Source organism: Stenotrophomonas sp. STEN008 (assembly GCF_056760435.1).
The window spans coordinates 1-52,955 of record NZ_JBRRET010000011.1 but is presented as its reverse complement, the minus strand read 5'-3'; the positions used below and the strand labels follow the sequence as shown (position 1 = coordinate 52,955).

Annotated in this window: 66 protein-coding genes and 1 tRNA gene (1 of these 67 running past the window's edge); 14 read left to right on the top strand and 53 right to left on the bottom strand. The window is 64.4% G+C overall.

Features of this window, described 5'->3' with window-relative positions:
* The 41 genes from ACVOME_RS07920 to ACVOME_RS07720 form a co-directional block, all read right to left on the bottom strand.
* Positions 1–61, bottom strand: partial view of a hypothetical protein gene (locus ACVOME_RS07920; protein ID WP_481504956.1) — the 5' portion only. 476 nt of this gene lie to the left of the window's left edge; the window shows 61 of its 537 coding nt (coding positions 1–61); the start codon lies at positions 59–61; its stop codon lies beyond the left edge, outside the window.
* Between the two features lie 882 nt (positions 62–943).
* Positions 944–1,558, bottom strand: a complete 615-nt coding sequence (locus tag ACVOME_RS07915) for a hypothetical protein (protein ID WP_481504955.1) — start codon at positions 1,556–1,558, stop codon at positions 944–946.
* Between the two features lie 344 nt (positions 1,559–1,902).
* Positions 1,903–2,346 carry a BLUF domain-containing protein gene (locus tag ACVOME_RS07910; protein ID WP_481504954.1) on the bottom strand — a complete coding sequence of 148 codons (444 nt, stop codon included), beginning with the start codon at positions 2,344–2,346 and terminating at the stop codon, positions 1,903–1,905.
* A 548-nt stretch (positions 2,347–2,894) separates the two neighbouring features.
* The gene (locus ACVOME_RS07905) at positions 2,895–3,194 is read right to left on the bottom strand and encodes a hypothetical protein (protein ID WP_481504953.1); all 300 of its coding nucleotides are present in this window, start codon (positions 3,192–3,194) and stop codon (positions 2,895–2,897) included.
* A gap of 592 nt (positions 3,195–3,786) precedes the next feature.
* Positions 3,787–4,005 carry a hypothetical protein gene (locus tag ACVOME_RS07900; RefSeq protein ID WP_481504952.1) on the bottom strand — a complete coding sequence of 73 codons (219 nt, stop codon included), beginning with the start codon at positions 4,003–4,005 and terminating at the stop codon, positions 3,787–3,789.
* A gap of 427 nt (positions 4,006–4,432) precedes the next feature.
* Complete coding sequence (locus ACVOME_RS07895) at positions 4,433–4,762, bottom strand: hypothetical protein (RefSeq protein ID WP_481504951.1); 330 nt, start codon at positions 4,760–4,762, stop codon at positions 4,433–4,435.
* 219 nt (positions 4,763–4,981) lie between these two features.
* Entirely contained in the window at positions 4,982–5,680 is a 699-nt protein-coding gene (locus ACVOME_RS07890) for a hypothetical protein (RefSeq protein ID WP_481504950.1), read from the bottom strand.
* Positions 5,680–5,943, bottom strand: coding sequence for a hypothetical protein (locus tag ACVOME_RS07885; RefSeq protein ID WP_053519520.1), 264 nt, complete (start codon positions 5,941–5,943; stop codon positions 5,680–5,682). The genes ACVOME_RS07890 and ACVOME_RS07885 overlap by 1 nt, the downstream gene beginning before the upstream one ends.
* A 48-nt stretch (positions 5,944–5,991) precedes the next feature.
* Positions 5,992–10,437, bottom strand: a complete 4,446-nt coding sequence (locus ACVOME_RS07880) for a carbohydrate binding domain-containing protein (protein WP_481504949.1) — start codon at positions 10,435–10,437, stop codon at positions 5,992–5,994.
* A gap of 6 nt (positions 10,438–10,443) precedes the next feature.
* Positions 10,444–14,115, bottom strand: coding sequence for a phage tail protein (locus ACVOME_RS07875; protein WP_481504948.1), 3,672 nt, complete (start codon positions 14,113–14,115; stop codon positions 10,444–10,446).
* Positions 14,116–14,646: 531 nt separating this feature from the next.
* Positions 14,647–15,408: a hypothetical protein gene (locus ACVOME_RS07870; protein WP_481504947.1), complete on the bottom strand. Its 762-nt coding sequence runs from the start codon at positions 15,406–15,408 to the stop codon at positions 14,647–14,649.
* Between the two features lie 223 nt (positions 15,409–15,631).
* Positions 15,632–17,599 (bottom strand): hypothetical protein, encoded by a 1,968-nt coding sequence (locus ACVOME_RS07865; RefSeq protein ID WP_481504946.1) that lies wholly within the window; start codon positions 17,597–17,599, stop codon positions 15,632–15,634.
* Complete coding sequence (locus tag ACVOME_RS07860; RefSeq protein ID WP_481504945.1) at positions 17,596–17,838, bottom strand: hypothetical protein; 243 nt, start codon at positions 17,836–17,838, stop codon at positions 17,596–17,598. The genes ACVOME_RS07865 and ACVOME_RS07860 overlap by 4 nt, the downstream gene beginning before the upstream one ends.
* Before the next feature lie 56 nt (positions 17,839–17,894).
* The gene (locus ACVOME_RS07855; RefSeq protein ID WP_481504944.1) at positions 17,895–18,263 is read right to left on the bottom strand and encodes a hypothetical protein; all 369 of its coding nucleotides are present in this window, start codon (positions 18,261–18,263) and stop codon (positions 17,895–17,897) included.
* A gap of 123 nt (positions 18,264–18,386) precedes the next feature.
* Complete coding sequence (locus tag ACVOME_RS07850; RefSeq protein WP_481504943.1) at positions 18,387–18,866, bottom strand: phage tail tube protein; 480 nt, start codon at positions 18,864–18,866, stop codon at positions 18,387–18,389.
* 78 nt (positions 18,867–18,944) lie between these two features.
* Positions 18,945–19,307, bottom strand: coding sequence for a tail completion protein gp17 (gene gp17, locus ACVOME_RS07845; RefSeq protein ID WP_481504942.1), 363 nt, complete (start codon positions 19,305–19,307; stop codon positions 18,945–18,947).
* Positions 19,304–19,807, bottom strand: coding sequence for an HK97-gp10 family putative phage morphogenesis protein (locus tag ACVOME_RS07840; protein WP_322522986.1), 504 nt, complete (start codon positions 19,805–19,807; stop codon positions 19,304–19,306). The genes gp17 and ACVOME_RS07840 overlap by 4 nt, the downstream gene beginning before the upstream one ends.
* On the bottom strand, positions 19,800–20,135 hold the full coding sequence (locus ACVOME_RS07835) for a phage head closure protein (protein ID WP_481504941.1): 336 nt from the start codon (positions 20,133–20,135) through the stop codon (positions 19,800–19,802). Before ACVOME_RS07835 ends, ACVOME_RS07840 begins: the two co-directional genes overlap by 8 nt.
* Positions 20,132–20,611 carry a head-tail connector protein gene (locus ACVOME_RS07830; RefSeq protein ID WP_481504940.1) on the bottom strand — a complete coding sequence of 160 codons (480 nt, stop codon included), beginning with the start codon at positions 20,609–20,611 and terminating at the stop codon, positions 20,132–20,134. Before ACVOME_RS07830 ends, ACVOME_RS07835 begins: the two co-directional genes overlap by 4 nt.
* 1 nt (position 20,612) lies before the next feature.
* Entirely contained in the window at positions 20,613–20,879 is a 267-nt protein-coding gene (locus tag ACVOME_RS07825; protein WP_481504939.1) for a hypothetical protein, read from the bottom strand.
* Between the two features lie 61 nt (positions 20,880–20,940).
* Positions 20,941–22,188: a phage major capsid protein gene (locus tag ACVOME_RS07820; protein WP_322522982.1), complete on the bottom strand. Its 1,248-nt coding sequence runs from the start codon at positions 22,186–22,188 to the stop codon at positions 20,941–20,943.
* An 11-nt stretch (positions 22,189–22,199) separates the two neighbouring features.
* Positions 22,200–23,042 (bottom strand): head maturation protease, ClpP-related, encoded by an 843-nt coding sequence (locus ACVOME_RS07815; protein WP_481504938.1) that lies wholly within the window; start codon positions 23,040–23,042, stop codon positions 22,200–22,202.
* Complete coding sequence (locus ACVOME_RS07810; RefSeq protein ID WP_481504937.1) at positions 23,029–24,282, bottom strand: phage portal protein; 1,254 nt, start codon at positions 24,280–24,282, stop codon at positions 23,029–23,031. Before ACVOME_RS07810 ends, ACVOME_RS07815 begins: the two co-directional genes overlap by 14 nt.
* An 8-nt stretch (positions 24,283–24,290) precedes the next feature.
* On the bottom strand, positions 24,291–26,171 hold the full coding sequence (locus ACVOME_RS07805; RefSeq protein WP_481504936.1) for a terminase large subunit: 1,881 nt from the start codon (positions 26,169–26,171) through the stop codon (positions 24,291–24,293).
* Complete coding sequence (locus ACVOME_RS07800) at positions 26,128–26,505, bottom strand: hypothetical protein (RefSeq protein ID WP_227844817.1); 378 nt, start codon at positions 26,503–26,505, stop codon at positions 26,128–26,130. The genes ACVOME_RS07805 and ACVOME_RS07800 overlap by 44 nt, the downstream gene beginning before the upstream one ends.
* A gap of 153 nt (positions 26,506–26,658) precedes the next feature.
* Positions 26,659–26,982, bottom strand: coding sequence for an HNH endonuclease (locus ACVOME_RS07795; protein WP_429001213.1), 324 nt, complete (start codon positions 26,980–26,982; stop codon positions 26,659–26,661).
* The gene (locus tag ACVOME_RS07790) at positions 26,982–27,191 is read right to left on the bottom strand and encodes a hypothetical protein (RefSeq protein ID WP_322522979.1); all 210 of its coding nucleotides are present in this window, start codon (positions 27,189–27,191) and stop codon (positions 26,982–26,984) included. The genes ACVOME_RS07795 and ACVOME_RS07790 overlap by 1 nt, the downstream gene beginning before the upstream one ends.
* Positions 27,192–27,195: 4 nt before the next feature.
* A complete protein-coding gene (locus ACVOME_RS07785) occupies positions 27,196–27,378 on the bottom strand; it encodes a hypothetical protein (RefSeq protein WP_481504935.1) in 183 nt (60 codons plus the stop codon).
* Complete coding sequence (locus tag ACVOME_RS07780) at positions 27,378–27,677, bottom strand: DUF1064 domain-containing protein (RefSeq protein ID WP_164687975.1); 300 nt, start codon at positions 27,675–27,677, stop codon at positions 27,378–27,380. The genes ACVOME_RS07785 and ACVOME_RS07780 overlap by 1 nt, the downstream gene beginning before the upstream one ends.
* Before the next feature lie 165 nt (positions 27,678–27,842).
* Positions 27,843–28,439, bottom strand: a complete 597-nt coding sequence (locus tag ACVOME_RS07775) for a hypothetical protein (RefSeq protein ID WP_322522978.1) — start codon at positions 28,437–28,439, stop codon at positions 27,843–27,845.
* A 157-nt stretch (positions 28,440–28,596) separates the two neighbouring features.
* Positions 28,597–29,061 (bottom strand): lysis system i-spanin subunit Rz, encoded by a 465-nt coding sequence (locus ACVOME_RS07770; protein ID WP_481504934.1) that lies wholly within the window; start codon positions 29,059–29,061, stop codon positions 28,597–28,599.
* Complete coding sequence (locus ACVOME_RS07765; protein WP_322522977.1) at positions 29,058–29,372, bottom strand: hypothetical protein; 315 nt, start codon at positions 29,370–29,372, stop codon at positions 29,058–29,060. Before ACVOME_RS07765 ends, ACVOME_RS07770 begins: the two co-directional genes overlap by 4 nt.
* Entirely contained in the window at positions 29,369–29,881 is a 513-nt protein-coding gene (locus ACVOME_RS07760; protein ID WP_481504933.1) for a glycoside hydrolase family 24 protein, read from the bottom strand. The genes ACVOME_RS07765 and ACVOME_RS07760 overlap by 4 nt, the downstream gene beginning before the upstream one ends.
* Positions 29,882–29,977: 96 nt before the next feature.
* On the bottom strand, positions 29,978–30,673 hold the full coding sequence (locus ACVOME_RS07755) for a hypothetical protein (protein WP_481504932.1): 696 nt from the start codon (positions 30,671–30,673) through the stop codon (positions 29,978–29,980).
* Positions 30,674–30,749: 76 nt separating this feature from the next.
* Positions 30,750–30,953 (bottom strand): hypothetical protein, encoded by a 204-nt coding sequence (locus tag ACVOME_RS07750; protein ID WP_481504931.1) that lies wholly within the window; start codon positions 30,951–30,953, stop codon positions 30,750–30,752.
* The gene (locus ACVOME_RS07745) at positions 30,950–31,315 is read right to left on the bottom strand and encodes a Ref family recombination enhancement nuclease (protein WP_481504930.1); all 366 of its coding nucleotides are present in this window, start codon (positions 31,313–31,315) and stop codon (positions 30,950–30,952) included. Before ACVOME_RS07745 ends, ACVOME_RS07750 begins: the two co-directional genes overlap by 4 nt.
* Positions 31,315–31,509, bottom strand: a complete 195-nt coding sequence (locus ACVOME_RS07740; protein WP_005418745.1) for a hypothetical protein — start codon at positions 31,507–31,509, stop codon at positions 31,315–31,317. The genes ACVOME_RS07745 and ACVOME_RS07740 overlap by 1 nt, the downstream gene beginning before the upstream one ends.
* The gene (locus tag ACVOME_RS07735; RefSeq protein WP_481504929.1) at positions 31,506–32,168 is read right to left on the bottom strand and encodes a hypothetical protein; all 663 of its coding nucleotides are present in this window, start codon (positions 32,166–32,168) and stop codon (positions 31,506–31,508) included. Before ACVOME_RS07735 ends, ACVOME_RS07740 begins: the two co-directional genes overlap by 4 nt.
* Positions 32,158–33,051, bottom strand: coding sequence for a helix-turn-helix domain-containing protein (locus ACVOME_RS07730; RefSeq protein WP_481504928.1), 894 nt, complete (start codon positions 33,049–33,051; stop codon positions 32,158–32,160). Before ACVOME_RS07730 ends, ACVOME_RS07735 begins: the two co-directional genes overlap by 11 nt.
* A 1-nt stretch (position 33,052) precedes the next feature.
* Positions 33,053–33,364, bottom strand: a complete 312-nt coding sequence (locus ACVOME_RS07725; RefSeq protein ID WP_481504927.1) for a winged helix-turn-helix domain-containing protein — start codon at positions 33,362–33,364, stop codon at positions 33,053–33,055.
* The gene (locus tag ACVOME_RS07720) at positions 33,361–33,891 is read right to left on the bottom strand and encodes a phage regulatory CII family protein (RefSeq protein WP_481504926.1); all 531 of its coding nucleotides are present in this window, start codon (positions 33,889–33,891) and stop codon (positions 33,361–33,363) included. Before ACVOME_RS07720 ends, ACVOME_RS07725 begins: the two co-directional genes overlap by 4 nt.
* Positions 33,892–34,046: 155 nt before the next feature.
* Between ACVOME_RS07720 and ACVOME_RS07715 the strand changes: the two genes are divergently transcribed.
* Positions 34,047–34,535: a hypothetical protein gene (locus ACVOME_RS07715; RefSeq protein WP_481504925.1), complete on the top strand. Its 489-nt coding sequence runs from the start codon at positions 34,047–34,049 to the stop codon at positions 34,533–34,535.
* 14 nt (positions 34,536–34,549) lie between these two features.
* Here the strand turns inward: ACVOME_RS07715 and ACVOME_RS07710 are convergent, their stop codons facing one another.
* Positions 34,550–35,020, bottom strand: coding sequence for a hypothetical protein (locus ACVOME_RS07710; protein WP_481504924.1), 471 nt, complete (start codon positions 35,018–35,020; stop codon positions 34,550–34,552).
* 85 nt (positions 35,021–35,105) lie between these two features.
* On the opposite strand from ACVOME_RS07710, the gene ACVOME_RS07705 reads away from it, so the two are divergent.
* Complete coding sequence (locus ACVOME_RS07705) at positions 35,106–35,810, top strand: S24 family peptidase (protein WP_481504923.1); 705 nt, start codon at positions 35,106–35,108, stop codon at positions 35,808–35,810.
* A gap of 123 nt (positions 35,811–35,933) precedes the next feature.
* On the opposite strand, the gene ACVOME_RS07700 is transcribed toward ACVOME_RS07705, so the two are convergent.
* Positions 35,934–36,668, bottom strand: a complete 735-nt coding sequence (locus ACVOME_RS07700; RefSeq protein ID WP_481504922.1) for a DUF3800 domain-containing protein — start codon at positions 36,666–36,668, stop codon at positions 35,934–35,936.
* 207 nt (positions 36,669–36,875) lie between these two features.
* Between ACVOME_RS07700 and ACVOME_RS07695 the strand changes: the two genes are divergently transcribed.
* The 9 genes from ACVOME_RS07695 to ACVOME_RS07655 all read left to right on the top strand — a co-directional run bounded on the left by ACVOME_RS07695 (position 36,876) and on the right by ACVOME_RS07655 (position 42,040).
* Positions 36,876–37,067 (top strand): hypothetical protein, encoded by a 192-nt coding sequence (locus tag ACVOME_RS07695; protein ID WP_248853851.1) that lies wholly within the window; start codon positions 36,876–36,878, stop codon positions 37,065–37,067.
* Positions 37,064–37,276, top strand: a complete 213-nt coding sequence (locus ACVOME_RS07690) for a hypothetical protein (RefSeq protein ID WP_481504921.1) — start codon at positions 37,064–37,066, stop codon at positions 37,274–37,276. The genes ACVOME_RS07695 and ACVOME_RS07690 overlap by 4 nt, the downstream gene beginning before the upstream one ends.
* A 292-nt stretch (positions 37,277–37,568) precedes the next feature.
* Positions 37,569–38,213, top strand: coding sequence for a hypothetical protein (locus ACVOME_RS07685; RefSeq protein ID WP_481504920.1), 645 nt, complete (start codon positions 37,569–37,571; stop codon positions 38,211–38,213).
* A complete protein-coding gene (locus tag ACVOME_RS07680; protein ID WP_481504919.1) occupies positions 38,180–39,091 on the top strand; it encodes a hypothetical protein in 912 nt (303 codons plus the stop codon). The genes ACVOME_RS07685 and ACVOME_RS07680 overlap by 34 nt, the downstream gene beginning before the upstream one ends.
* Entirely contained in the window at positions 39,084–39,338 is a 255-nt protein-coding gene (locus tag ACVOME_RS07675; protein WP_481504918.1) for a hypothetical protein, read from the top strand. The genes ACVOME_RS07680 and ACVOME_RS07675 overlap by 8 nt, the downstream gene beginning before the upstream one ends.
* 541 nt (positions 39,339–39,879) lie before the next feature.
* On the top strand, positions 39,880–40,032 hold the full coding sequence (locus tag ACVOME_RS07670) for a hypothetical protein (protein ID WP_481504917.1): 153 nt from the start codon (positions 39,880–39,882) through the stop codon (positions 40,030–40,032).
* The gene (locus tag ACVOME_RS07665; RefSeq protein ID WP_481504916.1) at positions 40,025–40,684 is read left to right on the top strand and encodes a hypothetical protein; all 660 of its coding nucleotides are present in this window, start codon (positions 40,025–40,027) and stop codon (positions 40,682–40,684) included. The genes ACVOME_RS07670 and ACVOME_RS07665 overlap by 8 nt, the downstream gene beginning before the upstream one ends.
* 55 nt (positions 40,685–40,739) lie before the next feature.
* The gene (locus ACVOME_RS07660; RefSeq protein WP_481504915.1) at positions 40,740–40,940 is read left to right on the top strand and encodes a hypothetical protein; all 201 of its coding nucleotides are present in this window, start codon (positions 40,740–40,742) and stop codon (positions 40,938–40,940) included.
* Positions 40,941–40,942: 2 nt separating this feature from the next.
* The gene (locus ACVOME_RS07655; RefSeq protein WP_461287794.1) at positions 40,943–42,040 is read left to right on the top strand and encodes a tyrosine-type recombinase/integrase; all 1,098 of its coding nucleotides are present in this window, start codon (positions 40,943–40,945) and stop codon (positions 42,038–42,040) included.
* Here ACVOME_RS07655 and ACVOME_RS07650 read toward each other — a convergent pair.
* From ACVOME_RS07650 to thrS, 10 genes are all read right to left on the bottom strand, one after another.
* Positions 42,024–42,482, bottom strand: a complete 459-nt coding sequence (locus ACVOME_RS07650; RefSeq protein ID WP_481504914.1) for a hypothetical protein — start codon at positions 42,480–42,482, stop codon at positions 42,024–42,026. The two genes, ACVOME_RS07655 and ACVOME_RS07650, sit on opposite strands and share 17 nt — an antisense overlap.
* An 84-nt stretch (positions 42,483–42,566) precedes the next feature.
* A tRNA-Pro gene (locus ACVOME_RS07645) sits at positions 42,567–42,643 on the bottom strand.
* 67 nt (positions 42,644–42,710) lie between these two features.
* Positions 42,711–43,067, bottom strand: coding sequence for a MerR family transcriptional regulator (locus ACVOME_RS07640; RefSeq protein ID WP_053518690.1), 357 nt, complete (start codon positions 43,065–43,067; stop codon positions 42,711–42,713).
* Positions 43,048–43,347 carry an integration host factor subunit alpha gene (locus ACVOME_RS07635; RefSeq protein WP_005410432.1) on the bottom strand — a complete coding sequence of 100 codons (300 nt, stop codon included), beginning with the start codon at positions 43,345–43,347 and terminating at the stop codon, positions 43,048–43,050. The genes ACVOME_RS07640 and ACVOME_RS07635 overlap by 20 nt, the downstream gene beginning before the upstream one ends.
* 27 nt (positions 43,348–43,374) lie before the next feature.
* Complete coding sequence (gene pheT, locus ACVOME_RS07630; RefSeq protein WP_461289168.1) at positions 43,375–45,756, bottom strand: phenylalanine--tRNA ligase subunit beta; 2,382 nt, start codon at positions 45,754–45,756, stop codon at positions 43,375–43,377.
* Between the two features lie 85 nt (positions 45,757–45,841).
* Positions 45,842–46,837, bottom strand: coding sequence for a phenylalanine--tRNA ligase subunit alpha (locus ACVOME_RS07625; RefSeq protein ID WP_065181862.1), 996 nt, complete (start codon positions 46,835–46,837; stop codon positions 45,842–45,844).
* 190 nt (positions 46,838–47,027) lie between these two features.
* A complete protein-coding gene (gene rplT, locus ACVOME_RS07620) occupies positions 47,028–47,387 on the bottom strand; it encodes a 50S ribosomal protein L20 (protein WP_005410435.1) in 360 nt (119 codons plus the stop codon).
* An 11-nt stretch (positions 47,388–47,398) separates the two neighbouring features.
* The gene (gene rpmI, locus ACVOME_RS07615) at positions 47,399–47,596 is read right to left on the bottom strand and encodes a 50S ribosomal protein L35 (protein WP_005410436.1); all 198 of its coding nucleotides are present in this window, start codon (positions 47,594–47,596) and stop codon (positions 47,399–47,401) included.
* 266 nt (positions 47,597–47,862) lie between these two features.
* Positions 47,863–48,405, bottom strand: a complete 543-nt coding sequence (infC, locus tag ACVOME_RS07610; protein WP_080104334.1) for a translation initiation factor IF-3 — start codon at positions 48,403–48,405, stop codon at positions 47,863–47,865.
* 48 nt (positions 48,406–48,453) lie between these two features.
* Complete coding sequence (gene thrS / locus ACVOME_RS07605) at positions 48,454–50,355, bottom strand: threonine--tRNA ligase (RefSeq protein WP_065175534.1); 1,902 nt, start codon at positions 50,353–50,355, stop codon at positions 48,454–48,456.
* Between the two features lie 431 nt (positions 50,356–50,786).
* Here thrS and ACVOME_RS07600 point away from each other — a divergent pair, with 431 nt between their 5' ends.
* From ACVOME_RS07600 to ACVOME_RS07590, 3 genes are all read left to right on the top strand, one after another.
* Positions 50,787–51,083 carry a hypothetical protein gene (locus ACVOME_RS07600; protein ID WP_180876053.1) on the top strand — a complete coding sequence of 99 codons (297 nt, stop codon included), beginning with the start codon at positions 50,787–50,789 and terminating at the stop codon, positions 51,081–51,083.
* Positions 51,083–51,346 carry a hypothetical protein gene (locus ACVOME_RS07595; protein WP_053518684.1) on the top strand — a complete coding sequence of 88 codons (264 nt, stop codon included), beginning with the start codon at positions 51,083–51,085 and terminating at the stop codon, positions 51,344–51,346. The genes ACVOME_RS07600 and ACVOME_RS07595 overlap by 1 nt, the downstream gene beginning before the upstream one ends.
* 10 nt (positions 51,347–51,356) lie before the next feature.
* On the top strand, positions 51,357–52,955 hold a 1,599-nt coding region (locus tag ACVOME_RS07590), incomplete at its 3' end, for a PepSY-associated TM helix domain-containing protein (protein WP_481504913.1).

Genomic DNA, 52,955 nt, shown 5'->3' with positions numbered 1-52,955 from the left:
TGGTGCGGAAACCTTGGTGGACGTACGAAGGAAGCATGGCCGGGAGGATACGGACCCACATCTCAGAGGCTGCGACTTCCCGGCCCGATCTAGCAGTCGCGGCCGGTTTGATGAACTGTTCACAGCGCCATGCAAGACTGGCCGTACTTGGCTCTTCTCCGGTGCAAATCCTTTGCCCCCGTGTCCAGCCCCTGACCGGCATTGGACATGCATCCTCCCCGAGCTTTCAGGATCCACGCGGTCCAACCGATCTTCACTCGAGGCGGCGTAGTGGATCGACTCCATTCGCTCGACGCCACGTGCGCCGCCTGCGCAACGCTATCAAGACTGGTTAGCGGCATCGGATGTCGCCATGGCCAGGGCGGAACCCTGTTGACATGCCCGACCTGTGGCGCTCTGGCTCTCATGGACGAGCTGGAGATATGGAACCACTGGCTCGATATGCGTCGGCGAGATCGCTTGCTCTCCCAGTTCACCAGCCACGCCCACTAACAGCGATCTCCACACAAACCAAGCTGCCTGAAACGAGCCGCTTCGCTGTACAAGAATCTGTGAGGCGTGAGTTCTTAACAATTCACGTTGTATGGTTGACCCACCTGGCTTCTCTTCGGCGCGAAATCCTTCGCCCCCGTGTCTAGCCCTCTTCCAGGCAAGACATATGACCTCCCCAGCCACCTTCCGGATCCTTCGGATCCGTCCTCTGCTGCATCTCAACGGCACGATCGAGCGTGTCGATTCAATCCAATCCAAATGCAACGCTTGCGGAGACGAGTCCCGAATGTCACGCGGATGCGGACTTTTGGATGTGAAAGAAGGAGTCCAGCTCACCTGCCCAGCCTGCAATGCCCAAGGACTTCTGAGCGACGGCCAAGCTTGGATCCACTGGCGTGAGCAGACGAGGCAAGACCGAATTCTCGCCCTTGCTGGACTGGAGCCAAGAGATCTAGATCTTCCCTAGATCCTTGATGACCGCCTGACCTTGCTGAAGAAAGCCAATCAGCAGACGGCCGCCGGCCACCTGCCGGCCCATCCGCTCATTGAGGTAGCTCGCCTGCAGCCGCCCGGCGACCAGCAGCTCGGCCTGGGCCATGCTCGGCAGAACTGTCTTCAGCGGCTCGCCTGGCGACGCCAGCTGGCCGGTTATGGACTGCACGAGCGCCGGTTGCCCGCTACCGCTCTTCGAATACGCCGTGGCGATCATCCGGCCGTGCTGCGGAGACCAGCCACCCAGCACGATCTCCGTTCCCAATTGCTCGATCGGCAGACCTGCATCGGCTACCGCCTTCTCATAGTTCGGCCACAGCTGGTCAATCACCTGGCCGAATTCCGCGCTCAACTGTTCGACCGTGAACTCGGCGCGGAAGCTCGCCTGCAGGGCAAGCTCGTAGATCCGGAGGAAAAACTGGGTTGATCCTCGCGCGGCCAGCAAGAGGTTGTGCTGGGGAATCAACAGCATCTTGGCGCCCCTCGAATGGGCGCCGGTTAGCGCATCTTCGGCGAGCGTATCGACTGCGATAACAAGCTGGTCACGACTGAGCAAAACGTTGAGGATGCTCATAGGGCGACTCCATGGGTCGCCGCGAACTATGACCGCCTCGGCTACCTCAGTCCATAGGGACCATCATGACGACACCGATCGAAGAGATCCTAGAACGCCTTGGCGCCTGCGAAGCTGGCCTGGAGGCACATCGTGGTTACCTCAAGGCAATGGAATACGCCATCAGAGTGTCTGTGCTCACACACCCCGAACCAGAACGTCTCGCGGCTGCCTGGACAACGCTGTTGCCCGGTATCACGGCTGCACATCAGCACGACAGCGGCCCCCTGTTCTGCGCCGCGTTCCAGCAGTCTCTTGTAGTGCTAACAGAACAGATTGCAGGCGGATAGACTTCGCCTCGGTAGTTATGCAGCGACCGCGTAAGGCTCGACAAGGCGGACGAGCATATCCATTGCGGTGACGCTGTCCTCAGCACCGCGCTGGCTGAAACTGGTCCAGCCCGACCGGGCGATACCGCGCAGCTCTGCCGGTTCAACAGGTAGCCAGCGCATCGGCCAAAACGGAAGCCGGCGTTGACCAACCCTGCCACGTTGCAGTTCCACGATGCCGTCGTGACTGCTCGCGCCCAGCACACGGGAGTAAGCAACCGACAAGCCGTCTTCCGGCCCCTCCAGGTACTTGAGGAAGCGTTCGCCGTCGAACAGCAGAACCCCTGTGAAGCCAGCGTCGCGGTTGAACCGGGCTGCATCGTCCACAATATGGTCGAGCTTACCGTTGGAAAGGCCCAACTTGTCGCCAGCGATCTCATCGCTGGCTCCGCTCACGTATACAACCGCCCGGATAGGCATGGCTTACCTCCTCCATGGGCCATCAACCATAGCAGCCGTTGCCGAACGCGAGAGTGATGAATCAATGCGGCGTGATGAACAGTTCATCGACAGCTGGTGGTGAACAGGGAAGGTCATCACTGGACTAACGCGTCAGGCGGCGCACAATCGCGCCGACCTACGGGGGTTTGCGGCCATGCCCGACACAGGATTGTTCTACGTGGTGGATATACAGGTAGTGCTCGATGAACAGGGGCGAATCGCCTACATCTCGAGCTTGGCTGTGCAATGCACCCGCTGTACCCACGTCACGCGCTCCGCGGGAGCCGACCTTGAGTCAACGCCCGGCGGCACGGTTCTGACTTGTGGAAAGTGCGGCGCCAGGCAAATGGCCAGCAATGCCCGCTTAGTGGAGTGCGACCACATTCTGAGTGACGGCGGCCCGGCACCACGGGCTGCCTAGAGCGAGCGGAACCTCGGCCTATCTGCCAACCGCTAGCACGACCAAGCCATACCTCAAAGTGATAGAGATCGGCGCAATGTCGAGCCATTGGGAACGGCCCCGGACCTTAGCCGTCGCCCGGATGCCTACCAGCCAGGGTCCCCATCGTGAAGGCATATCCTGCCTGCTCCAGGAGTGCCCTCATACGCAGCTCCACGCGACGAGGAGAGCGCAGTCCATTTGGAGCATAGAGGGCATACACGTAGCCAGCGCCGTCGATGATCTCGCGGCGAACTGCACACTCGGTTGATTCGGTAGCCTCGCACCATACAGACATCAGCCTGGCAGGGCTGATTGACTGACCGTTGCGAAGTCGGAAGAACAGCCAGCGCACCCCTAGCGATCGAACTTGATCTAGCCTAGCCATTGCGAGCCCCTGATTCGTCTATACAGATCGCTAAGAACCTCAGGATCCAGGCGAGGGCGCTCATCTTTCGAGGAACGCGGTAGAACTATGCGCTCACTACCGTTAACTAGAGCGGGGAGATCTGACTGCAGATCAATCCACCACCCGAGAGGAAGTCGGAGTCCAGTACCCGTTCTATCGTAGATACATATCGGGAAATTCATAGCGTTGCTCCCAGCTTTACCGAGCATACGCTTGTTCGATGTCAGGCCCGAATGCGACAGCTACTAGATTGGCGCATCGACTCGCTTTGCGCATGCGAACACGTGTGCTTCGTCTTGCTGCACCCGTCGAAATGACTCAAGCCAACTAAAAGCCGCTCCCCGATTACGGATCGCTTCACCTAGCTTCTCCGTCAGGCATCGAGCACACTCCATTCCCCCAGGGCTCTGTCCTCGGCAGGTCCGGCACTGAGCCATCGTGGTTGTCCCCTCCGGACGCGACTGGTACATAATTTTTGTCATCAAGCTTACAGCCCGGGAATGCGACGACATTTCAGCCCAGTCTCCTGTGGTCTCGAAGAAGCCGCGCTAGGCGCGGCCACCCCTACGCATCAACGTCGACTGCCGCTACCGACGCTGCCCTTCTGGTCATTGCCAGACGTTGGCTGGTCCTGATCCTTGCTGTCAGGCTCTTGCTGTTGCCGGCCTTGCTTTCCGCCCGCCCCTTCGCCGCCAAGCTCATCTCCTTTCACTTCGTCCTGCTGACCAGACTGCTTCTTCTCGGCATCCGAATTGGAACGGTCATTCTGGTTCTGGGGAGAATTGTTCATGTCTTACTCCGATGCAGCCATCTGCTGCCATCCCACAGTGGCCCCCAGCGCGTTACGCAGCCGTACCGAATTGGCGCAACTATGAACAAGTGTCATGAACAGGCAGGTGTTCTAAAGGGTGTACAGTGCAGGGCCGAGAGGAGCAGAACATGGAACGCATGAGGAACAAGGATTTCGTTGACGTCGAACGCGAGCTCACCCACTGGGGGTTGGCATTCAACTCCGGTGCCCTGCCTGCTGTTAGCTTTCGCCATGAGGTTGACCCCGTCATCCGGATCGCATGTGACATCTACGTCAGAGACCCGCATGGAACACACGCAGAATGGCTGGACGACCTCGAGGGCAGACTTGCGGCCCGATCCAGTCTTCGTGGTCACCCTGGCGCAGCGGAGATTGCAGGTCAATGCTGGTCGCGCCTCTCTTGCTCCTAGGAGTTTTCTTCCCGCGAGGCTGCCTCGTTCCCTTCTCGCATGAGCTGATCATTCAGCACGTGAACGATGGACATGACCGAATCGGCGAGCGCTCTTGAGTCGCTGATTGACCCGTAAAAATAGATCCTGGAGCCTTCAACTCGGACTTCTGCCAAGGAGAGCTGAGACGCCAGCGCCTCGCACTTCCTCACGAAGAGTTCAGTCCAGCGGGCTCCTGGCGCAAGATCCAACAAAGCAATGATGGCCTCATCAGTAGAGGAATCGACGCGCTCATGTAGCTGCGGCACATCGAAACCGACAATTCTCGGAAGCATGGAAGCGCTCAACGGTTGATCCTCTTGCTCATAGTCGGTTTGAGTATCCTCTACGATACTCGGGTCCACCATCTGGCAAAGCCCACATCCTTACGCCAAACCCGCTCCCGTGTCTCGATAGACGGTCATATCAACGATCGCCATGGCGGTCTTAAGGTAGGCGGCGGTGATCTGGGCGGAATAGCACATGGGCGCCATTTGTCCGCAGCCTGCGTTCATCAAGCGTGATAGCTACAGGCCGCTCACGTCCACGACCATCACATCCATGCCGCTGCCGGCAGCAACCGGCGCGGGGTTGCCGAAGGCCGCATAGGTCCCTTCGCCGCTGTTCCAGCTTTGCAGATCGTAGCCGTCGCTGCGCGAGTAGACGAACCCAGCAGAGCAAGCCCACTGCCAAGGCGAAGTAGGCGTAGCCTGAACGCCGCTCCAGCGGTACGCCGGTCGAGTCACGACGTAGGCGTACTGCCCACTGCCGGCAAACCGCACCTGCGCGTTGGGCGAAACACCAGGGGTCGTCCGGAAGTCCACTACCCGCATGTACTTGCGCGTTGAGTCGTAGACAATGCGCCCCTGTGCGTCGAACGTCTGCATGCCATATAGGCCGGTCGCGTGCGGCCTGTCGAACACGAACACCTCGATAGTGTCGCCAGGCGCAGCGCCGGCACCGTGCCGGCTGATGAAGCCGAACTCGAACCCGCCGGCCACCGGCCGGGCACGGCTGACCGTGAACGGATGCGCGCACCGTGCCGCCACAATGGGGGCGTCACCCTGCACAGTCAGAAACGCCTGATTGCCGTAGCCACCGCTCACCGGCCCGCCGGCTGTCTCGAATACCAGCGTGTGCTTACTGATCAGCGCATAGTTGAAGAACGTCGAGTCGATGATGACGTTGTCGTTGGTGTTGCGGATTTCAAAGCCGGCCTCTGCCATCAGTAGGTCCCAAAGTAGAAGTCCGAGTTGAAGCCCCAAGACATCGTGGTTCCGCTGAACGTCACCTGCCCGAACTCCCTTGGATACATCAGCCCATTCTGATCCAACACCGGAAAGTAGAAGGGCTGGCCCTGTGCCAAGGCAGGCTCTTGTGACGACCCGTTCTGCGCGGAAGTGACCCTGCCGAGCAGCCGCGTCATCCGCGAGGTCACTGATACTTCAAGCTGCCCCTGCGGGCCGAACGCCTCAAATCCTGCGGGCATAGAACACCTCCAGAAGAATGAGGGGCGGCCCCGCAAGGCCGCCCCATTTCAGTTACCCCAGACGCCGAAGCGCGCCCGCATGACCCCGTTCTCATCGTAGCAGCGCCAGTTGCCATCGCTGTACTCAGTGCGCCGCCCACCCGAAGGCGAAGACACACGGAACACGTCGGCAAGCACATCGAAGGAGCTAACACCGTTGTGGGAATCAACACGGATGCCAGCAATCTTGCCGTCGCTGCGAACGTCCACCGACCATGAGGCGCGGGCTTCGTTGCCGCCCACATTGAAAGCGCTGGGGCTGGCCTGCCCTGGTGTGGCAACCTCCAGCTGCGGCTGCACCATACGGATGAAGCCGTTGGTGGCACCCGCTTTCACGTAGTAGCGCAGGATCGGACGCGCCTGGGCAGCAGCCGCCGGGGCCCTGCCGCGAATCGAAATTCGCGTGTACTCGCTGATTCTGGGTCCGCCGGCGGCGATGGGATAAACCTCCTGGCTTGCCATCGGGACGCCGACAGTCGCCCCAGCCGCGTCCAGCCATTCCACCACCAGCGCTGCGCCCCAGCCGTAGCCGCTTACGTAGGCAGAGAACACATACTCCTCGTCACCCTTGATGGGCACATCCTGGCCCCACACCTGCGCGATGCCGGCCTTGGTTGCGCCCGTGATGATCAGTCCCCAATTGCCCCAGGGAATGCCGCCATCACTCTGCCAGCTGGCAGCGTACCGGCTTCCGACGCCAGTGTTGTCTCCCGACCACCAGGAGCCCCATCCATCCAGGCTTTTCAGCAAGGCGTTGCCCAGCAGGTTGGGCGACCCGCCGATAACGCCGATGCTGGCCTCCATCTTCTGCACCACTGAGGCAGGCGGCATCCCTTCCATCTCGGCCTGCAAACCCTGAATTGACAGGGAGTTAGCTGCGATCCGGCCGTCGTGCTGCTGGACCGTCGATTGCATCTGGCTGAAAGCCGTCGCACTCACATTGCCCACCTGCGTTTTCAGCTGCGAGAGATCCTCCGCGGTTGCGTCGAGCTTCGTGCCCTGCTGGGTAACGGTGGTGGTCAGCGCGCTGATCGCCGCGGCGTTGGCAGCAGTCCGCGTGGCGGTCTCGCTGCCGCTGGGCACCCAGTTGGTAGCGATCTCCCCCTGCTGCAGCATCACGTTGTCGATCTCGACAAAGATCGGCTGCGCGGTAGGGGAAGTAATGCGACCCACATACACGCGCACGCGGTCAGCGGCAGCGGCGGTTGTGCGCGCGGGCAGGCTCAGACGTTGCCACTCGCCCGAAAGTGCGACGGGCGGCAGCGTAGTGGTCCCCACGACACCGTTCTGCGCATTGCGCCATTGCGCGATGACCTGGACCGTGCAGCCAGCCGTACCGCGCACGTAGCTGGTCAGCATGTAGTCGGTGTTCGGACGGATGCGCGGCAGCGTGGCACCCGCATTGCTATCCGGGATGTTGAGGCCGATCCACTGATTAGCTGCCGTTGTCGTGGCATCGAGGCGTACAGCGCGGCCACCACCAGTGAGAGGTGAGCCGACATAACTGATAGCCACGGCGGGTGCTGCCGACTCCACGTTCCACCCGGTAGGGACGGTGGTAGCTCCGGTGCTGTTCTCAAAGCTGCTGTTGGGAAGCAGGTTGTCACCGCCCACGTTCTGCAACTGTGCGTTGACGGTGGTAACCGACTGGCCGAGCGACGTGAGCAGCTGGCCCTGCTGGGTGACGGTGCCGGAGAGCGTGGCAGTGGCGTTGGCGTTGGTGGCCGTCTGGATCGAAAGCTCATCCATGGAAGGCATGTAGCCGGTGGCCACCGAGCCAACCTGCAGCTGGACGTTGTCCCACTCCACCCACTGATCGGCCGCGCCAGTGCCGTAACAGCGCAGGTAGCAGCGCGCGGCCACCGCGTTTGCCGGGGCCGGATTGGTCGGAACGAAAACCATCCGGGTCCAGGTCTCCGCCGGCACCACCCAATCCGCGTTGCTGGGCGTACCGGTGTAGCTGATCACCCCGCCCTCTGCGTTCACCCATGCGATCTGCATGAAGAATCGCGCGCCCGGCGTGCCGCGAACATAGGCCGAGTACGTGACCTTCCGGCCTGGCTCAACCTTGGCTGCCTTGATCGACGCATTGCTGACGATCTCGCCATAGCCGTTGGTGGCCAGGCCGCTCATCGCCAGACGGTACGCCTTGGTACTGCCGGGCAGGCTCGAATCCACCAGCGTGCGGGTGAAGACTGCGCTTCCAACGCTCCCGCTGCCGGCGGTCCAGCCTGCGGCCGTTCCCAGCTCGAAGCCGCTGTTCGCCAACTGATTATCGCCGCCGATGCTGTTCAGCGAAGCGGTGATGTTGGTGACGGACTGGCCCAGGCTGGTGATATCGCTGCCCTGCAGGGTTACCTGCGACTGCAACGATTGCAGAGCCGAATTGCTCGCCTTTCCGTCCACGTCGGTGCGCAGGGCGCTGATCAAGCCGGCCTGAGCCGTGATCTGCTGCCCCTGCTGCGTGACCGTGTTCGTCAGTGCAACCAATCCTTGTGCATTGGCTATGAGTTCGGTCACCTCCTCGATCATTACGTCGTCAACCCACAGGGTGCCCGTGGTGTTGTCTGCCAGGATTCCCAACCGATAGGCGGTAACGCTGCCATCCGTCGGCACCGTGTGCACACGCTCGGTGTACGTCCAATCCACGCGGTTGGCGCCAAAGGTGTTGCTGCCGATCTGGCCACCGGTCTGGTTGCCCAGTCGCAGCTTCCCGTTGCTGGACGTGCCGTTGTAATCGGGCGTCGTCTTGTACCAGCAGCTCACGCGGTAGGTCCGGCCGGGGACAACCGGTACGTTGGCGTTGCCGTTGACCAGTGCCTGCCGCACCCCCGTACCGCCATCCACGCGCAGGCACAGGCCGCTGCGCCCCTCGTTGACGACATTCAGCGTCGTTCCCGGATTGAGGTACGTCCAGCCCACGTCGCGGCCGGACTCCCACGTACCGTTCAGCACGTGGTTGCTGCCTTGCACGATCATTGCCGGCAGCGTGGCGTTGATCGTGGTAATCGACTGCGCCAGCGCATTGGTGGTGGTTGCGGTTGCTTCCTGCAGGGCGTCCACCCGGGCGCTTGTCGCGAGGGCGCCGCTTCCCGCCGGCATGCGGGCTTCCATCGTGCTGATGCGCTGCACCTGAGACGAGTCCGCTGCCACGCGAGCGCGCAGCTCCTCGTAGGCAAGCCCTGCGGTCAGCTGGGCCGGGTCCGTGCCGGTGTAGTTGCCCCGCATCTGGACGGCCAGCGCAGTCCGCTGGCTGGCCTCGGCGGCGTCGGCGGTGATTCGGGCCTGCGTCTCTTCCTGAACCAGTGCCACAGACGCGCCAGGCTGCGGCCGACCAACGGCGATGTAGTCGATCAGGTAGTAGTTGGACACCGTCTGAGAGGCACCCAGCTGCAGGCGGATCGCATCGACCGTAGCCGGCCACCACGCAATGTCCTGCACGTCGACGGTGGCCACGCCGTTCACGTCCCACGCCGGCTCCGCAATGGTGGCGCGCTTCTGCGTGTTCCACGCCTGGTCCGTTGTGGTGATCCACTGCAGAAATCCGCTCCACGTCGGCGAGCCGACCCGCTTAACGCGCAACTTCACGAAGCGGTATGCACTGCCGTCCACGGCCAGCGCCACAGGCGACTGCACCCACGGCGCGGTGGCGTGGTTGGCGGGCCGCAGCCAGCCGTCCACCAGCGTTGGAGCACCGTTCCCGGTCCAGCCCTCCGTGGTCTGATTGAACGGCCACAGCTTGATGCTGTCGAACTGCGTCCCGCTGCCCGCGGCGACCTCCGACACAGCGCGCGCCAACGATTCATCGGCGCTCTGCCGCAGCTGCTCCTCCCTCGTGATCGCAGCCTCCCGAGCCATCTTCTCGTTCAGGATGGCTTCGATCCGCGCTTGCGCCTCCGCGCTGACCGCCTGCATGGCCTGGTTCACGCCCTGCTGGCGCAGCAATGCCTCCGCGACCAGGTCCGCAGCAGCCTGGGCCAGCCCCGCAGCGCGCGCAGCCGCTTCATCGGCGATTGCTTGGATGCGAGCGTTGACCTCCGCTGCCAGCTTCGCCTGCTGCTCGCTGAGGTCCGCCGAAGTGGTGGGCGGGGTAACGCCCACCACGGTCCCCGTACCGGGCTTGCCGCGCACGGTTGGGGTGATCTGGAACCACCACGTCTTGCCGCTACCGTCGCTGTAGACGTAGCGGGTTTCAGTCGTCCGGAAGATCTCCGTCCACGGCCCGTTCTGGCTCTCGCTGCGCGAGATGACGTAGATCACCCCCTCCAGATCGACGGCGTCCCATTCAAGGACGACACCATCAGCAACCGGGGTCGGGTTGACCCCGGTTGTCGGCGGCACGTCCGGCGACCTGAAGGGCACCGGGAACCACGTGGAGAAGCGCGGCGCCACCGGAGACGCGGACGGCAGCGCGCCCACGCCGATTTCCACCAGCGTGAGTTTCCTTGCTTGCATTGCTGATTACCTCGCGTTGAGTGCTTCGCGCAGCGCCGTGCTGCTGGCGTTGCGCACGCCCTGGGTGGTGGTGGACACGAGCTGGCGGAGCAGCTGGTTCTGTTCGACAAGCAGCGCGTTGCTCTGCTGGATAGCGGCGGTGGTTTGGGTCTGGGCGTCGTTGTTCACCACCAGGTCGAACACGGCACGGCTGAAGTTGTCAGGCAGCGCCTCGATGGCGTCCGCCAGCGCCCCCATGCTGGTGCCGTCCTGCAGGTCGAGATCCCCGACCTTCATCCCATCGATCAGCCCGGTCACCTGGCCATACAGGCTGTTGTAGTCCTGCCCGCTGGCGTAGAGGTTCCGACCAAAGCCCAGAGCCGCCTGAGCGGCCGCCTGCGCCGCGCTGGAGTCCCCGCCCGACACTGCCCGCTCCAGCTCCTTCATCGCCTCGCCCAGCTTCTCCTGGTCCGTCAGCGGCGAAAGTTCACTGATCGACAGGCCGTACTGCATGGCCTTCTTGTCCTTGTCGATCTGCGCCTGCAGCTTGCCCATGTTCGTGGCACGAAGGGCCTCGATCTTGGCCAGGTCCTCCGCTCGGGCGCCGGACAGCCCCAGCGCCTTGGCGTAGTCGTTGGCCGACTTCACCTGCTGGCGATAGGTCCGCTCGATGGCCAGCGCCTGCGATTGGTACTGCGTCAGGTTGGCGGTCATCAGCTGCGTGCTCACGTCTGCCATGAGGCTGGCGTAGTTCCCCAGCAAGCCGGTCACCTTCTCCACCTGCGTGGCCAGATCCGTGCCGGCGACACTGGCAAGGTCCTGGAAGTAGTCAACCGCCTTGTTGACCTTGTCGACCTCCAGCCCGTTGAGCGCGCGGCCCAGCTCGTCGGCGTTGCCGACTGCCAGGGCAATCGACGCACTGAGCGCGGTGAACACGTCCGACGCCTCGAAGTACCCATCCAGTTGGCCGCCGAACCCCGCCGCCTTTACCGCCTCGGTGTACAGCCTGTCGGTCATGTCGACGAGGTAGGCTTCCAGCTGCGCCTTGGCCTCCGAAGAGTCCGCCGACAGCTGGAGCTTGCCCAGGTCGACCCGGACAGCGACGAGCTGCGTGGTCAGATCAACGCCCAGCTGCTTGGCCAGATCAGTCGCCGCGCCACGCACCTGCCGGGCAGCCATATCGAACGTCCGGTCGATCCCCGGATCCAGCGCGCCGTACTGCGTCCACTTCTTGTCGCTTCGGAACAGGCCGCCTTTTGCCTTGATGTCCGCGTAGCTCTGCGCGTCCAACCCTCCGAACCCGTAGCTGCCGACAATGCCCTGCCCGGTGACCTTCGGCGCCTGCCGACCGAACAGCTTTGCGTGGATGCTCGACCCGGACAGGATCGAGGCAATCTTGTCGTTGAAGCCGATGCCCCTGAACGCCTTGTCGGCCATACCCACCGCGCCGGCCGTGGCGATCTTGCCGGCCCAGCTCTCGCCATTGGCGATGTTCCAGCCCTGGTCGAACAGCTGCGCGTTCTTCATCATGCCGGCCACAATCCAGCCGATGATCGGCACCGCCGCTGCCGCGGAGCTTGCCGCCCCCGCCGCCCCCGCTCCCGCACTCGCGCTGCCGCCGCCGATCAGCCCCGAGAAGCTGGAGCCGGTCATGCCGGCCATGCTCGTCACGTCTCCGAAGCCGGTCAGGGTTCCCGCTGCAGCGCCAGCCGAGCGGCCAAAGCCGAACAGGCCCTGCCCCTTCGACAGCAGGCCGGCCACAGTGCCCACATTCTGACCACCCGCCGCCGAGCCGTTGCCACCCAGTACACCAAGGAAGCTGTTGAGGTTCATGCCGTTGCCGCTGCCGAACCCGTTGATGCTGTCCAGGATGCGAGTTTGAATCGGAACCACCAGCTTCTGCTCAAGAAGCTGGCGTGCAATGTCGCGCAGTCCCTGCTTGGCCACGTCCTTCATGTCGTCCCACATGCCCGACCAATCCCGCAGGCCACCCGCGACGAAGTTCGCCATAGCGTCGGCGGTGTCGCTGACCAGGTAAGTGCCTACGTCCGCCCACTGCTGGAGGCTGGCGGCATACTTGTCCGCGTCGATGCTGGCCTGAGCCGCAGCGCGCGCTTGCGCCATGAGCGAATCGCGGAGGTCGGCGGTGACGCCTGCACCGGCCGCGTTGGCCTCGTTGATAGCCTCCTGCATATCCCGCTGATTCTGCATCTCTCGGCGTGCGCGCTCCCGCGCCGGTCCGATGAGGCGGAGCATCTCGAGCTCGCCGCCCATGGTGTCCAGCAGCGCCTGCGGAGCCCGTTTACGCTTGTCGAGCTCGGCAGTGGTGGCCGCCAGCTGGGCCGCTGATTCCCTCTCCAACGTGTTGAATGCAGCGCGCGTTATGTTGCCGGCGGCCAGCTCCTTGTTCAGCTCGGCCAAGCGCTGCTTGTGCTTCTGCTCGGCCTCGGCCAGCGGGCCGGCCATCGTGGCGGCGGCCATGTCTGCCTCGGCGGCATACCGTCGCAGCGATTCTGCCTGGCGGTCGACGGTGGAGCCGTTCGTCTTGCTCTCGTGGCCCAGCTTTGGCGGCTCGTAGGGCTTAGGCTGGCCCGGGATACCGGCGGTGGTGTCCACCGTGGCGCTCACGCCCCGGAAGGGGAACGCGGCGATCAGTGCGTCCACCTCTGCCAGCTCCCCCTGCACCTTCTTCTTGGCGTCATTGCTGAAGATACCCGTCCAGTTCTTCAGGCTGTCACCCAGCGCACCGCGCCGAGCCTCGAGGCTCTCCAGCGAATCGGTATTGCTGACCGGCATGAACCCCTTCGATTTGAGCCAGCCGGTGTAGCTGACCACCAACTGCCCGAAACCTGCGGCGGCATCCAGTGCGGCTTGGCCGAACGCGATGACGCCATTGGTGGCCGTGTGCATGGCCTCCTGCGCCTTGGGATCATGCAGCAGCTTGTTCAGCTCGGTCAGGGTCGGGATTACGCCCTCGGCCACCTGAACCTTGACGCCCATGAAGGCGAGGTCCGCCTCTTGGGTTACCCGGCGCAGATCATTCATCGCCTTGGTCGTGTCGTTGCCGATGATCGCGCCAGCGGCCTCGGCAGCTTGGCCCCATTGCTTGAACCCAGCGCTGTTGTTGCGAAGCAGCGGGATCAGCATCGCAGAGTCGCTGGCGATAGCCTCCATGTAGAAGGTCAGCTCGGTCTGCGACAAGTTGGCCCGCTCCAGGCTCTTGAAGTACAGTCCGAGCGCGTCTGGGCCAGACAGCTTGCGCATCTGCTCTGCAGACACACCCGCACCCTTCGCGATGTTGTTGAAGAAGTCAGCCATGGCGCCACCACCCGTCTGGATGTAGTCGCCGATCTTGTCCTGCACGTCCTTGAGGATATCGGCCAGCTTTTCGTGGCTGATCCCAACGGAGCTGGCGCCTGCCGCCATCCTCTGAAACTGTTGGGAGGTGGTGCCCGACAGCTGGCCGAACCTCTCGTACTGCACCGCGAGGTCGCCAACCTGACGCGTCCACATGACTACCGCTGTGCCGGCTGCGGCAGCCGCGGTGCCCAGCGCGGTTCCCACTGCAGTGCCCACTTCGGACAAGGTCCGCTGGATCGCGGCCGAGCGCTGTGCCGCAACGTGTTCTGCCTTGGTCATCCCCTTTTCAAAGGAGCCGGTCTTGGCAAGTAGATCAACCGTGAGGGTGTAGAGGCTCATAGATTTCTCAATAAAAAAGCCCCGCAATGCGGGGCTCTTTGAAGTCAGATTGAGGTCAGTTCAGGTCAAGGGATCGAGTACTGGTCTCCCTCCAAGACGCCATAGACGACACCAGTTCGCTGGTTGATGAACCTAATGCGGACGATCCACTTTTCAGAGGAACCGGCGCCATAGTTGGATAGGCATCGAGCGTTGAATTGTTGGGTGCTGAAACTCATAGCAGCCCACCGCTCATCGACCAAAACATCTGCCCCCCTCGAATCAACCCGACCAGATCGGGCTTCGCCGGACGATTCAAGCGACTCGACGGCACGCACGCAGACCGCAGATACTGCTGCTGCCTCGGGCACAACCTTTGACACTCGTTCACGACTATCCGTTGGCGAACTACCGCCAATGACAAGCCACATAGCTGCGGCTCCAAGAACAACAACCCCTATCACAGCGAGCGCGACTCTCTGCCCGGCATCCATGGTCACAACCTCCTCAAGTGGATGCGCTACAGCATAGTGCCAACTGCCGCTGCAGCCATCAGGCCGGAATTTCTTCAAACTCCATGTACCCCGTGAAGTACTGCCGGCTGATGTTCTCCGCGCGTGGGAGCTGGGTCGGGAAGCCGTAGATGGCGGACCGTGCCGCCAATGCCGGATCGAACGCCTTCGTGGTCATGTCCCGGTACTGAGGAACGACACAGGAACGTCGCCGGCCGGCCAGGGCCGCCCCAATCGTCTCCCAGTCCGTGCCACCCAGACCACCGCCGCGCACGATCCCAGTGGAGCGGCCGGACAACGTGCAGGTCAGTCTGCGGTACAGCGTCCCAGGAACGGTATTTACCTGACCGCCCTTCGTGCGCGCGTGCACGCTGGTGTCGATGGTGGCCACGGCCCAGCCGTCGCCAATCCCAACATCCACCGCCCGGAAGATCGCGATCTCGCCCACGTCCACGTTCGTCGCCGTAGTCGCGATCTGAACCGATACGGTCGAAACCAGCGCATTCGACAGCGGGAACAGCCATGCGCATACGCTGCCGTCCGGCAGTCGCACAGTGCTGCCGGTCGCGCCAGCAGCATTCACCTGCACCCCGGGCGGGATGTTGAGGCCAAGAATCGCGATGATCCCTGGCACGACGGGTTCCGCAAGGGTGATCGTGATCGACAGCGTGCCGGTACGCCGGATCCGCGAAGCGCGACCGGGCTTGCCATCGAAGAGCGCCGAGCCCTGGTCCGTACTGAGCCACGTGCCACCGGTAAGGGTCGCCGTTGTGACTGCCGGCATGCCATATCCGATCAACATTCAAGGTCTCCCGACGGCACCCACGCAAACGGACTGAGCTGCCCGGTGTCGGGAAGCATCGTCATCGCCCACTCACCGGCATACTCGCCATCCTCAATCAGCCAGCACGCTCTCCACGTGGCCCGTTGACCGATCATGTCCAGAGCGCCAGGCACCAGGTCGTCTCGGCGGCGGGGCTGGAACTTCGCGACCACTACATCGAATTGGCGAACGTCTCGCATACCTAGCCCCATACCGTCAGCACCACGTCCCCCGTGGCAGGGTTGCGCTCCACGCGCCGCACCAGCACCGGTTTGCCGTCCGCCAAGCCATAGCGGCTGTACGTGAGTCGGCCAATCTGACCGGGCAGCGGCGCCAGCTCCTGATCTCCACGCACCGTCAGCTGGTAGAAGTGACGCTGCACCTGGTAAAGGCCAAGGACCCGGTCAATCTCGGCCTGTGCATCGGCCGCTTGCCAGAACAGCGAGATGACGGGGTCCGCCGCTTCCGCCCGCTGGTAGTGCGCGTGCAACGGACCAGCACCATACACCTGACCACGGTACAGGCCCGTCAGCTCGTCGCGGCGGATCTGCGGCACGTCGACCACGTCGGTGACCAGGTCTGAGGCGCTCAGGGCCTGGGCGTTGGGTCGGTATGCCATTCGCCGGGTCAGGTTCGGAGCGTCGTCGGGAACCATGACCAGGTCAGCCGCCAGATCCGCTTCGGACAGGTCAAACGCCAACGCCCCCGTATGGGCCTCAGGCGCGGTCACCCGCACGAAGCGCAGCACCCCGGCGGGGTCCTGATAGCACCCGGCGCCGTAGCTGGGCAGAAGCGCGTTGAGCGCCGCGCGACCCGTGATGGCCGTTCCTGCGTAGTAGCCGATGCCCAGGTAGCCCGTGGCCTGGTCAATTACCGCGCAGTCGCTGGCAGACCATGCCGCGCGGCCCAGCCGGGCCATTACGTCGCCTACCGCCTGCTCCAACCGTGCCGGCATCATCCCCGCGCCGATGCTGGAGGCATCGACCACCACTGGAGTCACCGGCGGGGACTTCAGCAGCAGCTGCTGACCGTCCGGCGCCTCGTTGTAGGTGTCGATCTCCATCAGGTCGCCGCGGTCCATCACCGCGTTGATGTAGACCCGGCCGTCAGAGACGAACATCGAGGTTGCATCGGAGTTCCCGCTCATGGCCGGGATGCTGGCGACCGCGCCAATCACCACCGGTTGCGGCTTCCATGCCAGCGAGGCGACGTTCGGCAAGAACACGCCACGGTTGACCGTCTCGTCCAGATAGTCGTGCGCATCGCGCAGGTGCAGCGTTTTGGTGCCGTCGTCGTTGATCTCGATCTGCTCAATCGCGCACCGGAATGCCGGAACCGCGTCAGCCCGCATCCCGCTCTCGGCTGCCAGCAGGATCTGCACCGAACTGCCGGCGGCACCCGTGCCCGCCAGGCCGTCCAGCAGGCCGTCCGCATCGATCACGACGCATTCGGCTGCCGCTGCCTGGGACACGGGCTCACCGCCCCACGGCCAAAACGCCAGCTCCTGTATCAGGCTGACGCCTTCGGCCACCAGGCCCTCGTAGCGGACGTTCGCGGGGATATCACCCGGTGCCGAGAGCCAGTCCACGTCGGCCAGACGCGTGGCGCTGACGGCAGGCGTGGGAAGTCGCCAACCGGCCGCTGCCGCTTCGCTGCGCGGCCCCCACTGTCCCGCGTTCACTGCCAGGCAAAGGCCGCCGGCCTTCGTTGCACCCAGCGAGGCAGCGAAGAACAGTGGGCCGGTCAGCTGCAGTTCCCGCTGGTGCACCTGCACACCATTGCGATAGAGCCGGAGTTGCCGCGGGGTCGAGAACACCACCTGCAACCCGACAATGTCACCGTGAACCACCGTGGGCAGGCCAGTCGCGATTGCACCACCGGCCTGCAGTAGCCGCCCAGCGGCAAGATCCCAGCCGATGCTGGCCAGGTCCGCACCGAGAGCCTTGTTCAGTGCCGCGGATCCAGTAGCGAAGCCTACGCTGGCTGCGACGGCGTCGTCACCCCACACCGCAAACTCAACGCCTACCGTGCCGGCGTTGAGGCTGAAATCTGAACGTGCATGGCTGGCCAGTGCCGTGGCACCTGTAGTGGCCAGGGTGAGCCCGCCGTCTCGCGCAGCGAGCAGCGGGCCAATGGGGGTGGCGGCAAAGCGCCCGAATGTGTCGGTCATGGTGATCCCAATCCGTCGAACCACTCCTGCGCCTCGTCCTCATCGGACCGTGGCACGAGGACGTCCAGGTACTGCTGAAAGGAGCGCTTGGTCCCGCCCTGGCTGTGCGAGGCGATGATGTACGCGGCGAAGGCAGCGGGCTTGATATGCAGGCTGACGGGGTCGATCGGGTTCCGCTTATGGAACTCCCACCATTCCAGGAACTCCCGGCGCGACATGCTCGCCCGCAGCTCAGACACCGTGCGATGCAGGTGACCGGCGAGAACCTTCCAGAACCAGTCCTCGCCGCGCTGCCTTAGCCGTTTCCCGCGTCGGCCTGTGCCTGCGCGGCCTCGTCACCGAAGCCGGAGTGCTTCATGGCCACCCGTTGGAGCTCTGCGGCCACCAGCGGCTTGAGCTGTGCGGCCTGCGTCACGTTCATGACGGGCTTGCCGTCCTCGTCGCAGATCGTCGCTGCGATCAGCTTGGCCCGGTCTCCTTCACCCCACAGCTTGCGGAACTCCACATCCGGCAGCTCGCGAACATGGAACTGCGCCTTGGCTCCGTTGGGCAGGGTGATCGTGTCGGCGTGCACGTCCTTGGACGCGAACATGCCCAGGTCAGTGAACGACTGCAGGATGCTCACAGGCTGCTGGGTGTCGGTGGTTTCGTTGGTCTTGCTCATTGGCCGTTTCCTTGAATGGCGACAGAGCGCGCGGGCCGCGCACGGCTAACACGCGGAGGATCCGCGCGCCCTGCCAAAGAGAAGGCCCGCCGAAGCGGGCCCAGATGTGCGCCGTTGTGACGATCAACCGCCGGTCGAAGGCCGGTGGGTAGTGACCGCGCCAGACCCGCGGATGGTGATCGTCGCCTTCCACACGTCGTTGTCCTGGCTGGTCACGGCGAAGTTCTGCACGAAGCCGTCGAACTGCTTGGACAGCACGGTGTCCGGCGGGGTGATCTTGCCGGCAACGGCGGTGGGCTTGGCCACGCCTTCGGTTTCCGACAGCGGCGCGGTCACCAGCCAGTTCACGACAGCACCGGTCTCGTGCAGCTCTTCCAACTTCTCGTGGTCGACGCTGTCGTAAATGATCTCGATGCTGGTGCTGCCGGTCTGCTTGCGGCCGGCGACGAACTGGTCCCAGTCGTCGTCGTAGTCGGAGATATCGATCTCCGATGCCTGGCCATCGGGGAAGCCAACCGAACGCAGGCGGGTCACCTTGATGACCTCGGCCGCGGCGATGGCGACGAACAGCTGCGAATGCTTCGACTTGATTACCTGTCCCATAGGGGTTTCCTTGCGTTGTGCCCGTCGCCGGGCATGAAAAAGGCCCCTTGCGGGGCCGGTGGGTTGCCGTTGTGTGGATCAGCGCAGCTGCAGGAGCCGCACGTCGAATGAAATGCCTATCGCATCCGTGCCGTCGCTGTCGGGAGTCGGGTTGTACGACTCGATGCTGCCCACGCGCTCCACCACATCGCGGATGGCGACGGCAACGCCGTTGGCTTGGCTGAGGACTTCGCCCCATACGGTCATGCGGACCCGCCAGCCATCGGCCGGTGGCGGATCGGACAGCATTGCGGTTGGCAAGCCGTTGACCACCTCCCACGTCGCGTAGGGGAGCGGCGTGTCCTGAGGCGCGCTACCCAGGAAAAGGCGGGCGGGGTCGCCGAGGGCCTGCCGGACGGTCACATCGTCTTCCAGCAGGGATTGGATCAAAGGAACCATCATCGCCAGCCATCCTTCTTCAGCTGCTTGTCGAGCGCCGCCCAGGTTTCATTGATGATCACCTGTGCCGCTTCCGGTCCTTTCGTCTCACCGGCGGGTGTGAGGAAGGGAGAGGCCCGCATGTTCTTGGTGCCGAACTCCACGAACCGCCAGTAATAGGCCCACCCAGACTCCTCGTAGACCTTCCCAACGCGACCACGACGCCGGTTGCGCTTGGTGTTGGCGTACTTGCGGCGGCGACCCGTCTTAACGCCTACGGTGAAGTACTCACCGCCCTGGCCTACACCTGCGCGCTGGCGGCTCCTGGAGTTGGCCCGGCGGGTGACGATCTGAGACGCCATGAAGCCCGATGCTTTCGGCGCCCGGCGTCTAGCGTCGTCCCGGATCAGATTCCCGCCCTTGCGCATGCCCGTCTGCACCGCGCGGCCCTGCACAGCCTTGGGCGCCTCCCGCAACGAGCGCAGCAGCCCCTCCAACCCTTGAATCGTGACCTGATCAGCCATCGCTCAACCCCGCTACGGCGATGATCGCCATTTCGCTACGGTCGTTACTCGGCGCGATACCCTTGATATCGAACGCGCGTCCACGGAAGACGATCCGCCAATTGGGATCAACTTCACGCGGGCGGATGTCGAAACGGACCTGCTCTCGGTAGCGCTCGGCACCCGCTGCCACCGCCTCAGTCGTTGCCGCAAGATTGTTGGTGGCCTTAGCCCACACACTCACGACCTCCGCCCAAACAGGCTTGCCTGGTCCGCCCAGCGGATCCCGCGAGTCCGTCTTGCGCTCGAAGCGAATGCGGTGCTGCAAATCGCCATCCAGAAGCGTCATGGCATCATCACCCTTCGGTAAGGGCGCAAGAAGCTCTTTGCGCCCTGTGGAAGCTCCACCGCCTGCGTACCCACGACCACGTCCGAGCGATTCGCGTAGAGGTGACCGATCGTCAGCAGGATGGCCGCGACGATGCTCGGATTCACAACGACACCGTTGATGCAGGCGTCGGCCTCGGCTTTGGCCTCTCGATACGAGACATCAGCCAACCGGATCGCCGCAGTCCGCTCGGTACGGTCGACGATGAATACGGCGTCAGCCAGCGCCCGGTCCCTTGCGGCCGCAGCCTCCTTCACGGCTGCGGGGTAGCCCGACCGTGCCTGAGCCAGGGCGCTCGCATCGCTGTAGATCCTGCGATTCAGGTACGCCTGCGCGGCATCCTCCGCGCCGGCAATAGCATCCTGCAGCTGTTCCTCGGGGTAATCGGCCTCAACTCGCACATGCGAGCGGGCTTGTGCGAGTGAGACGATGGGCATATCAGTCCTTCTTCCCTTCAGCCAGCGCAGCGGCCAGTTTCTCCGCGCCCCAGCGCTTGTCGAACGGGACACCTGCAGCCTCCAGCTTGGCGATCAGCTCGACCTTCTCTTCTTGGTCAGCGCCTCCCGGGGCCTTGCCCTCGGCCAATGCGCCACAAGCGCGGGCGCCGGCCTCCAGCTCGGGCGGGCATTCTTCTCCGGCAGCGAAATCGGACGGGTAAATTTCGCCATCGCGCACACCGCGAAACGGCTTTGTCAGCTTGCTCATGACTTCTCCCAGCAGTGGGAGGCGGCCGAAGCCGCCCCCGCTTGTTGTCGATTCCGGTCGGTTACTCGGCGGCAACCTTGAGCGCCCGCATCGGCTCCGGATTGTGCACACCGCCGCCCACGCGCTTGGTGGTGTAGAACATCACGTAGGGCTTGTTGGTGTACGGATCGCGCAGCACGCGCACACCCTTGCGGTCATACACGGTGTAGGTCTGCTTGAAGTCACCGAACAGCGCGGCAATCGCGTTTGCCGCCACGTCCGGGATCGCGGCCACGTCCTGCACCGCAAAGCCGGCCAGGGTCGACGGCTGACCGGCCACCAGCGACGGCTGCCACAGATAGTTGCCCTGCGCGTCCTTCAACTTGCGGACCACACCCTGCGTCTTGCGATTCAGCGCAAACTTGGCACCCGCGGTGAAAGCCGAGGGCAGGTCATAGACCAGGTCCAGGATGCTGTCACCGTTGATGCCGGCTGCCAGCCCGCTGTTCACGGCCTTGATGGCACCGAACGGGTGCTTGGCCGCGTTGGCGCCACCTTCCACGTAGGTCAGAATGCCGAACGGCTTGTTGACGCCATTGCCGGAGAAGAACGCATCCCCCTCCTGCTTGGCGAACTCCAGCTCGACCTCACCAGCCAACCACGCCTCCAGGTCAATCTCGGCGTCGTCCAGCAGCTGCTGGGTCGCCGCCGGATTGGCGTAGATCTCACCCCAGCCGAAGCTGAGGGGGCGCAGCTTCGCCGTTGCGGTTTCCGGGCGCGGATCCTCTTCGCCCACCCAGCCGGAGGAAGTGCCCCCAGTGTTGTAGAGCTTCGTCAGGCCCGCCCCGGAGCAGGGCTGCACGTTGGCCAGCTGGCGCATGTCCGAGACGATCACGAGCCGGTCGGTGATCGAGCGGTCCCATTCGACCGGAGCCAGGTAGCCGCCCTCATCGGCAGCGCCCTTGTTGAGTGCCGCCTGCACTTCACCTTTGCGGAAGTGAGCACGGAACGACTCGGTGTATTCGGCGTCAGCCACGCCGCTGCCGGCGCTGCCGCCGCCCATCTGGAATGCGGCCATCTGGGTGTTGGCCTGGTCTACCGCGGCCTGCAGACGGGTAATGTCGGCATTGATGTTGTCGACCTTCAGGGCCTGCAGTGCATCGGCGCTGCCCTGCTTGATCTCTTCCAACTGCTTGGTGTGCTCGGCCTTGAATTCGGCGAAAGCCTTGTTCAGCGACTCCACCAGCGCCTTCACGTCGGGCTGGCTGCCGCCATCGGCGCGCACGGAAACGAGGCCGCGCGGGACGCGGCCGTGGGTCATCTTGGTCATGTGTTGGCCTCTTAGGCTTTGATGTTGTCGAGAAGGCCCTGCAGCAGGGCCGAGGTTTCGTTGCCGCCAGCGCTCGGCGTGGCGGACCCGGCAGCGCTCGGCTTGCCGTTGAACAGCGATTTCAGGGTGTCGCGCCGCATGGAGCGGGAGTGGCCCGCCTTGGCCATTGCCGCCTCGACCAAGGCCAGAGCCTTACGCCCACCCGATGCCTGCTTGGCATCCTTGGTGGCGGCAGCTCCGTCCAGAAGGCCATCGGCAAAGCCGTCCTCTACCGCCTGGGCGGCGCCGATCCAGGTCTCTTCGTCCATCATCCGGGCAGCTTCGGCCTCGGTGACACCCGAGCGGGCCGCGTAGACCTTGGCCATAGCCGTGTCGAAGGGCTCCAGCAGCTTCGCCGCATCGGCCATATCGTGCCGATTGCCGATGGCCACCGCCCAAGCGTTGTGGATCATCAGGAATGACCCGTCGCCCATCAGGATCTCGTCGCCTGCCATCGCGATCACCGACGCCGCCGACGCGGCCAAGCCCATGACCTGTACACTCACCCTGCCCGGGTGCTCACGCAGCAGGTTGTAGATCGCGACCCCCTCGAAGAAGTCACCGCCCGGCGAATTGATGTTGACGACCACGTCCTTATCGCCGATGGCGCGAAGAGCGGCGCTGATCCGCTTGGCGGTGACGCCGGTCCCCTCCCAGTTCTCGCCGATTGAGTCATAGATCGAGATGCCGTTTGCATCGTTTCCAGCGGCACGAACTTCGGGTTCCCAGCGTTCGAGCGCGTCGGGGCGCATATCGAACTGGGCCGCACCGAGCCGTCGCTCGGCGCGGATTTCAGGCAGCTTACGCAGGCTCATTGCTCTTTCCCTTCTGTGTCATGGGGTTGATCAGGTCATTAGCCCCGGGCTGGTCCGATTCCGGGTAATCCAGCAGGTCGCGGATCTCGTTCTGCGTGTGGAACGGGGCCGTGCCGCCCGAGCCAAGAGCCGCTTTGAAGAAGTCCGCCTGGTCTTTGAGGGTGCCGCGCATCAGTGCCCGCACGTTGAACTTCGGCTGGTATCGCTCCAGATCCCGCTCAGGGATCAGAGACCTTGCAGCGGCCTGCTCCCAGTTGGTGAAGTTCTCCAGCATCGTGTACTGCAGGAAGAAGATTCCCAACTGCTCGATGCCGGTGCCCCAGCTGGTATCGCTCAGGAACAGGAGCGGACGTGGCACACCGTAGAGCCTGGCCACTTCCTCCACCTGTGCGCTGCGGTTCTCGACGTGTTGGGCCTCTTGGGCAGTGCTGCCGAACTTATTCGCCTTGGCGTTCTCTTCAAGCAGCATCCAGCGCTGCGCCGCCGCGGCGCCGGCATATTCGGTATCGAGGGACGTACGCATCCTCTCGTACGCGACGTCGCTGAGGGCGTTAGGGACCTCGATGGCGCCACCGGCCATGTTGCCCGTCTCAAAGATCCGGCTCGCTGCCTGCTCCGCATCCAGCGCCAGACGGATCGCGCGATCTGCCAGCTTCATTCTCGACAGGCTGGTCACGCCATCCACGGACAGATCACGGATGTGCAGCACTTCCTCCTGCTTGAGGATCACCTCTCCGCGCTTCTTGCTGTTGAACCGGTAGATCATCCGCCAGTCGTCGCCCAGTTCGGCGCGCACCGCGAGGGAGTCCAGTGGGATGAGGTGGATCGGCCGCCCGGCGGACCACACGATACGCGCGTAGGCATCGCCGTGGCGCTGCCTGGCCAGTTCCATCTGCCGCTTGAACTCGAACGGTGTCTGCCACGGATTCGGCTTGACCTTGAGCAGGTGGTGCGCCGGATGCTCAGTCGCTATCCGCTTCTTCCCGCCCGATTCAATTACGTTCAGCGGCAGCATCCCGATGGTTCCGCAGATCAGGGAAAGGCACCTCAACACCGCCATATTGCGCAGCTGGTAGCCGCCACCGCCGTGACCACTCTGCGACCGAATGAACTCCAACAGAGCCGGGTCATCCATCCCCTTGAACTGGCCTGCCTCAGCGCGCGCACCTTGTGGCCGCGGGGCTGGAGGGTTCCAGAGGCGGTCCAGCGATTTGAGGTCTTCTTCGTTGAACCTGGACATTGCGTTTCCTATAAGAATCGGATGCCCCGCTGCTCATAGACGGAGGCAGGCGCGACCGATGAATGTGCGGAGCCAAAAGCCATCACCACGGCGACCGCGGCATCGATCTTGTTGACCGAGCGGGCCTTCGACAGCCAGCGGTTTTCCCACTTGTCGCTCTCGATGACGGCCGACATGATTGCGGACACGAGCACGGGGTTTCCGAGCAAGCGGACGCGCCCTTCCAGGAGGGCCTCTTCGAACAACCGGAGCGATCCGGGCATCCAGAGCCCTTCGGGCGGCGGCTTGCCGGCTGCAGCGGCTGCCTTTACTGCCGCCTCCGATGGCCTGCCCTTCTTGAGACCACCCTGGGGGTGCTCCACGAACGAAACGGAAAGCCCAAGCTCCTTTACTTCCTCTTCGAACTGACGGAACGCGTACCGGTCGTAAGCCACTTGGACAACTTCGAAGTCTCGGTCGTACTCCGCGACCGTCTGCGCCACGTGTCGATAGCTGATCGTCTGGCCGGCTGGCGCGTGTAAGTGGCCCTTGTCGATCCAAGTGCTGTAGGGCAGCTTGTCGCGCAGTTCGCGCGCCCTGACCGTATCTCTCGGCGTCCACGCCTCCACCCACGCATCGAATGTGGGCTTGTTGACCAGTGTTTTCTTGCCCTCGACCTCTACCAGGACCTCCTTCGATCCGGTCTCCACTACCGCGCCTAGCGCCGTAATGTCGCGGTTCTGCGACAAGTCCAGTCCGAGATGGGCGCGCTTACCGTGATGCTGCGCCTTGTCGAACGACTGCATCGCAGGCTCGACAATCTCTCGGCTCATCCACGCCTGGTCGGCATCGGTCCACATGCAGAAGTTGAGCCGCAGGATCTCGTTGAGCTTGCTGGGGATCTGCTTGGCCAGATCGACACGGGCCCGCAGGTACTCTTCAGTGATCGTGATGCCCAGCATGGGGTTGGCTTTCAGCCAACAGCTCGGGTCCTCCAGCGGGTCGTCTCCCTCATCGAGGCCGCACACGAACGAGAACGTGCGGTCATCAATGGGCTCGCCAACGAAGGTCGGATCGTTCACCGCCTCGTGGTGGCCAGCTGCGACCTTGACCGCGTGCTCATGCTCTGCCCAGGCGACGCTGTTCCGGTCACTTCCCGAATTGGTGATCATGAATAGAAGAGGGGAACGGCGGAACTTGAAGCCGTTCTCCATCATTTCGATGATCCTGCCGTCTGCCATCTCGTGCACTTCGTCCGCCAGGACAAAATGCGGCCGGTAGCCCGAGCCCGTCTTGCCAACGTCCCGGGATGCCGGCCGGAAGTAGCTCTGCGACTTGTGGTGGGCGATGTTGTATTCCTTGCCCTCACCACCCGAGAACTCAAGCCGCTTCTTCAGCGCCGGCGACGCCTTCACCATCTTGACCGCATCGCGGAACAGGATGCCTGCCTGGTCCTTGTGCGAGGCCACCGCGTACACTTGGGCGCCGGCCTCCTGATCGGCGCAGAGCCCGATCAGCGCAATGCCGCCCGCCATGGGCGATTTGCCATTGCCCTTGCCCTCCTCGATGTAGGCGCGGCGGAAACGACGGGTTCCGTCCGCCTGCTTCCAGCCGAACAGACTGCCGATCTTGAAGGCTTGGCTGGCGTGCAGCTTGAACGGCTTGCCCTCGAACTGGCCCTCGCTCAGTCGCAGCACCTCCTCGAAGAAGGCAATCTTCTTGTCGGCGGCATCGCGGTCGAAGTACAGGCCACGCTCGTGGGCGTCCTCCAGGTCTTTCAGGTGTCGCCGGCAGGCATTGCGCACGTGGGGGCCCGCCACGATTCGGCCTTCGACCACCGCCAGCGGGTACTCGCTGGTCCGGCAGTTAGAAATGCTTGTCGTCCGGGTCTTCGTCTTCGCCTGAGCCATGATTCACTTTTGTCTCATCCACCGGGGTGGCGCCGAGCTTGGATAGCAGTGAGCCCAGCGCCTGCATCGCGGAAACGCCCATCTCGGGGTCGGTCGCCATTCGCGCGGCCAGGATGCAAACCTGGCGGAGCAGGAGTCGGTGCCCGGCATGCAGCCAGGGCATGTTCTCCACCTGTTCCTTCCAGACGGCCACCTGCTCCTTGGTCATGCCCTTGTACGGCGCGCCGATTGCTTTCGGCCCCTTTGGAGTTTTCCGGTTTCGGTGCCGTTGCGGATTCTTTGCCGCAGCGCCAGACACTGCGGCTTTTGCCGCTGGCGTACGGGGATTTGCCATGTTCGCCCCTCCTTGAGGGGGTCGTCTTTCCAACTGTGGATGCGCCAAGAACAGGGGGCGCACGTATCGCCGGGCAATCGGCTCAAACTTTTGAGCCCCCCTCCCCTTCTTCGTTCAGCTTTCTGTGGATAACTTCGCGCCGCTGCCGCTGGCCTACTTGATCGGCCAGCCGTCGGCGTCGCACCCCACCACCATGTGCTGATCGTTCCCGAAGCCACCATCCTCCCGGGCCGTCTTTCGGCTATGGCAGCTGATGCACATCGTCCGCAGGTTCTCCGGGGCGTTGTTGTTGGGGTCGCCGTCCACGTGGTCGACATGGGCTTGGCCTCGACCGATGCAGAGAACACCGCATCCCTGACCCTGACATCGGTAAAGGTCCCGAACCAGAATCGTCTCCCGCAGCGCCCGCCAAGCCCGGCTGTTAGTCGGCAAGGCCCGCTTGGCCTGCCGGTTACCCGCGAGTCCACGGGGACTCATCAGTACGGTTCCCCGTCCAGATCCACGCGCTCCGGCTCGGCACCTTCGTCCTGTACCGGTGCGCCGGCTTCCTCGCCCAGCAGCTGCGCCACGGACTGCACCAGCATGCCCACATGCAGCGTCAGCTCGGCGATCTGCTTGCCCTGCTGCTCGATGATTCCTACCAAGCGCTCGATACGGGCATCGGTGCTGCCGTCAATTCGTGTCAAGTCTTCAATCCGTACTACGTCCATCGTTCGCCCTCGTTGTCCGCAGCACCAGGCCGCGGCAGATCCACCACTCGACCCGCTCCCAGTCCGGTTCCATGCCCGTGGTCCGGGCAAACCACGCCACGGCAGCCAGATACCACCGCAGCCACCAGCGCAGGCGGACCGACACAGTCACTGTCGCGTGCATCAGAACTCCTCCACTTCCCAGCCACCGCCGTCGCGTTTGCGCCTGACCTTCACCGCGATGAAGCGGAATGGGTACATGGCCGCTGCGATCTTGATCTTGGCCCGTGCATCGTCCTGCCAGTGTCCCTTCACCTCATGGCATTCCATGACGCCGTCGGCAGCCATGACGGCAAAGTCCGGCGTGTAGAACGTGTTGTCTGCCAGCCGCAGCTTCATACCCTCGAACCGGTGCCATTGGACCTCGCCCGCCGCCTGCAGCGCGCGCAGCCGCTCGGCATACGCAGCCTCGGTCTTGTTCATCTCACCGGTCTTCAGCCGGCCGAGAGCTAGCATTCGATCAGTGCCAACTTGCTTCGCCATCAGCATCCACCTAACTCGTGCAGAGCCGTCCTAGTTGCACAACAGCCGGACGCAGCTCGCAGCTGCGCCCGGTCGTTGGGCTGCCTTCCTTAGCAGCGGTGCTTCTTAGTTGGCGTTGAACACCAGGTTGAAGCGTGCGTCCACACTCCAGCTGCCGCCGGAGTTGGTGGCTCCCAGCGAGAACGAGAAGCCGCTGCCACCACCCCAGTTGCTGCCACCGAAGCTGACGGTGAGGCCGCCGTTCATCGAGCCGCTGATGCCGGCAGTGATGCCGCCTCCGAAGTTGTAGGTAGCACCGATGCTGTTCTGGTTGAAATCAACCGTGGTGCTGCCGAACTTCAGCTTGCCGCCGATGGCAAGACCGCTGTTGGTGTCATAGACGGTGGTCACGTTGGCGTTCTCACTGCCGACGGTGTAGCCGATCGATGCCGAAACGTGCTCGTTGCTGTAGCTCAGGCCGACGTTGGTCATACCCTCCTTGACCTGGAGAGTCGCCGATCCGGTGCTCACCTTGCCGCTCACCTGCAGGCCATCGACATTGCCCTTGTAGTTGACGCCGACAATGTCAGCGCCGCGGAACATCGGGTTGGACTCGATGTACCAGCTGTCGTCGGGAACGGGTTCGGTATCGGTCGGATCACCCGGACCCATCGGATGGACGTCGGGCAGCTGGCTCTTCTTGATGTCTTCGTCTTTGCTCATGGTCTTTCTCCTTGGTTGGCCCTTTCGGGCGGTCGATTCAAGCCCCGGGCTCCTTGCCCGCTCCCGCGCGCGAACAAGCGCGGGGCCCCTGACCTGAAATGCAAAAGGCCGCTTTCGCGGCCCGTGTTCTCTCTCTTAGCTATGACTTCTGTTGCAGCTAGCGCGCGTTGATCACCGATTGACAGGCGCGGACGTGGTCTTCGGCGTCGGTGACGATTCGAACAACAGCTCCGACAACCTCTGGACGTAGTTCGGCTTGCGCATCACGTTCGACGGCGCCGGCTGCGGCTTCGGACAAGCGAGCGGTGTGACAGGTGGCGAGGTCGTTGCGCAGGCGGAGATTGCCATTGCGCAGGTCAGCCACAACAGCAGCGGGTATCGACTCGGCCGCGGTACGGTCTTCTTCATGCTTTGCTCCAATGTCGGACAGCTGTAGGGCCTGGACGTGCTCCGTGGCACGGGCCTGATTGACCTGGCCGGCGACTCCCTCTGCACCGATGGCGCGCTGGTTCGCTTCCACTCCCTCGGCTCGGTCTCCACGCCAGGCCCAGCCGGCACCGAACATGGCCGCAGACCACAGGGCGATGCCGACGACGACGATGGCGATGGCGATGCGGTTCATTCGGAGCCTCCTGCCCGAATCGTGTCGTTGTCCGGATCAAACGGGGGCGGCTCTAGGCTTGCGGCGCGCATGAGCCCTTCAAGCCGGTAGATGTGGCGGATCAAGCGCAGCTCCCTGGCCTCCATTCGTCCAACCCGTTCCCCCAGCCGGGTCACTTCTTCGCGCATCAGCTGGATCACGTTGACCTCGGCACCTTCCCTGGCTGTCTCCACGAACTGCTTGCGCCACCACAGCGCGACACCGCCAGCGCCAACCATCAGACCACCAGCGGCGGTGCCGACGGCCTGCCAATCCACGCTGCCCCCGATCATGGCGCCACCGTCCCACCCGCCTTGCGATAGACCGCCAGTAGCACGGCTGGCTCTTTCTCCGGCTGCCCATACCCAGCGCCGGGCAGGCTTGCCCAGATGTTCCGCACCTTGGCGATGACTTCTGCAATGCGGCCCGACTGGATCAGTGGCAGCGCGCGGCGCTCGCGGATCAGCTGGATGGCCCACAGATCCTGCGACAGCGGCCCGAAGTCAGGCAGCTTCAGCAGCGCGCGATAGTGGGCGTAGTCCTTCAGCATGAACTGGTAGCGGCCCGACGCATTCGAGGTCAGGCCCTTGCTGTTGATGCGCTTGGACTTCCTGCCACGCGAGAAGGGATGCACCGAGTAGTCGGTGAACACCTCCGGCACACGGTCAGCGCCAGTCACGATCACGTCGTAACCGCGGTCTTTGGTCGCCGGGCTCGTGCTCGTGCCTTCTGCCCAGGCCAGCATGTCGAGGAAGGCCACGACGTTCACGCCGCCAGCCTGTTGGGGAGTGATCTGCGCCATGGCGTCTCCTTGGAAAGAAAAGCCCCGGCTTGGCCGGGGCTTGCGTCTGGATGGTGGGAAGAATGCGCCTGTTTTCGATGACCTAGGAAGTCATCGCTACGCGGCCTTTGAAAGAGCCCTGTTGAACTTCCTTGCAGCGCGCGACTCGGCGGCCCGGAAGCTGGCCAGCATCCACTCGTACACCGGCCGCCAGAACCGGCTATAGGCGGACCAATCGGCACCGATGGCAGCCGCACGCTTACGACCGCTAAGTGGCTCATGGCCGCTTCCACCGCACTCCACGCAGTTCACGACGCCAGCGACACGTTGATCCAGAAGAACCCTCTTCCCACCACAGCACGAGCACTCCGGTGATCCGGCCATTTCAGAGATCACCGCCCCCGCCAAGACTCCCAACTGCTCCATCGTGTTGTTCGGCCAGGCGGCAGCGCGAGCATTGTCCAGGGCGTTCTCTGCCCGACGCAGTTCCCGGCGCTGAACTTCCGTGACTACCCCGCCCCAGCCCATGCTGGCTTTGGCGATGCCGTACTCAGTCCGGGCATCTGCGAGCGCGTGCATCTGGCGGGTGAACTCGGGCGCGACCAAAGAGACAACAGCCTGGCGCAGCTGCTCCCGCCTCCGCTGACCGCTTTCCGGCCACCACAACGCCTGCAGCAGCTCCCGGCCCAGGCCAGCCGGCACGTATGCCAGAGCGGCCACAATCTCCTCCGTGCTCGGTCCGCCGCCGCTCCCGTCGAAGCTCAGTGCCTTCGGGCCCGTCCGGCTGGACAGCAGTTCGCGTGCTTCGTTCATTCTCATGCGCCTTCCCCTTAGTGGTTTGCTCGAACAGCGCCCGATCGCGCCAAGTGGCCTTGGAGGCCGGCAACGCTCATACCGCGTACTCCCAGCTGGCAGCAATTCGTTGAATCTGACCGCCGCGCGCCTCGAACTGTTCGACGGTCTCGGCTGCTCCGAGTGTGATGGTGCCCTGCCTCAGTCGCTTAGGCCGCGACACGGTGTTGTGATCCATCCGCCGCTCACGTGGCGCGACTTGAAGGTTCAGCCTCGGCACCAAGGTCTTCGTCTTCTTCATGCTGTCGCCCTCAGTTCGTTGATGTAGGTCTGCTGTGCGATCAGGTCGTCGTCCGATCCGAACGCCTCGTGGAATCTCTTGGACCAGTGCAGGGGTGGGCCCCAGCGGGCCACCATCTCCTTCTGCGTCATGTGTTCTCTGCGGTAGCGCTGGTGATGCCACTGGCACAACGCGTAGCCGAAGAAATGGCCGCGCCGGATGTTTCCTGACTTGGCGTGGTTGTATTCGCAGCCGTAGATCACGTGCTTCTTTGCCATCAGTCCCTGCGCGAAGCGAACGAGGCACGCCATGCACGGCCCGGTCTTCGCCAGTTCGATGCGTGCTGCCTCTGCCGCAGTTGGCGACGGTGCGTTCGACCACATCAGCGCAGCTCCGGAATCGGGCCGGCGTAGCGGGTGATCGGGATCCGTCGCATGCCATCGCGCCAGACAGTCATCCCGCGAGTCGCGTAGACCACCAGTGGCTTGATGCCGTAGCCATAGGCCAGATACCAGCCCGCCTCGGCCACCGGCTCGCTCACCGGGCGCACTTCGACGTTGAAGTGATCGGGGCTCATGCTGCTTTGCCCTCCAGCAGCGCCACGATCTCGGCCAGGCGCACACGGGTCCGGTCGTTCGCTGTCGGCGACGGCTCAACCGTTCCGGTCAGCAGCGCCACCGGGTTGAAGGCCGGGGTGGCGGGCGGCAGTGCTAGGTAATCAGCCACCTGCTCCTCCAACAGCTGGCCAGCGGCCACCGCTTCCCGCAGGACCCCATCCCGACCGGACACGTCGCCGCCAAGGGACAGCTGGTAGCTGGCCGTGCGGTGTGCAGCGCGCGCCTCCTTCACCAGACGGGTGTACACCTCCAGGAATGCTAGGCGGGCGGCGATCTTGTCGCCTGCCTGCACCAGCGGCAGCGCCAACGCCCACGCATCGCGGGTCTGCTCAGTCCACACCACGGTCGCACCTTCGTCGGCGGCGCGGATCGCGTTGGCCCATGCCTCATTCGATGCCGGGTGCCCGTCCTCGATGCGCTCCAAGACCGCAGCCAGCGACAGGCGTCCCTTCAGCTCACGGCGGCACGACGCCAGCGCGCGCTCCAGCATCGGCAGCGGGTACTGCGCCAGATCCGAAACCATGAACACTGCGGCGCTCGGGCTGATCCGGTCGCCGATCACCTCGGCGGTTGCTACCAGCAGCTCGACCAGCCGCTCCTGCTCGAAGTCATTGAGCATGGCTGGCCCCCTTGATCTTCCGCAGCAGTTTCTTGGCCTCTTCGGCGGCATTGGCGTTCGACTGCGTCTGGTCCTGCTGCTGGGCGCTGGCCTGCGTCATCTGGCGGCCGGTGGCCCACTGAGTGCGGTACGCCTCGCACTTCGTCAGCAGCGCGCCCAAGTCGTGCATGTTCTGCACCACGTAGCGCTCGTTGACGGTCAGGAACCATGCGGCGACCAGCGGCGCCTCGCTGTAGCCCAGCCGCTGCACGATCTGCCGGACGCTGCTGTTCACCTTTGCGTTGCGCACCGGCGCCACACCGTGGCGGGTGCGGTAGGCGCTGGCATAGGCCACCCAGGTGGCCCGGCAGGCAGCCTGCAGGTCGGTCTCGGAATCCACCACCAGCGGCGCGGCCGTCAGGCCCGCCGGAGATGGCGGTTCTCCTGACGGTTCCTTGAGGGTTATATGACGGTTAGGCGGCACGGGGCGCACCCCCAGAGCTGCGCCCGGTGCATCCCCTCCTGCATCGGGCGCATCCCCTCCTGCAGCGGGCGCACCCCCTGCATGGGGCGCACCCCCTGCGCCCGGTGCAGTACCTGCTTTCCCCGCCTTGCGTCCGGCCTTCGACGGCGCCGCGGCCTTGTCGAAGCTGGCGGGGGTTACCTTGTAGACCGTGCTGCTGTTGAAGCGACGGTCGCGGGTCAGCAGGCCCACGGTTTCCAGATGATCCATCGCGGTCCGCACAGCGCGCGCGGACATGCAGCAGCGCGCGGCAATGGTGCCCACCGCCGGCCAGCACACGCCGTCGTCGTTTGCCTGATCGGCCAGCGAGATCAGCACAGCCTTCTGCGTAACGCTCAGGCCCTGCAGCGGCCAGCACTGCGACATGATGATGGTCGACATGTCAGAGCCCCAGCGTCAGGTTCTCGCCCGGCGCAACCGGCCACCAGGTGCAGGCGCTGCGACCCGACACGGAACAGGGCTTCTTCGGGCCGCGCCAAACACGGCCGGTTTCCGCCAGCTCGGGGAGCCGCCGCGCCAGCACATAGCGGCACAAGCCGGTTTCCTGGGCCAGCTCAAGGCTGGTAAGGCCAGGATGGCGCTTCACTGCTGACGCTGCTGCGGCCTGCTGGTCACCCTGCAAGCCGGATTGAACGACGTACCTGGCGGCCTCGTGACTGGTGCTGAGGTCGGCTGCTCGGGCCGGATGGCTCATCGACGCGCCCTCCCCTTTGCTGCAGCGCGCGACACGTTGCGAATCAGCCGGTGCGCCATCGTGATCAGCGAATTGGCCTCTTCCACCATCAACTTGGCCTCGTCACTGTCTATCTGACGGTCTGCCATCGCTTCTACGGCGGTGCCAGACAAGCGCCCCACCCGCGTAGTGATCTCCAGCAGCTTTGTCTGGATGGCGCCAATCTCGTCGGACCATCCGCCCTCCGGCGGTGGCGGAACGGTGGCGACGGCCATGCCGAACTGCCCGGCCAGCGCCTGCATCCAGTCCAAGGCGTAATCGCTGCCGCCCGCCTTCTCCTGCATCCACTCGGTTAGCAGTTCGGCGATTTCCAGCGTTACCGATTCACCCTCCAGCCCGCGCAACTTCGCGCGCAGCGTCTCCGGGTGCATGGACTTGCCGCGGCGGGCGGCCAGGAATGCGGCCGCATCCGCAACACCGCCGGGCGTCTTGCGCACGGAGTTGTAGAGAACGTCGAGCCAGTTTAGAGCGGATGTGCGGCAGGTCATGGGTCACCTTGGCGAAGGCTGTGTTTCAAGGTTCCGGGCTGGGCCCGGCTGGCGCACGATGGGCGCTATGGAGATCAACAACTCACGGACGAGGGGCGCCGCCCTCCTTGCGCTACGCTGGTGTTCCTACACGACCAGCCCGAAAGGAGAGCAGCATGGATATGGCCTCAATCGGCACCGCGTTCTCGGCAATCGATCTGATCCGCAAAGGATTGGTCGCCGCCGTCGAGGTTCGAGATTTCAACAAGGCGGCTACCGAGCTCGCGAAGCTCAACGAGGCACTGATCAGCGCGCAAGCTGCTCTCCTGGCTCAGAACAGCGCCTTGTTCGATCTTCAGCGCGAGAAGTTCGAGAGCGCAGAGAAGTTGCGAAAACTGGAGGAAGCCTTGGCGGAGCGTGGACGCTACTCCTTGGTCGAGCTGGCCGACGGCTACTTCGCCTACTCGGCAAACGTCACCCCAAAGCAGAGCGGGACCTTGCAGCCAGGCGGCACGGAGCCGGAGCACTACATCTGCCAGCCCTGCTTCGACGGTGGGAAGAAAGTCGTCCTCCAGCGCTACGCAAGGTACGGCTCCGTTCATCTCCGCTGCCCCGTCTGCACCAACGAGGTGGACACCGGCGAGCGCTACAACATGGGCCTCTGAGGAGTCCTTGCGATTCATGCGACCTCCACACGGATGATTCGTCCGTCGTCGGGATCCTGAGTTCGAGGCTCTATGAACTCTTCGGTGCCCAGCAGGCGCTGGATCTGCGGAATGGCCGGCAAGGCGCCCTCTTCCGGCCATGCCGCAACCTCGTAGAGAGGAAGCTGCAGCAAGGTCGCCAGGTGCTTGTCGCTGTCCATGCCGAGCTTGGCGCGCAGCGCGCGCTTGCTCATGCGGAGATCTACAGCTGCCGCGATGGCCACGCCCGGATCCTGGTCCGGTCGCCCAAAGATCATTGGCTCTTTGCGCACGACTGCCGGACCGAGGCGGGCCGACTCTCTTTCAATTACGCATGCGAGCCTCGCGCTGGGGCGCTTACCACGCCAGCCGGTCGCGATCTGCCACAGATACTCGGGACTGGTTCCACATGCGTCGGCGAGCGCAACGCGGCGAGTCATATCGGAGATGTAGGTGAGTAAGTCCATAGCCCCAACATTAGCCTATGGCTATTTCTCTTGCAATAGCCCAAAGCTCGTTGGATTGAATAGCCATCCGCTATCCAATGGAGAAATGAGACCGATTGACGACATCCGCCACAAGAACCTCCTTGCCCTCATTGAGTCCAAGGGCGGCCAGCGCCACTTTGCCGACGCGGCCGGCATCAAGAACCCAGCCCAAGTAAGCCAGTGGGTGAATAAGAGCCGCAATGCGACCACAGGGAAACCGCGGGTCATGTCTGGCGGTACTGCCCGTGCAATCGAAACAGCTCTCTCCCTCCCAGAGGGCTGGATGGATACCCAACATGACGGCGCACATGTGCCAGTCGCACAGATCGCAGAGACTGAGACGCCGCCCGGCTATGTTCGCTTCGACTTGTTCGAAGGGGGTGCGGGAATGGGCGCAGGGATGGTCAACCAAGACTACCCGGAGGTCGTGAAGACCATCGAAGTCGCAGAATGGGAAGTCCGCAGGAAGCTCGGTTACCTACCCAAGCCCGGCAGGATTCAGATCATCACCGGACGCGGGCCGTCGATGAGGCCCAAGCTCGAGGACGGCGACATCGTCTGGATCGACACAAGCTGCGACTACTTCGACGGCGACGACTACTACCTGATCAACATCGGTGGCGAGACACAGATCAAGATGCTGCAGAAGCGCGGCGACGGTCTCTACGTCGTAAGCGTCAATACCGACTTCCCGGCCTATAGGCCAGATCCTGGCGATGTGAGCATCCTGGGCAAGGCGCTGATCCACGCGGGGCTTAGGAAGTTCTAAGCGACCTGAATCCCGCCCCAGTTGACCACTTGCATTCTGGACGCCTCGCCGCTACCCTTCGCGCAAGTCGGACTGGAAATATCCGGTCGGCGCTGGGCCCCAACTCGTTGGGGCCCTTCGCTTTTAAGGGCTTACCTTGACTCCGAAGCCCGGCACGACTCCAGTCGGCGAGCGCCTAATTCGTGCGCGAATCGCATCGTATGCCCTGCTCTGCTGATCAGGACGCAACACATGCGCCCCAAGCGGCCGGGCCGCGAGATCCGCGATCTGAAGACCTGCCGAGTTGGCTGACTTGGGGACCATCAGCAGATCGAACGGTAGTGCCCGACGGCAGGCGTTGTTTCCACTGACGATCTGCTCAAACGCCACCTTCAGCTGGGCATCCTCTTTCCTACCCCGGCACTCCACGATCACTGTTGTGCGCCGAGCGCCGTGCCCCCTCTCATTGAGCTCAAGGAAAGCGCGCTCGAGCACGAAGCTCATCGAAAGCTCGTACGGATTCCGCGGGACCGCGTAGCGTTGAATGTAGCGCTCCTTGTGGATGACGCTGTAAATCAGCTGGAACTGGCCCTGGTGAAAGATCTCAGCGACCTCCTGATTAAAGGCGTCGCGCTGCTCCGCAATTTGCAGAAATGAGAACAGCCCACTGGGCTTCCGGATCTCCCGCTCATGGAGAATCACTTCTGTATGGCCCCAGTGCTTGAGTTTCAAGCGACTCAAAGCGGGTAACAAGGTGTCGACATACTCGTCCTTCTCAACAAGGACTCCGCACAAAACGAAAACGGGATAGTGACGATCAATAGACTCCAGGCCATGGTCTCCGCTTTCGTCGATAAAGAGCATGTAATCGCTGAACATCCCATCCCTGCACATTGCTGAACGTTGTGATGGCGGGATCTTAGCAAACACGGTCCACGCCCAAAGTTGGAGCAGACACCATGTGGTGTCACAAGAACTGAAGTACGCCAGTTAGCTTGTGGCTATTGACAGTTAAATAGCCTAGGGCTAATTTAGCCCTGCCGCCCAACACCACCCCATCCCGGGGCCGGGCGCAGGAGATCACGCATGGCCACCCTTTCCTTGGGCTGCCGATCGGCAGAGATGAAAGTCACCGCTGACCACGTCAGCGAACGCGTCATCGCAGACATGGGCGCTGCCCGCCTGCACCTCACCGCCGACGAAGCGGAGCAGCACGCACACCAGCTACAGGCAGCGGCCAAGCAGCTGCGCGCCGCGATCCAGGACGCCGCCGCATGAGCACCGTCACCGCCCAACACTCCAAGGCTCAGCGCGCGGCAGCGGCCGCCGGCATCGTCACCCGCGCCGGGCGCCGCTGGGGCCTCCTCCCCGACCAGGTCGTCATGGCTTCCAGCATCGCCGCCAATGCCGTCTTGCGACAGGGAAAGAGTGCAGCAGGTGCAGTCGCTGCGGCCCGCAGTACAGCCCGCATCGCACTGCATGACTGATCCCCTGCCCTGCGCTCGCCCCCTGTAGCGCAGGGAACCCGCGCCGGCCGGGTTCCAACAGCCGGCAACCCATTCCAGGAGTCCTGCGTGCGTAACCAGCTCGACATCTTCGAACACGACCCAGCCCGCATGGCAGCGGCGAACCGCGCCGCCGCCGAGCGCGCACTGCACGACGTGCAGTTCACCGCACCGTCCGGCAGGAGCGCCACGAGTACTACGTGGGCGAAGCCGAACGCTGGGAGAACCTCGCCGCGCACAGCGCGCGCGCCATCAGTAACAAGGAACCGCAGGCATGACGATGGAACGCCCCATTCTGTTCAATGGCGCCATGGTGCGCGCGATCCTGTCGGGCACAAAGACGCAGACCCGGCGCGCGATCAAGGGCATTCCTTGGCGCCCTGGCTGCAATCCAGGTTTCAGCCAGGCGCGCGCCTTCTCCAATGCCGGCGAGTTCCGCATCGCGGGCAGTCAGGAGATGACCACCGGCTTCCGGTGCCCCTTCGGCCAGCGCGGCGACCGCCTGTGGGTGCGGGAGACCTGGATGGACCTGAAAGGAACAGGGGTCGAACACTGGGACCCGGCCACCGGTAGGCCCACGCGATACGCCTACGGTGCGGAAAGCCCGCCGGGTAGCGCGAGCGATGAGGCACGCAAAGAGTTCGGCCTGAAATGGCGGCCCAGCATCCACATGCCCCGCGATGCGTGCCGCCTTTTGCTGGAAGTCACAGAAGTGCGCGTAGAGCGGCTGCAGGCGATCAGCAAGGCCGATGCCATCGCGGAAGGGCTCACGCAGACCAAGGCCGGCGTATGGCTGCCCGGCCCCTGTGACCACCCGGAATGGGCATTCCACCAGTTGTGGAACCAGGTCTACGGCGAATCGTCGTGGGACAGCAACCCGTGGGTATGGGCCATCACATTCAAGAGGATCGAAGCATGAACACCACGATGGCAGACGGCGCCCATGATCGCCTCGACGCACAGATCGCCGAAGCGCTCTTCGGCCAGCCGGGCATGAGCAAGATGGACGTAGCCAACCGCGTGCGCGAGCTGCGCGGGGATGGGCCGGCGCTGCTGGTGCAGCGGGAGATGGGCCAGGCAGATGCGCTGCTGCGGGAAGTCTGCGCGCAGCTTGAATCCCTGGACTGCGGCGCTTGCATCGGGAGCCATGCACCCATGGAGGATCTGCACGGCCGCATCGCGCAGCACCTCTCCGCCCAGCCCTCCCCAGGTGGTCAGGGGGATGCGCTGGCGATGATCGGTGCCAACCTACGCAGCCTGCTGAAGATGAACAACGAGGTGTCCCACACCGCCCCGATGGCGTGGGCCAACATGCGCGACGAGATCCAGCACGGTCTGCAGCTGCTGGATTCCGCCCTCGCCGCCCGCCAGCCGGTGGGGCATGTACCTGCTGGGTTCGTCCTCGTGCCAGAGAAATTCGGAATTCCGGCTGACGTATGGGAAGGCGTTGAGTTCGTCATCGGCGGCCCCAGCACCGGTGAGGGCGAAGCCTACCTCGACAGCACCGCGTGGATCGGTGACCTGATGCAGGACGACGGGAGCAGCATATATGGGCTGCATCTGTCCTGCGACGAGTGCCCCGAAGAAGGCAGCGTGACGCTGGTCGAGTTCGCCCCCCCGACCGCGCAGGCCGTGGACCAAGGTCGCTGGTCCCAGGGACATGCTGAGCATCTTGAACAGGCGATCCACACGGCACTCAGCGCCCACGCTGGATCCCTGAGCCAGAAGAAGCGCAAAGCAATCAGCGACTACGTGAAGAGGCTGCTGATCGACAGCCAGGCGGTGGGCAATGGCTGAGCCGCAGATCATCCACAGCGAGGCCATCGCCGAGGCGAGCGGAAAGCTCTGCTCGTTCTCGATGCGATGGGAACTCGATGGCGACTACATGCGCTGCCGGATCTGCCAGCGGCCACAGCTGACCAGCTACGCACGCTACCCGTTCCCGCACGTTGACGGCTGCAAGGGCGCGCAGCAACACGAGGCACATCCGTGGATCACGCTTGTGCAGCTGCTGGCTCCGCTTACCCAGGCGGTTGGCAAATGAGCCGGCCCATCATCCGCTGCGGCCTCGTTCAACAGGGCAGATCGAACCTGAAATATCACGCGCTCCGGGCGGACGGAACGGCCGCATGCAGCAGCCACATCCCAGTTGTGCACCAGCCTTTCTCCGCGGCGTCCATCTTGCCTGCCGATCGATGCAATGCGGTTGCCTGCCGAAAGCTCTTCGCCACCGCAGACAAGGATCACGCGGAGGAACTGGCCCATGGCTGACCAGCTGCTCACCTCAACACCAGTTGACCCCCATCAACTCGCAAAGCAGCGCTTCCGTTTTCTCACGAGCGTCCTCGCGGGAGTTCACCGGAATGTCGAGGCCTGTCTGACTCGGTCCGTATACCACGTGGAACGCAGAAAGGACGCCCTGTCCGGGTCGATGCAAGGCAACTCGAACGATTACATCGCGTCCTCTGATCTTGAAGCTCCAGTCCTCATACCAGCGCATTTCTCCTGTCACGCATCAACCCCTAAACAGCAGTTCCCCTTCCCGAGCATACACAAGGCACCAACTATGCCCAAGGTTCTCAGCAATGGCTGACCAGTTGCTCACCGCTGCAATGGTCCACCTGCTTGCCCTGGTTGGGTTCCTGCTGGTGCTGGGCGCCCTCTGGATGGCGCTGCAGGGCTACCGCGCCGCGCGCAAGGGGCTGCGCTGGTGCTGGCGGAGGTGCGCTCATGGCTGACACACAGCGCGGACGCGTGATGCATTGGGAGATCGGAATGGATCTCGCAGAGCGTGTGGTCCTCGACCTGCTGGAAAGCGGCTGGTCGCGCCAGTCGCTGGCGAAGCACGAGGCAGCCGGGCCGACCTCGTGCGGTACAGCCTTCTACCTGATGCGGGATGGCGGCATCGCCGTTGCCTACTTCCCCATTGCCGAGTTCACTGAGGCGAACGGCCGCGGTCTTTTCTTCCCCATCCGCGACTTCTTCCCTCCGGTCCACAAGTCTGCGCACGGCGACGTCGAGCGCCTGGAGCCTTTCAAGGTGGGCGACCAGGTTATCTCGATGGACCGCGATCTGGATGGCTCGTGGCACTACGACGAAGAAGTGCGGGCCAGCGACTGGCATCGTTTGATCCCAGTTTTCACTGTCGTTTCGGTACGGCCGCATCCCGGATACCACACACAGTTCGGCGGTAGGGACTACTACCAGGTGAAGATCAAGGATCGCGTGGGCGGTGGTGGTAGCTACCACGACCTTGTGCCCATCGCCGGCAGACCGTGGCAGATGCGTGGCGAGGGAGAGTGCCTGATCCGCATAAGGCCCACGCCCTTGGCCGTCGCTGCCCCGCCCCCGCCGGCGGCGCTGCCCGCCCAACTGGACCTGTTCGCATGAACACCGCCACCGAGCAGCTGCGCTCTGCGCTGACCACGAACTGAAGGAGACCAGCATGCAACTGATGACCCCCGAGCGGTGGCTGGCCCGCTACTTCGAAGTAGGCAGCCGACCGTCCATGCAGGTGCTGCAGCGACTGCTGCGCGAGGGCAAGCTGCCCGGCCGCAAGGTCGGCGGCACCTGGTTCATCGACGAACACGAATGGCTCGCCGGCGGCGATGATCTTGTCGCGCGAGTATTGGGTGAGGCGGCCTGACGATGGCACCGAGGCAACGAAGCAAGAGCCGCCAGGGATGGCCGGCCAACCTGTATCCCAACCGGGACGGGTTCAAGTACCGGCACCCGGTCACGAAGAAAGAGACGTGGATGGGGACCGACCAAGCCCGCGCGTTCGCCGCGGCCAAGAAGCTCAACGCGCTGCTGATCCCCACCGACGACCTGGTGGCCCGGGTCATCACGCCAGGCGAGACGGTGGCCGATGCGATTGTCGTGTTCCGCCGCGATGACGTGCCCGGCAGGAAGTGGGCGCCGAAGACGGCCGAGGTCTACGAAAGCGTGATCCGACGCATCGAGGCCGGGCTGGGTTCGAAGGCAGTCGCCGACGTGACGGTGAAGGTCTGCGCCACCTTCATCCGCGAAGTGACCGAATCCGACCGAGCGCGCCAACAGTTCCGGCTGGTGCTGGGCTGGATCCTGGCCTGCGCCGTGGAGGAAGGCTGGATAGATACCAACCCCGCGCTGGCGACTCGCCGGTTCCAGCACGAACGCAAGCGCGTGCGCCTGACCCTCGACGTATACCGGGCCATATGGGACCAGGCCGCACCCTGGCTGCGCAACGCCATGGACCTGTCGCTGGTGACGCTCCTGCGCCGCGAGGACGTGGTGACGGTTAAGTTCGCCGACGTGCGCGACGGCCACCTGTGGGTGGTGCCGTCGAAAACCGAGGGCTCGACGAACGTTCGACTACAGATTGCCGTGGCCGGGCCGCTGCTCGACCTGCTGGCCAGGTGCCGCGATGACGTGGTTTCGCCGTTCGTGATCCACCGGCTGCCAGAGAAGGCCAGACCAAGCGACAAGCGGGCCAGGGACCGAGCGCACCACACGCAAGTGCTGCCCGAGCAGCTGTCACGTGCGTTCGCAAAGGCGCGCGATGCTGCGGGCGTGGGTGGCGATGCGCCGCCAACCTTCCATGAGATCCGCAGCCTGGGCGGTGCGCTACTGCGCGATGCCGGCTGGACCACTGAGCAGATCCAAACCCTGATGGGACACGGCAATGCTTCGATGACGGAGCATTACCTCGGCGGCCATGAGGCACCATGGACTGCGGTGGATCTGGCGATCAAGCCAGGTCGCTGATGTGCCTACCTTGTGAATCGACTTCATACTTGCGGACGACTACTGCGGGGGGAATGTCCCCTCCATCTGGTGCGGATAGCGAAACTTCCTGCTCGTCCGCCCATTCAACATCCTCGCCTTCCCAGGCCAGAATGCCGTGCTTTTCGAGCAAAGCCTCATCTACGACGTAGACCACACCCGGCTCACTGAAGTTCGAAGTAGCGAACCGGTGTGCTTCGGTAGCGTCCCGGGTGAAGGACACGACGCTGCCGCCGTACAGTCCAGATTCCAGCCGATGCGCACGTGCTGCGTTCTCGAACGTCTCGCCGAGGGTGATTGTGCCGTCGCACAGGAACCGTCCATCAGCAAGAACTGCGACTTTCGGCGCCTTGCCATGCGGCTTTATCCGACCACTGTTACCATCATCAATCGCCATGGAAACGCCTCGATACAGCAATGCCATAGGGTGGCCATAGGGTGGGAATAGGGTGTAGAACGAAAAAGGGCCCACACCGTAAAGTGTAAGCCCTTGTTCTATCAACAGTATTGGTCGGGACGGCCGGATTCGAACCGACGACCCTCTGCCCCCCAGGCAGATGCGCTACCAGGCTGCGCTACGCCCCGACTGATGCTGCGATGTTCCCGCCAGTGCGGCGGGGCGTGAAGTATAGCGGATCACGCGGGATTTGGGTCACCGGCGAAGCAATTGCAGCACTTCTTCCAGCTCCATCCGCACCTGCTTGATGATCTGGTTGCTCAGCGCCGATTCCTCGCGGGCATCGGGGCCCTCCAGACGCAGGCGGGCACCGCCGATCGTGTAGCCCTGTTCGTACAGCAGGCTGCGGATCTGCCGCACCATCAGCACGTCATGGCGCTGGTAGTAGCGGCGGTTGCCGCGGCGCTTGGCCGGCTCAAGGCTGGGAAACTCTGTTTCCCAGTAGCGCAGCACGTGCGGCTTGACGTCGCACAGCTCGCTCACTTCACCGATGGTGAAGTACCGCTTGGCCGGGATCGGCGGTAGTTCGCGGTTACTGCCCGGATCCAGCATAAGCTTCCACCCTTTCCTTGAGCTTCTGGCCCGGACGGAAGGTGACCACCGTACGGGCGGAAATCGGAATTTCCTCGCCGGTCTTCGGATTGCGGCCCGGGCGCTGGTTCTTGCGCCGCAGGTCGAAATTGCCGAAGCCCGACAGCTTCACCTGACGTCCCTGTTCCAATGCTTCACGCAGCACATCGAAAAACGCGTCGACGAATTCCTTGGCTTCACGCTTGTTCAGACCGACTTCGTCGAACAGCTTTTCCGCCATCTCCGCCTTGGTCAATGCCATTGCCTGCTACCCCCGAGTGCTGCCCGCTCAGCCGCGGATCCGGGCGTGGTGTTCACGCTCGATGGCGGTGACCGCCTCGGCCACCACCGCATCCACGTCGCGGTCCGTCAGAGTGCGCGACTTGTCCTGCAAAATCAAGCCCATAGCGAGACTCTTGAATCCCGGCTCGACCCCTTGGCCCACATAGCGGTCGAACAGGTTCAGCTCGCGCAGGAGCGGGCCGGCGGCCTGCCGGACCGTGGCGGCCAGATCGCTCCAGGCCACCTGCTCCGGCACCAGGAACGCCAGGTCGCGGCGCACCGCCGGGAAGCGCGACAGCTCGCCGGCACGCGGCAGGCGGCGCGCCGACAGCGGCTCCAGGTCCAGCTCGAAGGCGTAGACGTCGGCCTCGATGTCCATCGCCTTGGCCAGGCGCGGGTGGATCTGGCCGATCCAGCCGATCGCAACGCCGTCGCGGAACACCTCGGCCGAGCGCGCCGGGTGGCCATGCGCACGGCTCGACGGGCGGAACTCCAGCGAGGCACCACTGGCAGCAGCCAGGGACTCCAGATCACCCTTCAGGTCATGGAAATCGACCTTGCGGGAAGGCAGACCCCACTGCACCGCCTGCGCATCGCCGCACACCGCGGCAGCAACACGCGGAGTTTCCAGCGGCGCCGGCTGGCCCTCCCCGGCCTGGCGGGCGAACACGCGGCCGATCTCGAACAGGCGCACCCGGCCCAGCTGGCGCGCGGCGTTGCGGCCCAGCGTGGCCACCAGGCCCGGCAGCAGCGACGGGCGCATCACCGCCAGTTCGGCCGACAGTGGATTGGCCAGCGGCACCAGATCGTCGCGCAGCTGCCACTGGGTCAGCAGCGCATCGTCGACGAAGGCGAAATTGAGGGTTTCCTGCAGGTCGCGCGCGATCAGCTGGCGACGCACGCTGAGGGTGTCGAGCTGGGTCTCGCTCGGCATCGCCACGCGCGCGGCACCGCCCGGCAGGGTGGTGGGAATCTGCTCGTAGCCATGGATGCGGGCCAGCTCTTCGATCAGGTCCTCTTCGATGGCGATATCGAAACGGCGGCTCGGTGCGGTGACCTGCCAGCCGTCGGCCGTGGCGACCACCTCCATGCCCAGCGCGCGCAGGATGCGCTCCACTTCGGCATCCTCGATGGTGATGCCGAGCACGCGGGTAATGCGCGCGCGGCGCAGCGCGATGGTGGCCGACCGGGGCAGGTCAGCCTCGCGCACGGCCTCGGTGACCGGTGCCGGGGTGCCGCCGGCCAGGTCCAGCACCAGGCGGGTGGCGTACTCGATGGCGGTGCGCGGCAGCGCCGGATCGACGCCGCGCTCGAAGCGGTGGCCGGCATCGGTGTGCAGGCCCAGCTTGCGGCCACGGCCCATGATCGCTGCCGGCGCGAAGTGCGCAGCCTCCAGGAACACGCTGGTGGTCGCGTCGGTCACACGGGAATCGAAGCCCCCCATCAGACCCGCCAGGCCCACCGCGCGATCAGCATCGGTCACGACCAGGAAACTGTCGTCCAGCACGGCATCGCGGCCATCGAGCAGCTTCAGGTTCTCGCCTGCGCGTGCGCGCCGCACGGCGATGCTGCCCTGCAGGGTGCCCAGGTCATAGGCATGCATCGGCTGACCCAGTTCCAGCATCACGTACTGGGTGATGTCGACCAGCAGCGACACCGGACGCACGCCACTGCGGCGCAGGCGCTCGGCCATCCACAGCGGGGTCTTCGCCGCAGGGTTCAGGCCCTCGATGACGCGCCCCAGGTAACGCGGCGCCTCGGCGCCGGCGTCGAGCCGGATCGACAGCTCGCGGCTGCCGACGGCGGCGACCGGTGCTGCAGCGAAGTCCAGCACCTGGCTGCGGGTGGCGGCCGCCACGTCGTAGGCGATGCCGCGCACGCTGAAACAGTCGGCACGGTTCGGGGTCAGCTTGATCTCGATGCTGGCATCGGGCAGGCCCAGGTAGTCGACCAGGGTCTGGCCGACCGGGGCATCCGCGGGCAGTTCCAGCAGGCCGGAAGCATCGTTGTCCAGGCCCAGCTCCTTCGCCGAGCACAGCATGCCGTTGGACTCGACACCCCGCAGCTTGGCCGGCTTGATCTTCAGTTCGCCGATCTGCGCACCGACCATCGCCAGCGGCGCGACCAGGCCCGGACGCGCGTTCGGTGCGCCGCAGACGATCTGCAGCAGCTCGCCCTGCCCGGCATCGACCCGGCAGACCTGCAGGCGGTCCGCTTCGGGATGGCGCACGGCCTCGACGATGCGCGCCACCACCACGTGCTGCAGGCCCTCGCCCAACGCGGTCACGTCTTCCACTTCCAGGCCGATCGCGGTCAGCACCGCACTCAGCTCATCGCGCGACGCGCGGGTGGGGACGTGGCTGCGCAGCCAGTTTTCGGAGAATTTCATGTTGTCACCCTGGTGGACCCGGCGCAGGCGCCTGGGCCGTCGAATGTTTGAGTCCGCCAGGCTGGGCCCGGCGTTGCCGAATGCGTTACGCGAACTGCTTCAGGAAGCGCACATCGTTCTCGAAGAACGCGCGCAGATCGTTGACGCCGTAGCGCAGCATCGCGAAACGCTCCACGCCCATGCCGAAGGCGAAACCGGTGTAGCGCTCAGGATCGATGCCGACGCTGCGCAGCACGTTCGGATGGACCATGCCGCAGCCGAGCACTTCCAGCCAGCGGGTGCTGCCATCGGGCTGCTGCCAGGCGATGTCCACTTCCGCACCGGGCTCGACGAACGGGAAGTAGCTGGGACGGAAGCGCATCTCGAAGTCGCGCTCGAAGAAGGCACGGACGAATTCGGCAAGCGTGCCCTTCAGGTCGGCGAAGGTCGAGTGCTCGTCCACCAGCAGGCCTTCGACCTGATGGAACATCGGCGAGTGGGTCTGGTCGCTGTCGCTGCGGTACACCTTGCCGGCGGCGATCATGCGCAGCGGCGGCGCATGGTCGCCCATGTAGCGCACCTGCACACCGGAGGTGTGCGTACGCAGCAGGCGGCCGTCACCGAAGTAGAAGGTGTCATGCATGGCGCGCGCCGGGTGGTGCGGCGGGAAATTCAGCGCCTCGAAGTTGTGCCAGTCGTCCTCGATCTCCGGCCCTTCCGACAACTCGTAGCCCAGTCGGCCGAAGATGCCGGTGATGCGCTCCAGGGTACGGGTGATCGGGTGCAGGCCGGCGCGTTCGCCATTGCGGCCCGGCAGGGTGATGTCGATGGCTTCGGCGGCCAGGCGCGCATCCAGTGCCGCATCCTCCAGCAGCGCCTTGCGCTCGCCCAGCGCGCGGGTCAGTGCGTCGCGGGCCTGGTTGATCGCTTCACCGGCGGCCTTGCGCTCGTCGGCCGGCAGGGCGCCGAGCTGCTTGAGCTGCGCAGTGATGCTGCCGCTCTTGCCGAGCAGGGCCACGCGCAGTTGCTCCAGCACGTCGGGGCTCTGTGCAGCAGCCACCTCGGCCAGCGCCTGGGTGGTGAGGGATTGGATGTCGCTCATGGGGGGCCGGAACTCCAGTCGATCTGCCATCGCGGCAGGCGAAGGGCCGACCCCTGTCGCCACCGCCGTCCCCGCGTCGCCGTGGCCACGCCGGGACCCAAAAAAGAATGGGGAAGGACTTGCGCCCTTCCCCATGCATTGCCTTGACCTGACACCGTTCCGGATGAACGGCAACGGCATCGGGAAGGACTTATGCCGCCAGCGCGCCCTTGGCCTTTTCGGCCAGCGCGGCAAAGCCGGCTGCGTCGTGCACGGCGATGTCAGCCAGGACCTTGCGGTCCAGGGTGATGCCGGCCTTCAGCAGGCCGTTCATGAAGCGGCTGTAGCTCAGACCATTGATGCGGGCAGCCGCATTGATGCGGGTGATCCACAGCGAACGGAAGTTGCGCTTCTTCTGCTTACGGCCGATGTAGGCGTACTGCTGTGCCTTGATGACCGCCTGCTTGGCAACGCGGAAGACCTTGCGGCGGGCGTTGTAATAGCCCTTGGCGAGATCCAGAATCTTCTTGTGGCGGCGACGCGCCTGTACGCCACGCTTAACTCGTGCCATTTTTCAGTTCCTCAGAGGTAAGGGAGCATGCGGTCCAGACGGCCTGCGTCTTCTGCACGGACATGGCCCGTCTGACGCAGATTACGCTTACGCTTGGTCGCTTTCTTCGTGAGGATGTGGCTACGGTTGGCGTGGCCGCACTTGTACTTGCCCGAGGCGGTCTTGCGGAAACGCTTGGCCGCTGCCCGGTTGGTCTTGATCTTGGGCATTGCAATGTCCTTGATGGGATTTGACCCTGGTTTCTGACTGATCTGGCGGCGGCCTGGGCCGCTCTTTCCGTCCTGCCATGATCGGCGTACGACCCGTCCTGGGTGGGTCGAGCCGGGCATGATACAGGCAAAACCGCCCTGCCACCAGCCCCAGCACCCCTTGCGTCGGCATTTCACCGGCATCCTGCAAAAGCAAAGGGACGCCAGTGGCGTCCCCTTACCCTGAACCATTCAGCCAGGCGCCCCGGAAGGCGGCCCGTCAGGCCTCAGGTCTTCTTCTTCGGCGCGATCATCATCACCATCTGACGCCCTTCCAGGCGCGGACGGGATTCAATGACGATGTCCTCGCCCAGATCGGCTTCGATCCGGTTGGCCATTTCGCGGCCCAGTTCCTGGTGGCTCATTTCACGGCCACGGAAACGGATGTTGACCTTGATCTTGTCGCCTTCTTCAAGGAACCCGCGCATCTTGCGCAGCTTGATCTGGTAGTCGCCCTCGTCCGTGACCGGACGGAACTTCACTTCCTTGATCTCGACCTGCTTGGTCTTCTTCTTGGCCTCGCTGGCCTTCTTCTGCGCTTCGAACTTGAACTTGCCGAAGTCCATGATCTTGCAGACCGGCGGATCGGCCTGCGGCTGGATTTCGACCAGGTCCAGGCCTTCATCTTCGGCCATGGACAGCGCTTCGTCGCGCGACAACACGCCGATCATTTCTCCGTCACTGCCGATCACGCGGACGCGCGGCACACGGATTTCCTGATTCTTGCGGTTCTGTTTGTTGTCAGGGGTGCTGATATTACGTTCTCCCAAGGGTATCGAACCGGTCCGGGTGCCTGTGCCCCCGGACCGGACCTTTGCTTACGCGCCCTCGGCCTGGAGCCGCTCGATGAAGGCCTGCAGGCTCATGCTGCCCAGGTCTTCGCCAGAACGCGTACGCACCGCCACAGCCCCATTTTCCTTCTCGCGGTCACCAATGACCAGCAGGTAGGGCACGCGCTGCAACGTATGCTCGCGGATTTTATAGCCGATCTTCTCGTTACGCAAATCCGAGCTGACGCGGAAGCCTTGCTCCGCAAGGGTTTTGGTCACGCCCGAGACGTAGTCGGCCTGGGCGTCGGTAATGTTGGCCACCACCACCTGGGTCGGCGCCAGCCAGGCCGGGAACTGGCCGGCATGGTGCTCGATCAGGATGCCGATGAAACGCTCCATGGAGCCGACGATCGCCCGGTGCAGCATGACCGGGTGCTTCTTCTGGCTGTTCTCGTCCACGTACTCGGCGCCCAGGCGGCCGGGCATCATGAAGTCGACCTGCATCGTGCCCAGCTGCCAGGTACGGCCGATGGCGTCCTTCAGGTGGTACTCGATCTTCGGGCCGTAGAAGGCGCCCTCGCCCGGCAGTTCCTGCCACTCCACGCCGCAGCTGGCCAGCGCCGAGCGCAGTGCGCCCTCGGCCTTGTCCCAGGTGGCGTCATCGCCCAGCCGCGATTCCGGCCGCAGCGCGATCTTGATCTGGATCTCCTCGAAGCCGAAGTGCCGGTAGACCGCCAGCGCCTGCTGGTGGAAGGCGGTCACTTCCGACTCGATCTGCGCCTCGGTGCAGAACACATGGCCGTCGTCCTGGGTGAAGCCGCGCACGCGCAGGATGCCGTGCAGTGCGCCGGAGGGCTCGTTGCGGTGGCAGGAACCGAACTCACCGTAGCGGATCGGCAGGTCGCGGTAGCTGTGCAGGCCCTGGTTGAACACCTGGACGTGGCCCGGGCAGTTCATCGGCTTGACCGCGTAGGTGCGCTTCTCCGACTCGGTGAAGAACATGTTGTCCTGATAGTTGTCCCAGTGACCGGACTTCTTCCACAGGCTCACGTCCAGGATCTGGGGGCAGCGCACTTCGCCATAGCCGCTGTTGCGATAGACCTTGCGCATGTACTGCTCGACCACCTGCCACAACGCCCAGCCCTTGGGGTGCCAGAACACCAGGCCCGGCGCCTCTTCCTGCAGGTGGAACAGGTCCTGCTGCTTGCCGATGCGGCGGTGGTCGCGCATTTCGGCTTCCTCGATGCGCTTGATGTAGGCATCGAGCTGCTTCTTGTCGGCCCAGGCGGTGCCGTAGATGCGCTGCAGCTGCTCGTTCTGCGCGTCACCACGCCAGTACGCACCGGAAATGCGGGTCAGCTTGAAGGCCTTCAGGAAGCGCGTGTTCGGCACGTGCGGGCCACGGCACATGTCCACATACTCCTGGTGGTAGTACATGCCCATGGCCTGGATGTCGTCGGACATGTCCTCGATCAGGCGCAGCTTGTAGTCCTCGCCACGCGCCTTGAAGATCTCGATCACTTCCGCGCGCGGCGTCATCTTCTTGATGACGTCGTAGTCCTGGGCGATCAGTTCACCCATGCGCTTCTCGATCGCGGCCATGTCGTCCGGGGTGAACGGGCGCTCGGAGTAGATGTCGTAGTAGAAGCCCTCGGCGATGACCGGGCCGATGACCATCTTCACGTCCGGGTACAGCTGCTTGACGGCATGGCCGACCAGGTGAGCGCAGGAGTGGCGGATGATCTCCACGCCCTCCTCGTCCTTGGCGGTGATGATGCGCAGGCTGGCATCGTGATCGATGACGTCGCTGGCATCGACCAGCACGCCATCGACCGAGCCGGCGATGGTCGCCTTGGCCAGGCCGGCACCGATCGACTGGGCGACGTCCATGACGCTGACGGGGTTTTCGAACTCGCGGCGGCTGCCGTCTGGAAGGGTAATGTTGATCATCGCAGTGGCTTCGTGCGGGGGCCCGCGCTGCGGGCTGGAAAGCGGCTCCGGGCAGGCGCCCGGGCAATAAAAAAGCGCCGCGAGGGCGCCTGGAACGCAGGGCCTTCGGGGGCAGGTCAACCGTGGGCGGTGGTAGTGCTCATGTCGCACGCTCGGCCGGCGCTGGGCGCGGGCCACCTTGTTCCAGTCAGGATAATGACTGCGATTTTAGACCAGTGCGCGGGAAAGCCCAAGCACTCCCCGTCGCGCCCCTGAATGGCCGTCGCTGGCAGCCTGAAATCGCAATGATTACCATATCCAGGCAGCCCGCCCCGTGCCAGCCTGCCCGCTTTCCCCCAGGACCTCGTGATGCGCCACCCGCTCCGACCGGCGAACGCCGGCCCCGCCCGTGTCCCGCGTTCGCCGCCCTCGCGCCGCGCAGGCTGCCGGCAATGATCACTGTCGGCCTTTCCACGCTCGGCTTCTGCAGCCTGGGCGTGCTGTCTGCGATGTTCTCGGCGACGGCCTTCTATGCCGCCTCGCCGCATTGCCGCTGGCCGCGCCTGCGCCGGGCTGGCCGGCTTGGCCGACAGATCGGCCTGGTTGCCGCTGCGGCCGCACTGTGGCTGTGGATGGCCGAACTGGGCTTCGCCGCCGGGCTGGTGGCGATGCTGTGCACCTGGATGCTGGCGGCGATGCTGCTGCCGGCCGTCGCCGCCTGGCACCGCCCAGGTACGGAGCCGCGCTGATGTGGGCCCGCGCCCTCGCCGGCATCTTCGCCGGCTTCCTGCTGGCCGCGGCCGCCACCGGACTGGTGGCCTGGCTGCCGCCCGGCCCATGGCAGCACGCCCTGGTACCGGCCCTGATCGCCTTCATCCCGCTGTGGATGCTGGCCGCCCTCTGGGCGTTCAGCTTCCGCCGCGCCGCGCACGCCTGGCTGGCCCTGGCCGGCAGTGCTGGCGCCGGCTTTGCCGTGCTCGGCCTGCTGCGCCTGGCCGGTGCGGTGCAATGAGACCGTCCCCATGAAGTTCTCCTCGCAGACGCTGCGCACGTTCACCACCCTGCACACCTGGGTCGGCCTGGTCGCCGGCTTCGGCCTGTTCGTGGCCTTCTATGCAGGCGCCCTGACGCTCTTCCACCATGACCTGCCGTTGTGGCAGACGCCGGGCGCGGCGACGGCATTGCCCGCGGACCTGGATGACGCACAGCACCTGCTCGAGGACGTGCTGGCAGCCCACGCGGAGGCACGCCGCCATGTCGGCATGACCTTCCCCGGCACCGACCATCCGCAGCCGCTGGCCTACTGGCAGACCGATGACGGCAGCTGGCGCTATGCGTGGCCGGGACACACCGCCGGCAGCCCGACGCCGCCGCAGACCGGTCTGGCCGAACTGGTCAACGAGCTGCATTACAGCCTGGGCCTGCCGGTGGCCGGCGTGTATGTGATGGGCATCGTCAGCCTGCTGTACGGCATGGCCCTGCTCAGCGGCCTGGTGATCCACCTGCCGAAACTGCTGGGTGACCTGTTCGCGTTGCGCCCGGGCCGCAACCTCAAGCAGCAGTGGCAGGATGCGCACAACGTGATCGGCGTGCTCAGTCTGCCCTTCCATCTGATGTTCGCCGTTACCGGCGCCCTGCTCTGCCTGGCGTTCGTACAGATGGCACTGCTCAATCCGCTGATCTTCGATGGCAAACTGCTGCAGGCCGTGCCGACCGCGATGGATACCGCTCCGGTGCGCGAGGCCAGCGGCGTTCCGGCACCGCCGGGCAGCCTGCAGGTCCTGCATGCGCGCGCCCTGGAAGTGGCCCGCGCACAGGGCGTGGCCAACTTCGAACCGGCCTATCTGAAACTGGCCAATGGTGGCGACGCCAAGGCCACCATCGAGATCACCGGCGAATCCACCGGCACGCTGGGCCCACTGGGCGCGGTCGCCCTGGACGTGGCCACCGGCGACGTGCTGGCCACGCAGCTGCCGGGCCAGCGCGATGCCAATCACGCTACGCTGAGCGCCGCCTATGCGCTTCATTTCGGTGAGTTCGGCAACGGCGTGGTGGTCTGGTTGTACTTCCTGATGGGGCTCGGCGGCGCCTTCCTGTTCTATTCCGGCAACCTGCTGTGGATCGAATCGCGACGCAAGCGACGCCAGCCCGAGCAGTCGCGTGCGGCCGTCAACATGGCGCGTGCCACCGTCGGTGTCTGCATCGGCCTGTGCGTGGCGATCTCGTTGGCGTTCGTGGTGGCGCTGGTGCTCGAACGCGCAGCACCCGCGGCGGTCGACCCGGGCATCCGTTGGGCCTGTTTCAGCAGCTGGGCCGCGTGCGCGCTGTGGGCATTCCTGCGCAGGCCCGCACAGGCTGCCCGGGAACTGCTGTGGGCCGCTGCGGCCGCGACCGCGCTGGTGCCGGTCCTGCATGGTGCATTGAACGGTGACTGGCTGTGGCGTGCCGCCGCTGCCGGGCACTGGCCGCTGTTCTGGATCGACGCCGTCGCCCTGGCGATGGCCTTCGGCTTTGCGCGCCAGGCGCGGGGCCGCCAACCCCCCGCGCGCAAACGCGCCCCCAAACCCCACGGGGGCGCCGGACCCCCCCCCCCCGCCCAGCCCGCCGCGCGCGGCGCCCGA

What these genes read in the sequence shown, in the direction of transcription:
- ACVOME_RS07660 (WP_481504915.1), top strand. Translation starts at nt 40,740, where the DNA reads ATGCAACTGATGACCCCCGAGCGGTGGCTGGCCCGCTACTTCGAAGTA.
- ACVOME_RS07670 (WP_481504917.1), top strand. Translation starts at nt 39,880, where the DNA reads ATGGCTGACCAGTTGCTCACCGCTGCAATGGTCCACCTGCTTGCCCTG.
- ACVOME_RS07905 (WP_481504953.1), bottom strand. Translation starts at nt 3,194, where the DNA reads ATGGCTAGGCTAGATCAAGTTCGATCGCTAGGGGTGCGCTGGCTGTTC.
- ACVOME_RS07675 (WP_481504918.1), top strand. Translation starts at nt 39,084, where the DNA reads ATGGCTGAGCCGCAGATCATCCACAGCGAGGCCATCGCCGAGGCGAGC.
- ACVOME_RS07820 (WP_322522982.1), bottom strand. Translation starts at nt 22,188, where the DNA reads ATGACCAAGATGACCCACGGCCGCGTCCCGCGCGGCCTCGTTTCCGTG.
- ACVOME_RS07880 (WP_481504949.1), bottom strand. Translation starts at nt 10,437, where the DNA reads ATGCAAGCAAGGAAACTCACGCTGGTGGAAATCGGCGTGGGCGCGCTG.
- ACVOME_RS07745 (WP_481504930.1), bottom strand. Translation starts at nt 31,315, where the DNA reads ATGTGGTCGAACGCACCGTCGCCAACTGCGGCAGAGGCAGCACGCATC.
- thrS (WP_065175534.1), bottom strand. Translation starts at nt 50,355, where the DNA reads ATGATCAACATTACCCTTCCAGACGGCAGCCGCCGCGAGTTCGAAAAC.
- ACVOME_RS07830 (WP_481504940.1), bottom strand. Translation starts at nt 20,611, where the DNA reads ATGCCCATCGTCTCACTCGCACAAGCCCGCTCGCATGTGCGAGTTGAG.
- ACVOME_RS07910 (WP_481504954.1), bottom strand. Translation starts at nt 2,346, where the DNA reads ATGCCTATCCGGGCGGTTGTATACGTGAGCGGAGCCAGCGATGAGATC.
- ACVOME_RS07595 (WP_053518684.1), top strand. Translation starts at nt 51,083, where the DNA reads ATGTGGGCCCGCGCCCTCGCCGGCATCTTCGCCGGCTTCCTGCTGGCC.
- ACVOME_RS07870 (WP_481504947.1), bottom strand. Translation starts at nt 15,408, where the DNA reads ATGTTGATCGGATATGGCATGCCGGCAGTCACAACGGCGACCCTTACC.
- ACVOME_RS07785 (WP_481504935.1), bottom strand. Translation starts at nt 27,378, where the DNA reads ATGCACGCGACAGTGACTGTGTCGGTCCGCCTGCGCTGGTGGCTGCGG.
- ACVOME_RS07695 (WP_248853851.1), top strand. Translation starts at nt 36,876, where the DNA reads ATGGCCACCCTTTCCTTGGGCTGCCGATCGGCAGAGATGAAAGTCACC.
- rpmI (WP_005410436.1), bottom strand. Translation starts at nt 47,596, where the DNA reads ATGCCCAAGATCAAGACCAACCGGGCAGCGGCCAAGCGTTTCCGCAAG.
- ACVOME_RS07720 (WP_481504926.1), bottom strand. Translation starts at nt 33,891, where the DNA reads ATGACCTGCCGCACATCCGCTCTAAACTGGCTCGACGTTCTCTACAAC.
- ACVOME_RS07690 (WP_481504921.1), top strand. Translation starts at nt 37,064, where the DNA reads ATGAGCACCGTCACCGCCCAACACTCCAAGGCTCAGCGCGCGGCAGCG.
- ACVOME_RS07715 (WP_481504925.1), top strand. Translation starts at nt 34,047, where the DNA reads ATGGATATGGCCTCAATCGGCACCGCGTTCTCGGCAATCGATCTGATC.
- pheT (WP_461289168.1), bottom strand. Translation starts at nt 45,756, where the DNA reads ATGAAATTCTCCGAAAACTGGCTGCGCAGCCACGTCCCCACCCGCGCG.
- ACVOME_RS07855 (WP_481504944.1), bottom strand. Translation starts at nt 18,263, where the DNA reads ATGAGCAAGACCAACGAAACCACCGACACCCAGCAGCCTGTGAGCATC.
- ACVOME_RS07890 (WP_481504950.1), bottom strand. Translation starts at nt 5,680, where the DNA reads ATGGCAGAGGCCGGCTTTGAAATCCGCAACACCAACGACAACGTCATC.
- ACVOME_RS07760 (WP_481504933.1), bottom strand. Translation starts at nt 29,881, where the DNA reads ATGGCGCAGATCACTCCCCAACAGGCTGGCGGCGTGAACGTCGTGGCC.
- ACVOME_RS07775 (WP_322522978.1), bottom strand. Translation starts at nt 28,439, where the DNA reads ATGAGCAAAGACGAAGACATCAAGAAGAGCCAGCTGCCCGACGTCCAT.
- ACVOME_RS07705 (WP_481504923.1), top strand. Translation starts at nt 35,106, where the DNA reads ATGAGACCGATTGACGACATCCGCCACAAGAACCTCCTTGCCCTCATT.
- ACVOME_RS07730 (WP_481504928.1), bottom strand. Translation starts at nt 33,051, where the DNA reads ATGTCGACCATCATCATGTCGCAGTGCTGGCCGCTGCAGGGCCTGAGC.
- ACVOME_RS07865 (WP_481504946.1), bottom strand. Translation starts at nt 17,599, where the DNA reads ATGACCGACACATTCGGGCGCTTTGCCGCCACCCCCATTGGCCCGCTG.
- ACVOME_RS07780 (WP_164687975.1), bottom strand. Translation starts at nt 27,677, where the DNA reads ATGAACAAGACCGAGGCTGCGTATGCCGAGCGGCTGCGCGCGCTGCAG.
- ACVOME_RS07915 (WP_481504955.1), bottom strand. Translation starts at nt 1,558, where the DNA reads ATGAGCATCCTCAACGTTTTGCTCAGTCGTGACCAGCTTGTTATCGCA.
- ACVOME_RS07640 (WP_053518690.1), bottom strand. Translation starts at nt 43,067, where the DNA reads ATGCTGGATCCGGGCAGTAACCGCGAACTACCGCCGATCCCGGCCAAG.
- ACVOME_RS07600 (WP_180876053.1), top strand. Translation starts at nt 50,787, where the DNA reads ATGATCACTGTCGGCCTTTCCACGCTCGGCTTCTGCAGCCTGGGCGTG.
- ACVOME_RS07755 (WP_481504932.1), bottom strand. Translation starts at nt 30,673, where the DNA reads ATGAACGAAGCACGCGAACTGCTGTCCAGCCGGACGGGCCCGAAGGCA.
- ACVOME_RS07750 (WP_481504931.1), bottom strand. Translation starts at nt 30,953, where the DNA reads ATGAAGAAGACGAAGACCTTGGTGCCGAGGCTGAACCTTCAAGTCGCG.
- ACVOME_RS07815 (WP_481504938.1), bottom strand. Translation starts at nt 23,042, where the DNA reads ATGAGCCTGCGTAAGCTGCCTGAAATCCGCGCCGAGCGACGGCTCGGT.
- ACVOME_RS07700 (WP_481504922.1), bottom strand. Translation starts at nt 36,668, where the DNA reads ATGTTCAGCGATTACATGCTCTTTATCGACGAAAGCGGAGACCATGGC.
- ACVOME_RS07735 (WP_481504929.1), bottom strand. Translation starts at nt 32,168, where the DNA reads ATGCTCAATGACTTCGAGCAGGAGCGGCTGGTCGAGCTGCTGGTAGCA.
- ACVOME_RS07840 (WP_322522986.1), bottom strand. Translation starts at nt 19,807, where the DNA reads ATGGCTGATCAGGTCACGATTCAAGGGTTGGAGGGGCTGCTGCGCTCG.
- ACVOME_RS07850 (WP_481504943.1), bottom strand. Translation starts at nt 18,866, where the DNA reads ATGGGACAGGTAATCAAGTCGAAGCATTCGCAGCTGTTCGTCGCCATC.
- ACVOME_RS07665 (WP_481504916.1), top strand. Translation starts at nt 40,025, where the DNA reads ATGGCTGACACACAGCGCGGACGCGTGATGCATTGGGAGATCGGAATG.
- ACVOME_RS07825 (WP_481504939.1), bottom strand. Translation starts at nt 20,879, where the DNA reads ATGAGCAAGCTGACAAAGCCGTTTCGCGGTGTGCGCGATGGCGAAATT.
- ACVOME_RS07875 (WP_481504948.1), bottom strand. Translation starts at nt 14,115, where the DNA reads ATGAGCCTCTACACCCTCACGGTTGATCTACTTGCCAAGACCGGCTCC.
- ACVOME_RS07685 (WP_481504920.1), top strand. Translation starts at nt 37,569, where the DNA reads ATGACGATGGAACGCCCCATTCTGTTCAATGGCGCCATGGTGCGCGCG.
- ACVOME_RS07650 (WP_481504914.1), bottom strand. Translation starts at nt 42,482, where the DNA reads ATGGCATTGCTGTATCGAGGCGTTTCCATGGCGATTGATGATGGTAAC.
- ACVOME_RS07800 (WP_227844817.1), bottom strand. Translation starts at nt 26,505, where the DNA reads ATGGCAAATCCCCGTACGCCAGCGGCAAAAGCCGCAGTGTCTGGCGCT.
- ACVOME_RS07810 (WP_481504937.1), bottom strand. Translation starts at nt 24,282, where the DNA reads ATGTCCAGGTTCAACGAAGAAGACCTCAAATCGCTGGACCGCCTCTGG.
- ACVOME_RS07900 (WP_481504952.1), bottom strand. Translation starts at nt 4,005, where the DNA reads ATGAACAATTCTCCCCAGAACCAGAATGACCGTTCCAATTCGGATGCC.
- ACVOME_RS07725 (WP_481504927.1), bottom strand. Translation starts at nt 33,364, where the DNA reads ATGAGCCATCCGGCCCGAGCAGCCGACCTCAGCACCAGTCACGAGGCC.
- ACVOME_RS07710 (WP_481504924.1), bottom strand. Translation starts at nt 35,020, where the DNA reads ATGGACTTACTCACCTACATCTCCGATATGACTCGCCGCGTTGCGCTC.
- ACVOME_RS07770 (WP_481504934.1), bottom strand. Translation starts at nt 29,061, where the DNA reads ATGAACCGCATCGCCATCGCCATCGTCGTCGTCGGCATCGCCCTGTGG.
- ACVOME_RS07635 (WP_005410432.1), bottom strand. Translation starts at nt 43,347, where the DNA reads ATGGCATTGACCAAGGCGGAGATGGCGGAAAAGCTGTTCGACGAAGTC.
- ACVOME_RS07680 (WP_481504919.1), top strand. Translation starts at nt 38,180, where the DNA reads ATGGGCCATCACATTCAAGAGGATCGAAGCATGAACACCACGATGGCA.
- ACVOME_RS07740 (WP_005418745.1), bottom strand. Translation starts at nt 31,509, where the DNA reads ATGAGCCCCGATCACTTCAACGTCGAAGTGCGCCCGGTGAGCGAGCCG.
- ACVOME_RS07805 (WP_481504936.1), bottom strand. Translation starts at nt 26,171, where the DNA reads ATGGCTCAGGCGAAGACGAAGACCCGGACGACAAGCATTTCTAACTGC.
- ACVOME_RS07885 (WP_053519520.1), bottom strand. Translation starts at nt 5,943, where the DNA reads ATGCCCGCAGGATTTGAGGCGTTCGGCCCGCAGGGGCAGCTTGAAGTA.
- ACVOME_RS07625 (WP_065181862.1), bottom strand. Translation starts at nt 46,837, where the DNA reads ATGAGCGACATCCAATCCCTCACCACCCAGGCGCTGGCCGAGGTGGCT.
- ACVOME_RS07835 (WP_481504941.1), bottom strand. Translation starts at nt 20,135, where the DNA reads ATGACGCTTCTGGATGGCGATTTGCAGCACCGCATTCGCTTCGAGCGC.
- gp17 (WP_481504942.1), bottom strand. Translation starts at nt 19,307, where the DNA reads ATGATGGTTCCTTTGATCCAATCCCTGCTGGAAGACGATGTGACCGTC.
- rplT (WP_005410435.1), bottom strand. Translation starts at nt 47,387, where the DNA reads ATGGCACGAGTTAAGCGTGGCGTACAGGCGCGTCGCCGCCACAAGAAG.
- ACVOME_RS07765 (WP_322522977.1), bottom strand. Translation starts at nt 29,372, where the DNA reads ATGATCGGGGGCAGCGTGGATTGGCAGGCCGTCGGCACCGCCGCTGGT.
- ACVOME_RS07795 (WP_429001213.1), bottom strand. Translation starts at nt 26,982, where the DNA reads ATGAGTCCCCGTGGACTCGCGGGTAACCGGCAGGCCAAGCGGGCCTTG.
- ACVOME_RS07655 (WP_461287794.1), top strand. Translation starts at nt 40,943, where the DNA reads ATGGCACCGAGGCAACGAAGCAAGAGCCGCCAGGGATGGCCGGCCAAC.